The sequence below is a fragment of the Micromonospora sp. NPDC049645 genome (assembly GCF_040675155.1).
In the GTDB taxonomy this organism is placed as follows: Bacteria; Actinomycetota; Actinomycetes; order Mycobacteriales; family Micromonosporaceae; genus Micromonospora.
Genome location: NZ_JBFAOI010000008.1, coordinates 114,506 through 171,406, shown reverse-complemented (window position 1 = coordinate 171,406; position 56,901 = coordinate 114,506). Strand labels below are relative to the sequence as shown.

Here is a 56,901-nt window from a genome sequence, read left to right as displayed (position 1 = left end):
GTGCTCAACCGGTACTTGAATCCGTTGTCCGCGGAGAAGTGCTGGTAGATCGCCAACACCCGGTCATAGTCCGTGCGCTTGCCCTGGACCAGCGCCTTGACCAACTCCTCCACCTCGGGCACCGGCCCGGGGGTGGCGGTCATCTGCCGGCGTACCGGGTGGTCGGTCGGCAGTGACGGCGCGGCCCGCAACGCGGCGGGTGTGAACGTCGAGCGGATGTAGTCGAAGGAGTACTTCCGGCCCCGGGAGTTTTCCCGGTTGGAGAAGACGACCTGCTGGTTGCTGTCGTAGAGCCAGTTGCCGTTGAGGTTCTCGGTGCGGGTCGGCTCGGCGTACACCGGCATCAGCGACATGCTCAGGCTCTTGGTGACCTCGACGGTGGCCCGGTAGGAGGTCTGCCGCACGCCACGGCCGGCCCGCTCGGCGGGGTCCGGCAGGTCCCGGTTGACCGGCCGGCCGCTCGGGCTGCGCGCCTGGAAACCACTGGGGCGCAGCTCGTCCGCGACGGCGTAGCGCAGGTAGAACGGGTCCGGCTCGGACGTGGTCACCTTGACCAGGTCGGCCACCTGGGACTGATTGAGTTGACCGGCGAGGGAGGCGAACAGGTCGATCCGACCCGACGTGCCGCCCGACCCGGCGCCGTTGCCGGTGCCGTTGCCCGGCCCCCGGCTGAGGGAGTCGAGCAGCCCGCCGGTCATGCCGGGCACCGCGAGCGGCAGCACCACCGCCAGCGCCACCCCGACCACGGCGAGCCGCCGGCCGGCAGAAGCCAGCGGGGAGGGCTCCCACACGTCGACGTCGCGGCCGTCACCGGTGAACCGGCGTCCGAAACGGCGTACCCGGTCGACGTTGTCGGTGACCAGCAGCCAGAGGTAACCGGCGGCGCCCACCACGAACGGCGTCGCGGGGACGCTGTCCACGTAGACGGCGACCGGCACCGAGTAGATGGCGAGCATCGGCAACCCCGCCAGCGCCGGCCGGCGCAGCCCCACGGCCAGTACGTCCACCAGCACGGCGACCCCGCCGACGCCGAGCACGGCGATGAACAGCAACGGGTCGGTGTCCGGAACCTCGACCCCGTAGGAGCGCATGTCCTGCATGGAGCCGGCGAGCAGGTCGTTGAAGTACGCGAGGGTGCCCGGCGTGGGCACGATCGCGAGCAGTTCCTTGCCGCTGGGGAACAACCAGGTCAGCGCGAACATGAGGCCGGCCAGCATGCCCAGCACCTGACCCCACAGTGGCGCCCGGGCGAGTCGGGTCAACGCGGCCACCCCGGCCACCACGGCGACCGCGATGATGGACTCGATCAGCCACGTCCAGCCCTGGAAGATGGCCGACAGCGGCGCGGCGGCCAACAGCGTGGCGGCGGCAGCCACCACGCCGATGTTCCGACTGCTGATCATGAGGGGAGCCTTCCGTTCATCGCACACCGCCGGCGACCGTCTCGGCCAGCGCGGCACGCAGGGCGAAACCCTGGGAGCCCCGGCCGGCCTGCGGCCACAGTGCCGGGAGTCGAGCGCCGTGGTCGACGCCGACCACCCGCCAGCCGCTCTGCAACATGGCGAGGACGGCGGCGGCGTGCGCGTGCTCGGCCTCGGCGCGGGCCTTCTCCGGCAGGCTGAGCCAGGTGGAGCTGTTCAGCAGGAAACCGACGCAGGTGGCGCCGTTGCCCCGCAGCCCGGCCAGCAGCTCCGCCTCGGCCACGCTCACCGTGCCGAACAAGCCGATGATCAGGCCTCCGTCGGCGCGCTGGCGGACCCGCTGCACGAGCCCGGTGACCTCGGCGCGCTGATCCAGCCGGACCTCGGCGAGGTGGTCGAGCAGCGCCCCGTCACCACCGGCCTCGGAGGCGTCCACATCGGCGCCCGAGCCGGTGACCAGGCGCAGCTTGTAGCCGGCCTGCCGCAGGTGCACGGCGATGCTCGCGGCGGCCGAGACGGACCACTCGAAACTGGCCGTCGGCCCCTCGCCGCGGTGGCCGTGCGCCCGGGTGTCCAGCACGACGGTGGCCCGGCTCTCCCACGGTTGCTCCTCGCGGCGCACCATCAGCTCGCCGGTGCGCGCGGTGGACTTCCAGTGCACCCGACGCAGGTCGTCGCCGCGCCGGTACTCCCGGGTCGCCGCGTCGTCCTCGCCGTGCACCGCCACCGAGCGGGCCCGACTGTCGCCGCTGCCCGCGTACTCCCCGGGGAGCCGGACCGACGGCAGCGCGGTGACCTGCGGGATGACCGTCAGGTGGTCGGTGCTGGGAAAGGACCGGGTGAGCTCGCAGAGGCCGAACGGATCGGTCATCCGGACGACCAGCGGGCCCACGTCGTAGCGGCCCCGCACGTCGGCCCGGACGGTGTACGCCACGGAACTGGCCTGGTGCGCGCCGAGCCGCTCCAACACCACCCGGGGTCGGCTGCCCAGCGCGTACGGCAGCCGGTCCTCCAGGAGCAGGGTGCCGGTCGGCAGCCGGGAGAGGTTCTGAAGGCGCAGCACGACCCGGGAGTTCGCGCCGACCGGGACCCGGTGCGGGTCCAGGGAACGGTTGCAGGCCAGCTTGTAACGGCTGCGCCCGACGTAGGCGGCGGCCAGCAACGGCAGGATGGCCAACAGCGCAGCCACCCGGAGCAGGTCCTTCTCGCCGAGGATGCCGGCCGAGATCGCCGCCGCGACCGCAGCGGCGAGGAAGGAGCGCCCGCGGGTGGTCAGCCCGCGCAGCCCGGCACGCACGTCACGGCCTCCGCGGCTCGTAGGGTGCGCGGCCGTTGCCGGTGGCGGGCCGGGTGTCGTACGGGTTGCGCTGCCGGTCGTGTGGCAACGGCAGGCGGTGCACCAGCTCGGAGACGATCGCGTCGGTGGTGCGTCGGGCGAGCTGCGCGTCGGCGGTCGGGATGATCCGGTGTGCGAGCACCGGCACCGCCAGCGCCTGCAGGTCGTCGGGGAGGACGTAGTCGCGGCCCTCCAGCGCGGCGACCGCGCGGGCGGTGCGCAGCAGCTGCAGGGTCGCCCGGGGGGACGCGCCGAGCCGCAGGTCGGGGGCCTCGCGGGTGGCGGTGACCAGGTCGATCGCGTACTGCTTGACCGCGTCGGCGACGTGCACCTGCCGGACCGTGGCGATGAGCTGCCGGACGATGGCCGCGTCGGAGACCGCGCGCAGCTCGTGCAGCGGATCGGTGGCGCCGTGCCCGTCGAGCATGGCCAACTCGGCGTTGGAGTCCGGGTAACCCATCGCGATGCGGGCGGTGAACCGGTCGCGCTGCGCCTCCGGCAGCGGGTAGGTCCCCTCCATCTCGATCGGGTTCTGGGTGGCGATCACCATGAACGGGGTCTGTAGCTGGTAGGTCACCCCGTCGACGGTGACCTGCCGTTCCTCCATGCACTCCAGCAACGCCGACTGGGTCTTCGGCGAGGCCCGGTTGATCTCGTCGCCGACCACCAGGTTGGCGAACACGGCACCGGGGCGGAACTCGAAGTCGTGCGTCTCCTGGTTGTAGACGCTGACCCCGGTGACGTCGCTGGGCAGCAGGTCGGGCGTGAACTGGATCCGTCGCACGGTGCAGTCGATGGACCGCGCGAGGGCCTTGGCAAGCTTGGTCTTGCCGACACCCGGGACGTCTTCGATCAGGAGGTGACCCTCGGCGAGCAGGACGGCCAGGGCGAGCCGCACGGTGGCGGTCTTACCCTCGATGACCTGCTCGATGTTGGCCACGATGGCCTCGCTGGCGGCGCGGAACTCGTCGTGCGGCAACAGGCCGCCCACCTCGTCCCAGGTCTGTTGTGTCACGGGCCTCCTCCTCGTCGCCGTCACGGCAGCTCTGTAAAGAGCACCTGGACCCGCCGTTGGGTTCGCGACGTCGAGCCTCGTTTGCCGCAGGAATCTCACTGGTCTCTCAGGCTAACCATGTTTGTCGTTATCGCCGACCCCCGCAGGTAGTCCGTCGGTTACGCACCGATATTCGCCATGTCGAGGGAATGGCCGCGGCACGCCCCCGGGGCCGGCACGCGAAACCGTGAGCGAGGTACACTGCGGGACATGGCCGGAGTCTTCCTGCTTCTTACCGGGCCGTGCTGATGCGCTGAACGCAGCGACAGCACGGCGGCCCCTCCTGCGCGAGGGGCTTTTTTGTGCCCTCCGCCGGCCCGGCCCGGCGGTGCCGAGACGAAGCGAAGCGAAGCGAGGAGAGACGATGAGTGAGGCAGCCGCACCGGCGGGCGACATTCCCCCGTTCCGGTACACCGCAGCCCTGGCCGACGAGATCGAGATTCGTTGGCAGGACACCTGGGCGCGCGAGGGCACCTTCCACGCACCGAACCCGACCGGCCCGCTGGCCGACCCGACCCACCCGCGCGCCGGCGCGGAGAAGCTGTACGTGCTGGACATGTTCCCGTACCCGTCCGGCGCCGGCCTGCACGTCGGGCACCCGCTGGGCTACATCGGCACCGACTGCTACGCCCGCTACCAGCGGATGGCCGGCCGCAACGTGCTGCACGCGATGGGCTTCGACGCGTTCGGCCTGCCCGCCGAGCAGTACGCGGTGCAGACCGGAACGCACCCCCGGACGACGACCGTCGCGAACATCGAGCGGTACAAGGCGCAGCTGCGCCGGCTGGGGCTGGCGCACGACGAGCGTCGGTCGGTGGCCACCATCGACACCGACTTCTACCGCTGGACCCAGTGGATCTTCCTGCAGATCTTCAACTCCTGGTACGACCGCGACGCCGGCCGGGCCCGTCCGATCGCCGAGCTGATCGCCGAGTTCGAGGGCGGCAACCGGCCCACCCCGGACGGCCGCGCCTGGGCCGAGCTGAGCGTCGCCGAGCGCCGCCAGGTCGTCGACGACCACCGCCTGGCGTACGTCTCGCAGGCACCGGTGAACTGGTGCCCGGGGCTGGGCACCGTGCTGGCCAACGAGGAGGTCACCGCCGACGGCCGGTCCGAGCGCGGCAACTTCCCGGTCTTCAAGCGCAACCTGAAGCAGTGGATGATGCGGATCACCGCGTACGGTGACCGGCTGCTAAACGACCTGGACAGCCTGGACTGGCCCGAGCCGATCAAGCTGATGCAGCGCAACTGGATCGGCCGGTCCACCGGCGCCCACATCGACTTCCCGACCACCGCGGCGCCGGTGCGGGTGTTCACGACCCGACCGGACACCGTCTTCGGGGCCACCTACATGGTGCTGGCGCCCGAGCACGAGCTGGTCGACACGCTGGCGCCGGCGGCCTGGCCGGACGGGACGAGGGACGCCTGGACCGGCGGGCACGCCAGCCCCCGGGAGGCCGTCGAGGCGTACCGCAAGGCCGCGGGCGCCAAGACCGACGTCGAGCGGCAGGCCGACACCAAGGAGAAGACCGGCGTCTTCATCGGCGCGTACGCCACCAACCCGGTCACCGGCGGCCAGATCCCGATCTTCATCGCCGACTACGTGCTGGCCGGCTACGGCACCGGCGCGATCATGGCGGTGCCGGCGCAGGACGAACGGGACTGGGCGTTCGCCGAGGTCTTCGAGCTGCCCATCGTCCGCACCGTGCAGCCGGCGGAGGGCTTCGACGGCAAGGCGTACACCGGTGACGGCCCGGCCATCAACAGCGCCGCGCCCGAGCGCGGCCTGGACCTGAACGGCCTGGGGGTCGCCGACGCCAAGGCGGCGATCATCACCTGGCTGGAGGCGAACGGGCACGGCACCGGCGCGGTGACCTACCGGCTGCGCGACTGGCTGTTCTCCCGGCAGCGGTACTGGGGCGAGCCGTTCCCGATCGTCTACGACGAGACCGGCGCGGCCATCGCCCTGCCCGAGGAGATGCTGCCGGTCGAGCTGCCGGAGGTGGACGACTTCTCCCCGAAGACGTTCGACGCCGACGACGCCGACAGCACCCCGGAGACCCCGCTGTCGCGGCGTCGCGACTGGGTCGGGGTCGAACTGGACCTGGGTGACGGGCCGAAGCGCTACACCCGGGAAACCAACGTGATGCCGCAGTGGGCCGGCTCCTGCTGGTACGAGCTGCGCTACCTGGACCCGGCCAACAGCGAGCGGTTCGTCGACGCGGAGAACGAGCGGTACTGGATGGGCCCGCGCGGCGAGGGCGACTGCGGGGGCACCGACCTGTACGTCGGCGGCGCAGAGCACGCCGTGCTGCACCTGCTGTACGCGCGGTTCTGGCACAAGGTGCTGTTCGACCTGGGGCACGTCTCGTCGTTCGAGCCGTTCCGCAAGCTGTTCAACCAGGGCATGATCCAGGCGTACGCGTACACCGACTCGCGCGGCAGTTACGTGCAGGCCGAGGAGGTCTTCGAGCGCGACGGCGCCTACTACCTGGGCGATCTGGCGGTCAACCGCGAGTACGGCAAGATGGGCAAGTCGCTGAAGAACGTGGTGACCCCCGACGACATGTGCGCCGCCTACGGCGCGGACACCTTCCGGGTGTACGAGATGTCGATGGGCCCACTGGAGGTGTCCCGCCCGTGGGAGACCCGGGCGGTGGTCGGCTCGTACCGGTTCCTGCAGCGGGTCTGGCGGGCCGTCGTCGACGAGCAGACCGGCGTGCTGCGGGTCACCGAGGACCCGGCCGACGAGGCGACCCGCCGGCTGCTGCACACGGTGATCGACGGGGTCCGCGTCGACATGGACGGCATCCGGTTCAACACCGCGATCGCCAAGCTGATCCAGCTGACCAACGGGCTGACCGGGCTGTCGGCCACGCCCCGCGAGGTGGCCGAGCCGCTGGTGCTGATGGTGGCGCCGTTCGCCCCGCACCTGGCCGAGGAGCTGTGGCGCAAGCTGGGCCACGACACCTCGCTGACGTACGCGGACTTCCCGACCGCTGACCCGGCGCTGCTGGTGGCCGACACGGTGACCTACCCGGTGCAGGTCAACGGCAAGGTCCGTGGCCGCATTGAGGTCGCCGCCGACGCCGCCGAGGAGACCGTCCGCGCGGCGGCCCTGGACGCGGTGGCCGCGACCCTGGCCGGCAAGGAACCCCGCAAGGTAATCGTGGTCAAGGGCCGAATGGTCTCGGTGGTCGCCTGACACCATGGCCGACCCGGGGCACGCGGTCCTGGGTGCTCAGCGGTCCTGGGTGCTCAGCGGTCCTGGGTGCTCAGCGCACGCACGCAGCGTGACCTGAGCGGCGGCGGACACCGGAACGAGCGTTATGACTCAGGGGCATATTTATGCCCCTGAGTCATAACGCTCTTCGGGGCATTGCCCTACCGAGCCGGGCGCGGGGCGGCGGCGAAACGGCCGGTGGAGTTGCTCTCGGCGGGCCGTCGTTCGGCCCGGGCACGGTCAGACCGACACGCGGCGGCGACGCTCGGCGCGCCACCACTGGCCGATGATCACCACGCTGGCGATCAGGCCGAGGCTGGCCGGGGCGGCGGCGTACCAGTTGACGTGGCCGGGGGAGCTGGCCGCCGCGCCGATGGCCGCGTAGCCGAAGGCGGTCGGCGCGGACGCGATCACGCTGCCGGCCAGGAACGGCAACACTCGTGCGCCGGTCGTGCCGTAGCCGTAGCTGACCAGCCCGAAGCCGGCGATCGGCAGCAGTCGGACGGTGACCACACCGAGCACACTCTGCCGGGCGAACCAGCCGTCGAGGCGGGCCAGGCGACCACGGACCCGTTCGGCGACGAACTCCCGACCGAGCAACCGGCCGACCGTGAACCCGATCGCCGCGGCCACCAGCGCGGCGCCCAGGGCGTACCCGGCGCCTTCCAGCGGGCCGAAGATCGCGCCGGCGGCGAGCGTGATGAAGGTTCGGGGAACCAGCGCGACCAGCAACAGCGCGCCCCCGAGGATCGCCGCCACCGGGGCGAGGTCGCCCAACCGGTCGGCCAGCAGCGGCAGCTGCGCCGGGTCCGGCCGGGGCGCCAGGAGCAGCAGTAACCCGCACCCGCCGATCAGCAGGACGAGCAGGGCGAACCGGGCGGCCGACGGCTGCCGGAGCAGCCGCCGGACGGCACGGATCATGCCCGGGCGGCGGCCACTGCGGAGCGGCGCTCGTTGCGGAGCCGGTCCGACCAGGTGTCGTCCAGTGGCGGGAGCTGGTGCGCGCCGGTGGCCCAGCGCAGCAGCAGGTCGGCCAGGCCCGGGTTGCGGGCCAGCGCCGGGCCGTGCGAGTAGGTGCCCAGCAGCTTGCCGCGCCAGGCGCCCTCGGTGGCGCCGTCGTTGCCCACGCCGGCGGTGACCCGGGCCAGCGGGGAGACCTCCGGGCCGAGGTGGGTGCGGCCACCGTGGTTCTCGAAGCCGGTGAGCGGGGGCAGGCCCAGTCGGGGGTCGATCTCCCCGGCCAGCTCGCCCACGGCCCGGCTCGGACCCCGGTCGGACTGGAGGTCGAGCAGCTCCAGCCCTCGGCACTGCACGCCCTTGGCGAAGAACGAGGTGCCGAGCAGTTGGTAACCGGCGCAGACGCCGAACACCACCGAGCCCTGGGCGACCGCGCGGTGCAGGCCCCCGTCGGCGAGCAGCCGCTGCGCGCCCAACGCCTGCGGGCCGTCCTCGCCGCCGCCGACCAGGTAGATGTCGGCGGTCGCGGGCAGCCGCTCGTCGGAGCGGACCTCCAGCACCTCGACCGGCATTCCGCGTTGACGGGCCCGACGGGCGAGGATCAGGGCGTTGCCCCGGTCTCCGTAGGTGGAGAGCAGGTCGGGGTAGATCCAGACGATGCGCAGGCTCTCAGATGACACGGTCCAACTCCGCTCGGATGTCCTGGAACGCGGTGTAGTTCGCGATGACCTCCAACCGCCCGGGCGGGACCGACCGGACGGCGTCGTCGAACGTGCGGACGTGCTGGAACGGCACGTCGTTGACGTCCAGCCGAACCGCCAGGTCGTATGCCCGGTCGCCGGTGATCAACACCTGCCGGCCGCGGAGCGGGGCGAAGTCGACGTCGAAGAGCCAGGAGGTGTCCAGGCCGTCGGGGTCGCGCGCGTTGATGGAGAGCAGGGTCGGCGCGTCGTCGGCCATGTCGAACGCCTCCAGCCAGCTGGCCGGGTTCTTGGCCAGCAGCAGCCGGATGTTGCGCCCGTCCTTGTCGACCTGGGCGTAGCGACCGGCCACCGAGGTGACGATGCCGAGGCGGGACACCGCGTCGACCGGGCGGACGCCGAACTCGGCGGCCACCGCCAGCGCCGTCGCCGCGTTGCCGAGATTGACCTTGCCGGGCAACTGGAGGGAGACCTTGTGCCAGGCGCCGGTGGGGTCGAGCACGCCCTCGTCCTCGACGACCCACTGCGGCTCCGGGCGGCGCAGCGGGCAGCCGGTGCACCACCACTGCTCGCCGGAGCGCTGGATGGTGGAGCCGCACTCCGGGCAGACCCAGGAGTCGTCGTGCCACCGCTGGCCGGCGCTGAACCAGGTCACGTGCGGCGGTTTGATGCCCCGGGCGGGGTCGCCCGGCGGGGTGGCGGCCCACACCACCATCGGGTCGTCGGCGTTGGCCACCACCCGTACGTCGGTGTGCCGGACCAGCGCCGCGCGCCAGAGCTGCGCCATCATGGCGACCTCCTTGGCGCGGTCGAGCTGGTCGCGGGAGAGGTTCAGCAGCGCGACCACGTGCGGCTCGGTCGCCTCCAGCACCTGGGCGAGGTAGTGCTCGTCGACCTCCAGCACCGCGTACGGGGTGCTGCCGGCCTTGGCCAGCGCCGAGGTGTGCCCGCTGGGCATGTTGGCGCCGAACGAGTTGGTGGCGACCCGGCCGAGCACGCCGACCGCGGCGGAGGTCAACCGGGTGGTGGTGGTCTTGCCGTTGGTGCCGGAGACGAGCGCGATCGCACGCCCGGCCGACAGGTGGGCCAGCAGGTCCGGGTCGATCTTCAGGCCGATCCACCCGCCGATCACCGAACCGTCGCCACGGCCGGCCGCCCGGGAGAGCGCCGCGGCGGTCCGTGACACGGAGCTGGCCACCTTGGCCCGTAGGGGCATTTTCGCGTCCGTCACGCGAGCGAGGTTACCGGACCGCCCGCCCCACCAGATCGCCGCCGACGGTGAACCGTTCGGCCGTGGTGGCTGCGCGGGCGGCCGGGTCGGCCTCCCCCGGACGGAGTCGATCTATGTCGGAAAGCGGACCACGCCGAGGGGCGGCCGGCGCCCTCCACTCCGCTCCACCCCCTGTGACGTGCGGTTTTGCCTCTGGATCGGGCGCGCCACGCGGGCGAATCTGGTTGCGGGTGGAGGGAAGTGGAGTAGAGTGGGGACCAATGGTGAGGCCGGGAGGGCTCACCGGCCCGGGGGGTCAGCGGCGCCGCGAACGCCGCTCAGGGGCGAGGGGGTTGGGCCGGTGTTTCTCGGCACCCACACTCCACGCCTGGACGAAAAGGGCCGGTTGATCCTTCCGGCCAAGTTTCGGGATGAGCTGGCGGGGGGTGTCGTGGTCACCAAAGGGCAGGAGCGCTGCCTCTACGTCTTCCCGACCCCTGAGTTCCAGCGGATCGCGGAGCAGTTGCGCGCGCAGCCGATGACGCACAAGGCGGCCCGGGCCTACAGCCGGGTCTTCTTCGCCAGCGCGCACGACGAGGTTCCGGACAAGCAGGGCCGGGTGACCATTCCGGCTCACCTGCGGGCGTACGCCGCGCTGGATCGCGAGTTGGTGGTGATCGGCGCGAGCACGCGGGTGGAGATCTGGGACAAGGTCGCCTGGGAGACCTACCTCGCCGAGAGCGAAGACGACTTCGCCGACATCGAGGAGGGGGTGCTGCCCGGCGGTCTGTAGGGCGGAACGGCGCCCGACGTACTGCGAGATCTCCAGCCGCTTTCGAGTTCCTGGCATCACTTCCCCGGTGCCAGGCGCACGATCCATTCATCGGGCGACGGTCCGGTGTCCGGCGGGAGCGGATGGGGATCTGGCGGTACGACGGCAGCGCCGTCCGACGACAGGCGCACGAGTAGAACGGACGTTTCAACCAGTGGGGGTCAACATGGGGGAGTTGCGCGGCACGCACGTGCCGGTGCTGCTCGAGCGGTGTCTCGAGCTGCTGGCCCCCGCGCTGGGTCGAGACGGCCGGACGGTCTACGTCGACGCGACGCTCGGCCTGGCCGGGCACGCGGAGGCGGTGCTCGAGGCGCATCCGGAGACGGTCCTGATCGGGCTCGACCGGGACACCGAGGCGCTCGCCCACGCGCGGGTCCGGCTGGCCCGGTTCGCCGATCGGGTGCATCTGGAGCACGCCGTCTACGACGAGCTGCCGGACGTCCTGGACCGGCTGGGCTATCCGGGCATCGACGGCATCCTGTTCGACCTGGGTGTCTCCTCGTTGCAGTTGGACGCGCCCGACCGCGGGTTCGCGTACGCCCAGGACGCGCCGCTGGACATGCGGATGGACCAGACCCGGGGGGTGACCGCCGAAGAGGTGGTCAACACCTACCCGCATCCGGACCTGGCCCGGGTGTTGCGGGTCTACGGCGAGGAGAAGTTCGCCGGCCGGATCGCCTCGGCGATCATCCGGCAGCGGGAGCGGGCCCGGATCACGTCGTCCGCGCTCCTGGCCGAGCTGGTTCGGGACTCCATTCCGGCGCCAGCCCGACGAACGGGCGGGCACCCGGCAAAGAGAACGTTTCAGGCTTTACGGATCGAGGTAAACAAGGAACTGGCAGCGCTGGAGACAGCGTTGCCATCCGCACTCGACGCACTGACCGTGGGCGGTCGCATGGTGGTCCTGTCCTACCACTCGCTGGAGGACAGGCTCACCAAGGCGGCCCTCACGGATCGGGTCCGCAGTAAGGGCCCGATCGACCTCCCGGTCGAGCTTCCCGGGTCCGGTCCGACGTTCCGGCTGCTCAGCCGGGGCGCCGAACTGCCCGGGGAGGCGGAGGTCGCCGCGAACCCGCGCGCCGCCTCGGTGCGGCTGCGGGCCGCGGAGCGACTCGACCCGAACGCGACAGAGCAAGGGCGGACCGACCGCGAACGGTCTCGCCGACGGGTGAAGGGAATGCACCAACCGGGCACGGGGTCCGCCTGATCCGTGGGGGGTCAGGGGCACCGGGACGGCAGAGGGACGGACGTTGAGGGGGAGGGACATGAGCATTGACAAGCGCGACCGCCGGGACGTCACCGGCGGCGGGCAGCGCGCACCGCGGTCGGGGGGCCGGATCGCGGCGGAGCGGGCTCCGCGCCACGGGAACGGTACGCCACGCATCGATCGAGTGAACCGGCAGGGGGAGACTCGCGCCCGGGGGGCGCGCGAGTTCCCGACTCAGGGCACCGCGGCGCTGCGGCCGGTCGAGAAGGCCACCAGCGCGGCCAGCGCCCGTCCGCCCCGGCTGCGGGTGGCACCGCCGCCGCCGATGTCGGTGCCGCGTGCGCCGTTCGCGGCGCTGATCGTGGTGCTGGTCGTCGGCGGGGTGCTGGGCATCCTGGCGGTCAACACCAAGATCAATGAGAACGCGTTCCGGCTGGAGCGGTTGCAGCAGCAGCAGGCCCGACTGGACCTGGAGAAGCAGCAACTGGACAAGCAGATCGCCGAGTTCGAGGCGCCGGGCAACCTGACCGCCGAGGCGCGGCGGCTGGGTCTGGTCGACGCGGGCGAGCCCGGCTACATCCGGCTGCCGGACGGCAAGACCCTCGAGGTGCCGCAGCCGGCGACCGGCCAGCCGTCGGTGACCAGCCAGGGTGCGGGAGGCTGACCGGTGCCACCAAGGTCGGACGAGCCGCGCCGGGACCCCACGGGGTCCCGGCGCGGTTCTTCGCGTGATGCCGGCGCCACCGATGGCGAGCCGCGCACCGGCGAGCCAGGGATCGGGGGCATCTCCGGCGCGCGGGCGTACACCCCGAGGGGTCGAACCGTCCGCGAGGAGCGCGGCACACCGGCGCGCGGTCAGGGCGCCGAGCAGCGGCGGACGCCGCGCAGCAGCAGCCGTTCCGGCGACCCGTTCCGCCCCGCCTTGCAGGTGCTCGACGGCGGCCGGGCCGCCGCCCGGGCCGGCCGGCGCGACGCTCCGGCCGCCGGACGCGGTCAGGTGGTGCGCACCGTCGCGCCGCGTACCCCCCGTGGCCCGGCCGGGGACGAGCCGCCGCCGCGCCGCCGGACCACGCCGCGCGCGCCGCGTCGCGCCGACCGCCCGGCGGCCCGGCGGCCGTCCCGTAAACCACGACGCCCGCCGAAGCTGGCCGACTCGCGCCTGCGCCTGCGGCTGGGCACCGTGCTCGCCCTGACGCTGTTCGCCGTCATCGGGATCCGACTGGTCTTCCTCCAGGCGGTCGACGCACCGGCCTACGCCGGGGGCGGCGTCACCGACCGGCTCCGGACGGTCGAGCTGCCGGCGCCGCGTGGCGCGATCTACGACAGCACCGGCGCCCCGCTGGCCCGCAGCGTCGAGGCACGGTACGTGTACGCCGACCCGACCGAGGTCAAGGACGCGGCGGGCACCGCGAAGGCGCTCTCCCCGCTGCTCGGCATGCCGGCGTCGAAGCTGATGGAGTTGATGAAGCCGCGCAAGCTGGAGAACGGCAACGCGTCCACCTTCGCCTACCTGGCCCGGGGTGTGGAGATCCCGACCGCCAAGCGGGTGCAGGCGCTGGAGCTGCCCGGCATCGGCGTGCACCGGGACGAGCGCCGGGACGTGCCCGGCGGTGACCTGGCCGCCAACCTGATCGGCTTCACCAGCCAGGACATGGACGGGTTGGAAGGGCTGGAGGCCCGCTACGACGACGTGCTCGCCGGCCAGGACGGCAAGCGGGTGTACGAGGCCGGCCTGGGCGACCTCGCGGCACCGATCCCGGGTGGCTACAGCCGGACCACTCCCGCGAAGCCGGGCAGCTCGCTCGCCCTCACCGTCAACCGGGACCTGCAGTTCCGCACGCAGCAGATCCTCAGCGCGGGGATGGCCCAGGTGCGGGGCGGCACCGGCGCGGCCGTGATCATGGAGATCCCCTCCGGTGCGGTGCTGGCCCAGGCCAGCAACCCCACCTACGACGCGGCGAATCCGACGCCCAGCGACCCGGTCGCCCGGGAGGACGCCGCGACCAGCTTCGTGGTCGACCCGGGCTCGGTGCACAAGGCGATCACCTATGGCGCGGCCCTGCAGGAGGGGGTGATCACCCCGGACACCGCGCTGCCGATCGCCAACAGCATCAAGATGGGCGACACCTGGTTCTCCGACACACATCCGGCCGACGGCAAGCGGATGAGCGTGCCGGGGATGCTCGCCTACTCGTCGAACGTCGGCACCATCACCATCGCCGAGCGGCTCGGCCGGGACCGGCTGATCGACTACCAGAAGCGGTTCGGGCTGGGTAAGCCCACCGGTGAGGGGATGCCCGGGGAGGCCAGCGGGCGACTGCTGCCGGCCGACGAGTGGAGCGGGTCGTCGCGCGGGTCGGTGCCCATCGGGCACAGCGTCGACGCCACCCCGTTGCAGATGGCCGCCGCGTACGCCGCCATCGCCAACAACGGCACCTACGTGCAGCCGCACCTGGTCAAGGAGGTGATCGGCCCGGACGGCAAGCGCACCCCCGCGCCGGCCCCGCTGACCCGGTCGGTGCTCAGCCCGCAGAACGCCGCGGCCCTACGCACCATGCTGGAGGCGGTCACCACGGTCGACCACGCCACCGGCCTGACCGCCGCGGTCCCCGGTTACCGGGTCGCCGGCAAGACCGGCACCGGGTGGCGGCTGGTGAACGGCAAGAAGCAGCCCGGTGAGGTCTCCTCGTTCATCGGGATGGCTCCCGCCGAGAACCCCCGCTACGTGATCGCCGTCTTCGTCTACGCGCCCAACGGCGGGGGCGCGGCGATCGCCAATCCGGCGTTCCGCGACATGATGCAGTTCACTCTGCGTCACTACCGGGTGCCGCCGTCCGCCGGTGGTTCGGCACCCAAGTTCGTGGTCTATCCGCGCTGAGCAGCGATGGCGGGACATCATCGGTGAGTGCCGACGAACCACCGGGGCGGCTGTGCGGCCGGAACCGGACGACCGGGTAGGGTCTGACGCCGTGCCCGGCAATCCACGTCCACGTACCGTGACCGAGGTCCGGCTCGGTGATCTCGCCGGCCGGCTCGCCGTCGACCTCCCGGCGGACGCCGCCGCGGTGGTCGTCACCGGGGCCACCCACGCCAGCCAGGAGGTTCGCCCCGGCGACCTGTACGCGGCGCTGCCGGGTGCCCGTCGGCACGGCGCGGAGTTCGCCGCCGCCGCCGCCGAGGCGGGTGCGGTGGCGCTGCTGACCGACCCGGCCGGTGCGGAGCTGGCGGCGGCGAGCGGCCTGCCCGCCCTGGTGGTGCCCGACCCGCGCGCGGTGCTCGGTGAGCTGGCCTCGGCCGTGTACGGCGACCCGACCGCCGACCTCACCGTGATCGGGGTGACCGGCACCGCCGGCAAGACCTCCACCGCGTACCTGGTCGAGTCGGGGCTGCGGGCCGCCGGCCACGTCACCGGGCTGGTCGGCACGGTGGAGACCCGGCTCGGTGATCTGGTGATCGACAGCGTGCGCACCACCCCGGAGGCGACGGACCTGCACGCCATGCTGGCCACCGCCCGCGAGCGTGGGGTCACCGCCGTGGTCATGGAGGTCTCCAGCCACGCGCTGGCCATGGGCCGGGTGGGCGGGGTGCGGTTCACCGTCGGGGGGTACACCAACTTCGGCTCCGACCACCTGGACTTCCACGCCGACAGCGACGACTACTTCGCCGCGAAGGCCCAGCTCTTCGACGGGCGCTGCGCGGTCGAGGTGCTCAACCACGACGACCCGGGGTTGAAGCCGCTGCTCAAGCCGGCCACGGTCACCTACTCGGCGGCCGGTGACCAGGGTGCGACCTGGTGGGCCGACGGGGTGGGCGGCGAGGGGTACGCCCAGCGGTTCACCGCGCACGGCCCGGACGGCGTGGCGCTCTCCACCGGTGTCGCGCTGCCCGGCCGGCACAACGTGGCCAACGCGCTGCTGGCCATCGCCGCGCTGGTCGGCGCCGGGGTGGACCCGGCGACCGCCGCGGCCGGGGTGGCCGCCTGCGGTGGCGTGCCGGGCCGGCTGGAGCTGGTCGACGTGGCCGCGCCGGTGCGCGGGGTGGTCGACTACGCGCACAAGTCGGACGCGATCGTGGCCGCGTTGGCCGCGCTGCGGGAGTTGAGCGCCGGTCGGCTGATCTGTGTGATCGGCGCCGGTGGCGACCGGGACCGGGGCAAGCGGCCGGTGATGGGCGCCGCCGCCGCGGAGGGGGCCGACGTGGTGTTGGTGACCGACGACAACCCGCGTACCGAGGACCCGGCGGAGATTCGCGCCGAGGTGCTCGCCGGGGCGTACCGGGCCGGAACGGACGCTCGGATCATCGAGGTGGCGGGCCGCCGCGCGGCGATCGACGAGGCGGTTCGGCTGGCCGAGCCGGGTGACGTGATCGCGCTGCTCGGCAAGGGGCACGAGCGGGGCCAGGAGGTGGCGGGCGAGGTGTTTCCGTTCGACGACAGCATCGAGTTGGCCGACGCGCTGCGGGCCCGTTTCGGGGACCTGGCGGGTCAGCGGTGATCGCGCTCAGCCTGGCCGAGGTGACCGCGGCGGTCGGCGGGCGACTGGTGGCCGCCGACCCGGCCGCCACCGTCACCGGTTCGGTGGAGTTCGACTCGCGCAAGGTGGGGCCCGGTTCGCTCTTCGTGGCCTTCCCGGGGGAGAAGGTCGACGGGCACGACTACGCGGTGCGGGCGATCGAGTCCGGCGCGGTGGCGGTGCTGGGCAGCCGCGAGGTGCCCGGGGTGCCGATGGTGCTTGTCGACGACGCCCTGACCGCGATGGGCCAGCTGGCCCGCGCCGCGGTGGACCGGCTGTCCGAGCTGACCGTGATCGGCGTGACCGGCTCGTCCGGCAAGACCACGACGAAGGACCTGATCGGTCAGCTCACCGCCCGACTCGGGGCCACGGTGGCGCCGCCCGGCTCGTTCAACAACGAGCTGGGGCACCCGTACACCGCCCTGCAGGCTGGTCCGGACACCCGGTACCTGGTGATGGAGAAGGGCGCGCGCGGGGTCGGGCACGTGCGGTACCTGTGTGAGCTGGTGCCGCCCCGGATCTCGGTGGTGCTCAACGTCGGCACCTCGCACATCGGCGAGTTCGGTTCGCAGGACACCATCGCCCTGGCCAAGGGCGAACTGGTCGAGGCGCTGCCACCGGACGGCCTGGCCGTGCTGAACGCCGACGACCCGCGGGTGGACGCGATGGCGAGCCGTACCGAGGCCCGGGTGGTCCGCTACGGCGAGGCGCCCGACGCCGACGTACGCGCCGAGGACGTCACGCTCGACGAGCGGGGCCACCCGTCGTACACCCTGGTCACCCCGGAGGGGCGCGCGCCGGTGCGGTTGCGGCTGGCCGGCCGGCACCAGGTCTCGAACACGCTCGCCGCGGCGGCGGTCGCCCGGGAGTTGGGCATGCCGTTGGCCGAGCTGGCCACCGCCCTCGGCGAGTTGGGGCTGGTCTCGACCCGCCGGATGGACGTCTTCGACCGCCCCGACGGGGTGACCGTGATCGACGACTCGTACAACGCCAACCCGGCCTCGATGGCGGTGGCGGTGCGGGCGCTCGCGAGCATGGGTCAGGGTCGGCGTACCGTCGCGGTGCTTGGTTTCATGGCCGAGCTGGGCCCGTTCGAGTACGACGGCCACGCCGAGGTCGGCCAACTCGCGGCCGAGCTGGGCGTCGACCGGCTGCTCGTGGTGGGTGAGCCGGCCGCGCCGATCCACGAAGGCGCGACAGCGGTAGCGAACTGGGGAGGAGAGTCGGTGCTGCTCACCGATCAGGCGGCGGCCATCGAGGTGCTGCGGAGCGAACTACGACCGGGTGACGTCGTCCTGGTCAAGGGCTCCCGGTACCGGACCTGGGAGGTGGCCGACGCCCTGCGCGCCGACGCCGCCGAGGAGCCCACCCGATGAGGGCGGTGATCGTCGCCGTCGGGGTGGCCTTCCTCGTCTCGCTGTTCTGCACCCCCATCGCCATCAAGGTGTTCACCCGGCTCAAGGCCGGTCAGCCGATCCGGTCCGACGGCCCCGCCATGCACCAGGGCAAGAAGGGCACGCCCACGATGGGCGGCGTGGTCTTCATCCTGGCCACGGTGATCGCGTACGTGGCCGGGCACCTGGCGCTGACCACCCTGCCGGACCTACAGATCGCGCAGGTGGAGCCGACCATCACCGCGTTGGTGCTGCTGGGGCTGATGGTCTTCTCCGGCGCGGTGGGTTTCCTCGACGACTTCCTCAAGGTGCGCAAGCGCAACAGCGCCGGTCTGAACAAGCGCGGCAAGCTGCTCGGTCAGATCCTGGTCGGCGCGGTCTTCGGTGTGGTCGCGCTGTACTTCCCGAGCACGATGACCGACGCGTCGGGCCGGGCGACCAACACCGAGACGGTGGGCAGCACCACGCTGAGCTTCATCCGGGACATTGATGCCCTGGAGGTCAGCAAGGTCGGCGCGGTGATCATCTTCATCTTCGTGGTGATGGCGGCGACGAACGGCGTCAACCTCACCGACGGCCTGGACGGCCTGGCCACCGGCGCGTCGGTGATGGTGCTCGCCGCGTACGCGCTCATCGCGTTCTGGCAGTACCGGCACTGGTGCGCCGACCCGAACTACACCCAGCCGTACTGCTACTCGGTGCGGGACCCGTTGGAGATCGCGTTGATCGCCGGGGCGGCGGCCGGGGCCTGTGTGGGCTTCCTTTGGTGGAACACGTCCCCGGCGCGGATCTTCATGGGTGACACCGGGGCGCTGGGGCTGGGCGGTCTGATCGCCGGCATGGCGATGTCCACCCGCACCATCCTGCTGCTGCCGATCATCGGTGGGCTCTTCGTGATCATCACGATGTCCGTGGTGATCCAGATCATCTCCTTCAAGACCACCGGTAAACGGGTGTTCCGAATGTCCCCGCTACAGCACCACTTCGAGCTGGCCGGCTGGAGCGAGGTCAACATCGTGGTGCGTTTCTGGATCATCGCCGGCATCGGCGTGGCCATCGCCCTGGGCCTGTTCTACAGCGAGTTCCTCGCCAACATGACCTGATCCTCGCCCGCGCCACCCCCCTCATCCGTCGATCTTGCACTTTCGGATGGCGAAACGCCCACTCATGGGTGTTTCGCCGGGACAGGAAGTGCAAGATCGACGCACGGGAGTGAGGTGGGGGAGAGGGCGACGCGCGAGAGCGGGCACGGGGGTTCGACACGCCCGGTGGGGCGTTGTGGGGCGGTGGGGCGTGTTCAGCGGTGATGATGTCGGGGTGGGGGAGGAAATCGGCACCGAGGATGGGACCGTCGGGCGGCCGCGACGGTCGCCGAGCGCGGCGCGTACGCCGTTGGCCGCCGGGGCGCGTGGCCCGGAGCCCGGCGCGGCGGCCCGCGAATCCGGGCCGGGGGCGCGGGAGTCCGGGCCGGCGGGACGTGAGCCGGAGGCCGTCGCGTCGACACCGTTGCGCGGGTTCGATGCGGCCGGCGGGCTCGCCGCGCTGCGCGGCCTGCTGGACCGGCCGCTCGCCAGCTACTACGTCCTGTTGTCCAGCGCCGGCCTGCTGCTGCTGATCGGGCTGACCATGGTCTTCTCGGCGACCAGCGTGAAGGACTACGCCGAGGACGGCAACGCCTCGGCGTCGGTGACCAAGCAGGCCATCTTCGCGGTGATCGGCATCGGGGCGTTCTGGGCCTGCCAGCGCCTGCCCGCCAGCACCTACCGGTCGCTGGGCCGGCCGCTGCTGTTCACCTCGATCGGCCTGCTGCTGGTGCTCAACCTGCTGCTCGCCTACGCCCGGCTGACCAACCAGAAGTCAGGGCAGATCGGCCCGATCGAGGCCCGGCTGAACTGGCTGTTCATCGGCGGGATCCAGGTGCAGCCCTCCGAGCTGGCCAAGTTCGCGCTGGTGTTGTGGGGCGCGCACCTGATCGCCCGCAAGGGCGCCGCGCTGGGCTGGTGGCGTGAGCTGGCCACCCCGCTCTTTCCGGTGATGGGCCTGCTCTTCGTCCTGGTCGGCTACAACGACACCGGCACGATGCTCTGCCTGCTGGCCCTGGTGGTCGGCCTGCTCTGGGCCGCCGGGGTGCGGATGCGGGTCTTCGGCGCCCTGGCGGCGGCCGGCCTGGTCGGGATCGGCCTGCTCGTCGCGGTGGCCTCGCTGGGCGCCGGCTCCGGCGAGAGCGGCGAGGACAACTACCGCTTCGCCCGGCTGACCATGTTCTTCAACCCACCGGACCCGGAGACCTGCAAACTCGACGGCTGCCTCCAGTTCTACCAGGGGCGACTGGCCATCGAGCACGGCGGCTGGTTCGGTGTCGGCCTGGGCAAGGGCAGCCTGAAGTGGGACTGGCTGCCCGAGGCGCACAACGACTTCATCTTCGCGATCGTCGCCGAGGAGTTGGGCGTGATCGGCTGTGCCGTGGTGCTCAGCCTGTTCGCGGTCCTCGCGTACACCGGGTTCCGGATCGCCCGGCGCGTCGACGACCCGTTCCGCCGGCTCGCCGCCACCGCCGTGACCACCTGGCTGGTCAGCCAGGCCGTGATCAATATCGGTGGGGTGGTCGGGCTGCTGCCGATCACCGGCCTGCCGCTGCCGTTCATCTCCGACGGCGGAAGTGCCCTGGTGGTGACGTTGGCCGGCATCGGCATGCTGGCGTCCTTCGCCCGCGCCGAACCCGATGCGGCCAGAGCACTGCATGCCCGTCCGCCGGCCCGGTGGGTCCGACTACTCTGGGCCCCGTTGCCGCCGCTTCCCGGCCGGCGCCGCCGACCGGCGACGCCGCCCGCTGGCCGAGGGTCCGTGCCCCGGTCCCGTGAGCGGCGCCATGACGACCAGGCCGCGCCGCGCGGGGTCCGACAGGACCGCAGCCGCAGGGGTACGGCGAGCGAGAGGAGACGCTGATGGGTCCGCTGCGTTCGGTGGTGCTCGCGGGAGGTGGCACCGGGGGGCACGTCTACCCGTTGCTCGCCTTCGCCGACTGCCTGCGCCGACACGACCCGGGCGTCCGGATCACCTGCCTCGGGACACCGCGGGGCATGGAGAACGACTTGATCCCGCCGCACGGCTACGACCTGCGGCAGATCCCGGCGTACCAGCTGCCCCGGTCGGTCAACATGAACCTCGTGCGTACCCCGGGCCGGATGTGGACGGCGGCGCGCGCCGCGGGCAAGGTCATCGACGAGGTGCGCGCCGACGTGGTCGTCGGCTTCGGCGGGTACGTCTCGGTGCCGGCCTACCTGGCCGCGTGGCGACGTGAGCTGCCCATGGTGATCCACGAGGTGAACGTGCCACCGGGCGTGGCGAACCGGCTGGGCATGAAGTTCACCAAGAACATCGCCGTCGGCTTCCCCAACCAGCCGAGCCAGGCCGAGTCGCTGCGGGACGCCACCGTGGTCGGGGTGCCGCTGCGCCGGGCCATCACCGGTCTGGACCGGTACGCGCTGCGCAACGCCGCCCGCGCCCACTTCGGGCTCCGCCCGGACCTGCCGGTGCTGTTCGTCTCCGGTGGCTCGTCCGGCGCCCGTTCGATCAACCTGGCGGTCTCCGGCGCGGCCAAGGAGCTGGCCCGCAACGGCGTGCAGGTGCTGCACGTGATGGGCGCCCGCAACGAGCCGGTGCCGATCCCCACCGACCTGCCGGTGCCGTACGTGACGCTGCCGTACCTGTCCGAGATGGAGCTGGGCTACGCCGCCGCGGACCTGATGCTGGCCCGGGGCGGGGCGATGACCGTCGCCGAGGTGGCCGCGATCGGGCTGCCCACGATCTACGTGCCGTACCCGCACAGCAACCAGGAGCAGCGGCGCAACGCGCTGCCCGTGGTGGAGGCCGGCGGCGGGCTGCTGGTCGACGACGCGGAGCTGACCCCGGACTGGCTGGAGCGCACCGTCATCCCGCTCATCCGCGACCCGCAGCGGCTGCACGTGATGGGTTCCGCCGCGGCGGCGTACGGCCGGCGCGACGGCGACGAGGCGCTGCGCTCCTTCGTGCTGGCGGCGGTGGCCCGATGACCGCGCAGTTCACCCCGGCCGGCACGCTCACCGCCGAGGACCTGGGCACGATCCACCTGATCGGGGTGGGCGGGGTGGGGATGAGCGGGCTGGCCCGGCTCTTCCTGACCCGGGGCATCGCGGTCTCCGGCAGCGAGCTGCGCGAGTGGCCGTCGCTGGCCGGCCTGCGCGCGCTGGGCGGCACGATCCACATGAGTCACGAGGCGACCAACCTCGACGGGGTGGACACCGTCGTCTACTCGTCGGCCATTCCGCAGGACCACCTGGAGCTGGTCGAGGCGCGTCGGCGCGGCCTGCGGGTGCTGCACCGTTCGGAGGCCCTCGCGGCGGCGATGACCGGCCGCCGGGCGGTGGCAGTCGCCGGCACGCACGGCAAGACCACCACCACCTCGATGGTGACCATGGTGCTCCAGCAGGCCGGTGTGGACCCGTCCTTCGTGATCGGTGGGGAGATCTCCGAGGTCGGCTCGGGCGCCCACCACGGCACCGGCGAGCACTTCGTGGTCGAGGCGGACGAGAGTGACCGCTCGTTCCTCATCTACCGCCCGTACGTCTCGATCATCACGAACGTCGAGGCCGACCACCTGAACACCTACGGCGACTACGCGACGCTGGAGGCGGCGTTCGTGGAGTTCGCCCGGCTCACCGACCCGGACGGGTTCATCATCACCTGCGCCGACGACCCGGGCGGGCGGCGGCTGGCCGAGAGCCTGCGGTCCGAGGGGCGGCGGGTGTTCACCTACGGCGAGGCGGCCGACGCCGACCTGCGGTTGACCGAGATGGTCTCCTCGGCGCGGGGGGTGCGCTACCTGGCCGCGATCGACGGCCGGTCGCTGGGCGAGTTCCGGCTGCCGGTGCCCGGCCGGCACATGGGGCTGAACAGCGCCTCCGCCGTGCTGGCCGCGTACCTGCTGGAGTTGCCGCTGGAGGCGGCGGAGGCCGCGCTGGCGGTCTTCCCCGGTGTGCGGCGGCGCTTCGAGCGCAAGGGTGTCGCGGACGGCGTCCTGGTCTACGACGAGTACGCGTACCACCCGACCTCGATGACGTTGGCGATGCGGACGCTGCGCGAGGTGGCCGGCGACGGCCGGCTCATCGTCGTCTTCCAGCCGTACCGGCTGTACCGCACCCGCGACTCGCAGGCGGAGATCGCCGAGGCGCTGGCCATCGCCGACGAGGTGGTGCTGTTGGAGGTCTTCGGCCCGGGTGAGTTGCGCCAGCCCGGCGAGGGTTCGGCGGCGCTGATCGCGGCGGTGGCGCTGCCCGCCGACCGCAAGGTCTTCGTGAACTCGTGGGAGCAGGCCCCGGTCGAGGTGGCCCGCCGGGCGCGCTCGGGGGACGTGGTGGTCACCATGGGCGCCCCGCCGATCTCGCTGATGGGTGACGAACTGCTGGCCGCCCTGGGTGAGCGTACGGCCGGCTCCGCGCCGACCGCGACCGTCGACCCGGTGGCGACCGCCCCGGCGATCGGTGATCCGGTGCCGGGTGGGGCCACGGCCGGCGGCGACGGCGCGGCTCTCGGTGGCACCGCCGTGCCCGGCGGCTCGGCGCCCACCGCCGGATGAGTCCCGGCCCGGCCCGAGGGCGGACCAGCGCGGCCGACGGTGGCGCCCCGCGCCGGGGTCCGGCCCGCCGGTGGCAGTTGGTGCGGGCGGGCCGCGACGCGGTACCACCGTCGACCCGCCGGTTCATGGCCCGTGCCCGGCAGCGTCGCATGCGTGCGGCACTGCCGTGGGCGGTGGCCGCCGGGGTGCTCGCGCTCGCGGGGCTGATCGCCTGGGTGGTGCTCGGCACCGGGCTGTTCGGTGTGCGGGAGGTGCGCGTGGAGGGCGCCGGCCTGGTCACTCCGGTGCAGGTGCACGACGCGGTCGCGGTGCCGGACGGCGTGCCGCTGGCCCGGGTGGATCTGGCCGCCGCCGCTCGGCGGGTCGGCGCGCTGCCGGCGGTGGAGCGAGCCACGGTCTCCCGGGACTGGCCCGGCGCCCTGGTGGTGCGGGTGACCGAGCGGACCCCGGTGGCGGTGGTACCGCAGGGCGGGATGTTCGCCCTGATCGACCGGAGCGGGGTGGCGTTCCGGACGGTGGAGCGGCGCCCTGCCGGGCTGCCGCAGGTGACGGTGGTCCGTCCGGCCGCCGACGACCCGGGCACCCGGGCCGCGCTGGAGGTGCTCGCCGCGCTGACGCCGCAGCTGCGCGCGGAGTTGGTGGACGTCAGCGTGGAGGGGCTGGCCCGGATCAACCTGCGGCTGCGGGGGGACCGGACGGTGGTCTGGGGTGACGCGTCGCGGGGTACGGACAAGGCCCGGGTGGCCACCGCGCTGCTGGACGAGGAGACCGATCGGATCGACGTGAGTGCGCCGGACGTGGTGACCTTTCGCTGACCGGTGAGCGTGCGCGGACGTGACCCGTCGCGCTCCGCTCGGCGACACGCCGTCCGGGTCCTTGGCTCTGTGGGCGGTGGCGCTTACGTTGCCCCGAAGAGGATCAGTGGTTGACATAACTGTAAGCCTCTAGTAGAGGGTGAGGGTTTACCCCAATCTCGAAGGAAAGGACCGGAGATGACACCTCCGCACAACTACCTGGCGGTCATCAAGGTCGTCGGCATCGGGGGTGGCGGCGTCAACGCCGTCAACCGGATGATCGAGGTTGGGCTCAAGGGCGTCGAGTTCATCGCGATCAACACCGATGCGCAGGCGCTGTTGATGAGTGATGCCGACGTCAAGCTCGACGTCGGCCGGGAGCTGACTCGGGGCCTGGGTGCCGGGGCCAACCCGGACGTCGGCAAGAACGCCGCCGAGGACCACCGCGACGAGATCGAGGAGGTGCTCAAGGGCGCCGACATGGTCTTCGTGACCTGCGGCGAGGGCGGCGGCACCGGCACCGGTGGCGCGCCCGTGGTGGCCAACATCGCCCGCAAGCTCGGCGCGCTGACGATCGGCGTGGTGACCCGGCCGTTCTCCTTCGAGGGCAAGCGCCGCCAGGTGCAGGCCGAGTCGGGGATAGACGAACTCCGCAACCAGTGCGACACCCTGATCGTGATCCCGAACGACCGGCTGCTGGCCCTGGGTGACCGCAACATCAGCATGATGGACGCGTTCCGCACGGCCGACCAGGTGCTGCTCTCGGGTGTGCAGGGCATCACCGACCTGATCACCACCCCGGGTCTGATCAACCTGGACTTCGCCGACGTCAAGAGCGTGATGAGTGGCGCCGGCAGCGCGTTGATGGGCATCGGCAGCGCCCGCGGTGAGAACCGCGCGGTCGAGGCGGCCGAGGCGGCCATCTCCAGCCCGCTGCTGGAGCAGAGCATGGACGGCGCGCGCGGCGTGCTGCTCTCCATCGCCGGCGGTTCCGACCTGGGTCTGTTCGAGATCAACGATGCCGCCCAGCTGGTCACCGACGCGGCCCACCCGGACGCCAACATCATCTTCGGCGCGGTCATCGACGACGCGCTCGGCGACGAGGTGCGGGTGACGGTCATCGCGGCGGGCTTCGACGGTGGCACGCCGGCGTACAAGGCGGCCGAGCCGGCCCGCAAGACCAACACCAACCAGCCGGCCCCGCAGAGCGCTCCGGTGCCGGCGCCGGCCACCAACCCGGCTCCGGCCCAGTCGCCGCGTCGCGTGCTCTTCGACGACGTGGACGTTCCCGACTTTCTCAAGAACGGGTCCTGAGCACCGCCGATGACCGACAGCTCAGCCACGGTACGACCGGATCGGCGCGCCGAACTCGCGGCCGGTCTGGCCCAGGTCCGGTCCCGGGTCGACGACGCCTGCGCGCAGGCCGGCCGGGACCGCGCCGAGGTCACGATGATCGCGGTGACGAAGACCTACCCGGCCAGCGACGTGCTGGCGTTGGCCGGGCTCGGGGTGACCGACATGGGGGAGAACCGCGACCAGGAGGCGGCCGGTAAGGCCGCCGAGGTGGCTGCGGCCGGGGTGCGCCCCCGCTGGCACTTCATCGGCCAGTTGCAGCGCAACAAGGCCCGCTCGGTGGTCCGCTACGCCGACGTGGTGCACTCCGTCGACAGTGTCCGGTTGGCCCGGGCGTTGGCCACCGCGACGGTCGACCGGCAGACGCCGCTCGACGTCCTGGTCCAGGTGAGCATCGACGGCGACGCGGCCCGGGGCGGAGCGCTGCCCGATTCGGCGGATCCGGGCGCCGGGCTGCAACCGGTGGCCGAGGCGGTGGCCGACGCGTCCGGGTTGCGCCTGGTCGGTCTGATGGCGGTCGCTCCGCTGGGCTGGGAGCCGGAGCGGGCGTTCGCCCGACTCGCCGAGGTCGCCGACGCGTTTCGGGCTGTCCATCCCGGAGCCGCCGCGTTGTCCGCCGGGATGAGCGGAGATTTCGAAATCGCGATCCGATACGGCGCGACACATGTCCGCGTCGGTAGCGCGTTGCTCGGAATGCGTCCCACGCTGCGGTAGCCTGACCGCGAGACAAGCAAATTACATCAGTGTTGTTTCAGGGGCGGGCGTCTCCTAGTCGGGGGTCGTGGCGCGCGACGCGAATCGCGCGCTGGGGGATTGCCGTTCCGGTCCGATGGGCATGGTTGTCCACTCGCGACGGGCGACATGGCACGGGGGCGCGTGCCGCACGGCGGACGGAAGGGCGCGGGATGGGTGCACTGCGCAAGGCGGGGGTCTGGCTCGGTCTGGTCGAGGAAGACGACGAGCGGGCCTACGACGACGGTGGCTACGACAAGGGTGGCTACCGCGACTCGCGGTACCGGCAGAGCCGGTACGCCGAGGAGTTCGCCGACGAGGACGAGGACGACACCGAGGAGCCGCCGGCTCCCCGGCCGCGCGACAGTGGGCGGGGTCGACTCTCCGAGCGGTCGGGCGGGCGGTTGGGCGAGTCCGAGCGCGGTGACGGCGAGCGTCCGGAGCGGATCGAGCGGTCCAGCGTACGGTCGATCACCCGGTCGTCGGCGGGGGAGACCTCTGGCGCGTTGACCTACCACACCCGGGACAACCTGGCCCTCGCGCCGCAGGTCACGGCGCGTGAGCGCGCCCTGCCCGAGGAGGAGCAGCGCTACCAGATCACCACGTTGCACCCCACCACGTACCGGGAGGCACGCACCATCGGTGAGCACTTCCGCGACGGGGTCCCGGTGATCATCAATCTCACCGAGATGGATGAGGCGGATGCCCGCCGTCTGGTGGACTTCGCGGCCGGACTGGCGTTCGGGCTGCGCGGTACGATCGAGCGCGTGACCAATCGGGTGTTCCTGCTCTCACCGGCTAATGTCCAGGTCACCGCTGAGGACAAGGCCAAGATCGCTGAGGGCGGCTTTTTCAGTTTGAGTTGACCCCGCCCGACCCGAGGGACGTCGCTGACCGTGTTGTCGATCTTACTGCAAGTGCTGTACCTGATCCTTTATGTCTTCCTGCTCCTTCTTCTGTCCCGGTTCGTGTTGAGCGCCGTCCTGCAGTACGGCCGTCGTTGGCAACCGGGTCGCGGAGCATCGGCAGGATTGGAATCCGTGTGGAGCGTCACTGATCCCCCTCTCAACGCGTTGAGGCGTGTGATCCCTCCGCTGCGAATTGGTACCGTGAGCATCGACCTGGCCTCCCTTGTGCTCCTGGTTATCCTGTTCGTGCTGATGGAGTTCGTGTTAGGGCCGTCGATCAGGGCATCTGCCTGATGACCGACGCGCTTTCGCGGCCGCAACTGACCCGAGGAGTTTCGATGCCGCTGACCCCGGCCGACGTCCACAACGTCGCCTTCAAAAAGCCGCCGATCGGCAAGCGGGGGTATGACGAGGAGGAGGTCGACGCCTTCCTGGATGAGGTCGAGCGCGAGCTCGCCCGTCTCATCGAGGAGAACAACGAGCTGCGCGCCCAGGTGGAGCGCGGCGGCCGTGGCGGCGCCCCCGCAGGCCCCGGCGGCGACGCCCGACTGGCGGCTGAGCTCAACGACGTCAAGGCCCAACTCGACCGGGTGCAGCGCGACAAGTCGGCGGCCGAGCAGGCCGCCCGCGCGATGCAGGCCGAGCTGGAGCAGGTCCGTGCGACCGGCGGCCCGGCCGGCGTCACCGGTGACGGCGAGCAGCAGGCCCTGCGCGTGCTGATGATGGCCCAGCGCACCGCCGACGACCACGTGTCCGACGCTCGCCGCGAGGCCGACCAGCTGCTCTCCGAGGCCCGCAGCAAGGCCGAGGAGGTGACCCGGGAGGCGCGCGCGAAGGCCGACGCCCTTGAGCGGGACGCCCGCCAGCGGCACCAGGAGGCCATGGGCGGCCTGGACGCCAAGCGCACCGCGCTGCAGAAGCACATCGAGGAGCTCAAGCAGTTCGAGCGCGAGTACCGCACCCGGCTCAAGGCGTACCTGGAGAGCCAGCTGCGGGACCTCGACGGTCGTGGCCAGGGCCTCGAGGCCGAGATGACCCGCTCCGAAGCCGGCCGGGTCACCGGCGGCAACGGGCTGGCCGCAGCGGGCCTCGCCGGTTCGTATGGCGGCGGCGGGCGCTCCGGCGCCCTCGAAGCCGGACGCTGAGCACCGGCCGGCGATCGCTGTCCGCCAATGGTGACGGTCGCCGGCCCGGTCTGGACGGTACGACGCGGCGGGGGTGAGCCGTGATAGTCGCAAGTCTTCTGCTCATCCTCGTCGCGGTGTTGCTGCTGGTGCTCGGCCTGGCCGGCGGCTCCAGCTTCCTGTTGGTCATCTCCATCGCGGCCAGTCTGCTGGCCGCCGTGGCGTTGGTGGTGGGCGCCCGCCAGGCAGCCGCCAACCGCGCCACGGCGGATTCCGGTCGGACCGACCAGCTGCCCCCCGACGCACCCCGCACGGCCAGCCAGGCCAGACCGGGTGTGCCGTACGGGCCGCCGCTGGTCGAGCCGGAGGTGCCGGTCCAGCACGTGCCCACGAACGTTGGTGCCGGCGGCACCGGGTGGCGGCAACCACCCGTGCCGCCGGTCGACCATGCGCCGCCGGTCGATCCGCCGCGCGTCGACGACGTGCCGCCGTTCGACGACGTGCCGCCACTCGACGACGTGCCGCCGTTCGACCGAGGGGCGCCGTTCGTGACTCCGGCCGACGAGTCGTCCTCGCGCACCAGACCCGTCAGCCCGGCGTCGCCGATCACGGCGTCGGCCGACGACGAGTTCGACCGGGTGGCCCCGGCCGACGACGAGCCGGCCGAGCAGCAGGTCACGGCCGCCGAGGCGGCCCGGGTGGCCCGACTGCTCGACGCCGTCGAGGTCGTCGACGGCCACCCCCGCTACCACCTCGACAGCTGCCCACACCTGATTGGCTGGCAGCCCGAGACGTTGCCGGTCGCCGAGGCCGTGGAACTCGGCTTCACGCCGTGCGCGCGCTGCGCGCCGGCGACCGCTCTCCTTGCCGACGCCCGGCCGATCTGAAGCGGGCGCCGATGCCCGCGCAGGACACGCTCACCGTGGCGGTACGGGTGAAGCCCGGCGCCTCCCGCGACCGGGTGGGTGGCCGCTTCGACGGCCCGCACGGTCCCGCACTGGTGATCGCGGTCCACGACCCGGCCGTCGACGGTCGGGCCACCGAGGCGGCCCGCCGGGCGCTGGCCGGCGCGTTGGGCGTCCGACCGGCGACGGTGTCGCTGCGTACCGGCGCGGCCAGCCGGGACAAGCTTTTCCTCGTCGATCGACCCGGCCCGGAGTTGCCCGAGGTGCTGCGCCGGCTGCGCGACGGATCCGCCGAGTGAGGACAGCCCAGGCAAGGCAGCCGTGACGCCCGGGCTGGATCTCGCGCTGCTGCTCGGTGCGGCCGTGCTGCTGGTCGCGGTCGGTGCGGTGCGGCTCTCCACCCGGCTCGGCGTGCCCAGCCTTCTGGTCTACCTGGCGTTGGGTGTGGCGATCGGCGAGAGCGGGTTGGGCATCCGGTTCGACGACGTCGAGCTGACCCGGACCCTGGGCTTCTGCGCGCTGATCGTGATCATCGCGGAGGGTGGCCTCACCGCCCGGTGGACCACGCTGCGGCCGGTGCTCGGGCTGGCCTCCGCGCTCTCCACGGTCGGTGTGATCGTCAGCATCGTGGTGGTGGGCGTCGCCGTGCACCTGCTGCTGGGGCTGGACTGGCGGTTGGCGCTGCTCTACGGCGCGGTGCTCTCGTCCACCGACGCGGCGGCCGTCTTCGCCACCCTGCGCCGGCTGCGGTTGCCGCCCCGGCTGGTGGCGACGCTGGAGGCCGAGTCCGGGATGAACGACGCCCCGGTGGTGCTGCTGGTGGTGCTGCTGTCGCACCGGGGCTTCTCGCACCCGTGGTGGTACGAGGTCGCGTTGGTCTGCTACGAGCTGGGCGCCGGCGCGGCGGTCGGTGTGGCCGCGGGGGTGGCCGGCACCTGGGCGCTGCGCCGGGCGGCGTTGCCCTCGGCCGGGCTCTACCCGATCGCCGCGGTGGGCATCACCGTGCTGGCGTACGCCGCCGGGGCGGTTCTGCACGCCTCGGGGTTCCTCGCCGTCTACGTGGCCGGGGTGCTGCTGGGCAATGCCCGCCTGTCACACCGGCAGGCGATTCTCGGCTTCGCGGACGGGCTGGCGTGGCTCGCCCAGATCGGCTTGTTCGTGCTGCTCGGGTTGCTGGCCTCGCCGGGTCGGCTGGACGCCGCGGTGCTACCCGCGGTGGTCGCGGGGTTGGCTCTGGTGCTGCTGGCCCGGCCGCTGTCGGTGGCCGTCTCGGCGCTGCCGTTCCGGGTCGGCCTCCGGGAACAGGCGTTCCTGTCCTGGGCCGGGCTGCGCGGGGCGGTGCCGATCGTGCTGGCCACCATCCCGCTCTCCGAGCGGGTGCCCGGCGCGGAACGGCTCTTCGACGTGGTCTTCGTGCTGGTGATGATCTTCACGCTGGTGCAGACCGGGACGCTGGGGCCGTTCGCCCGCCGGTTGCGGGTGACCGCTCCGGCCGAGGCCGCCGAGATCCACGTGGAGACCGCGCCGCTGGAGCGGATGCGGGCGGATCTGCTCCAGGTGGAGGTGCCGCCGGGCTCGCGGTTGGCCGGTGTGCACGTCGACGAGCTGCGGCTGCCGGTGGGCGCGTCGGTGACCCTGGTGCTGCGCGACGGGGTGGGCTTCGTGCCCGCACCGGACACCCGGTTGAAGACGGGCGACAGTCTGCTGATCGTGGCGACCGCCGGGGTGCGGGACGCCGCGGAACGGCGGTTGCGGGCGGTCAGTCGGCGGGGTCGTCTGGCCCGATGGTTTGGTGAGTACGGAGATGAGGTGGTCGGTTGATCTGCTAGCGTTCCTTTTGCCCCAGTTGGGTAGGGCTAGGGGCTGTTAGACGGTGCGACGGTGCGGCACGTTGTCGGACGCCTGTACGTTCCGTATTCTTGCGAACCTCCGGAGTGCGCGGCGATCGTCGCCGTGCGCCCCTTTTCGTACATAAGGGGACGCCTTGGTCGGCGCCCCCTGACCAGGCGCCGCGGACCGCGCGGTTCCCCGGCCGAGGGAGCGACCCCATGGCGAAGCCAGCCGACACCAGGACCGCCGGGCGCAAGCCGGCGGCCAAGGCCACCCGCAGCACCGCCGAGACCGAGAAGATCCGGGCGGCGCTGGCGGCGCGGCGGGACGAGCTTCGTGCCGAGTACGATCAGACGCTGAGTGAGATCACCGAGCTGCAGCGCGATCGGCTGACCGACTCGGCCGGGGACGACCAGGCCGACACGGGCACCAAGACGCTCGAGCGGGAGCAGGAGATCTCTCTCGCCAACAGCATTCTGGAACGGATCACGCAGGTGGAGCGCGCACTGGAGCGCCTCGACGAGGGTGGTTACGGCTGGTGCGAGCGGTGCGGCAACCCGATCCCGGTCGAGCGCCTCGCCGCCTTCCCGTCGGCCACCCAGTGTGTGACGTGCAAGCAGCTGGAGGAGCGGCGCTGAGGTCCGTTCCCCGGTGGCGACGAGACGGTGAGTGATCACCGCCAAGACTGTCGATGGGGAGCGCATGACCGCAGTACCGTCCGCCGAACCCGGCCGCACCGACCCGGGCGGCGGCACCCGCCGGCCCCGGGCCGTCGCGATTCTCGCCGGAGTCGCCCTGGTGGCCCTGCTGGCCGACCTGGTCACCAAGCACCTCGCGCTGGCCGCGCTGACCGACCGGGGGCCGGTCAAACTGCTCGGCGGGTTCGTCTACCTGAGCCTGACCCGCAACAGCGGCGCGGCCTGGAGCATCGGGGCCGACCACACCTGGGTCTTTCCGCTGATCACCATCGGTGTGGTCGGCTGGATCGTCTGGATGGCACTGCGCCTGCGCTCCCTGCCCTGGGCGATCTCCCTCGGCCTGGTGCTGGGTGGGGCCCTGGGCAACCTCGTCGACCGGATCTTCCGGGCACCGGCCCCCTTCCACGGGCACGTGGTCGACATGATCAGCCTCTTCGACCCGTACGGTCAGGTCTGGCCGGTGTTCAACCTGGCCGACAGTTCGCTGGTCTGTGGCGTGCTGCTGGCCGTCCTGCTGGAGCTGACCGGTCGCCAACGTGACGGCCGGCGGGCAGGGCGCGACAGCGACCAGGCCGCGACGGACGCCGCGTCGAACGCCGAGCAGCGGGAGCGGGCATGACCTCCGCGTTCGCCGCTGGCGGCGACCACCGATCCCTTCCGGTGCCGGACGGCCTCGACGGCATGCGCCTGGACCAGGCGGTGTCCCGCCTGTTCGGGCTCTCCCGCACCGCCGCCGCAGCCCTGGTCGACGCCGGCGACGCGCTTGTCGACGGCTCCGCCCGGCCCAACTCGCACAAGGTCAAGGCCGGCTCCTGGCTGGACGTCACGCTGCCCGCCCCGGTGGCACCGCCGACCGTGGTGCCGCAGGCGGTGCCCGGCCTGCGGGTGGTCTACGCCGACGACGACATCGTCGTGGTCGACAAGCCGGTAGGGGTCGCCGCGCACCCCAGCCCCGGGTGGACCGGCCCGACCGTGATCGGTGCGCTCGCCGCGATCGGGCACCGCATCTCCACAAGTGGCGCCGCCGAGCGGCAGGGCGTGGTGCACCGGCTCGACGTGGGCACCACCGGCATCATGGTGGTGGCCAAGAGCGAACAGGCGTACACGGCGTTGAAGCGGGCCTTCAAGTACCGCGAGGTGGACAAGGGCTACCACGCGGTGGTGCAGGGTCACCTGGACCCGCTGCGCGGCACCGTCGACGCGCCGATCGACCGGCACCCCACCCACGACTACCGGTGGGCGGTGGTCTCCGGCGGCAAGCCGAGCATCACCCACTACGACACCCTGGAGGCGTTCCCGGCGGCCAGCCTGGTCGACGTCCGGCTGGAGACCGGCCGGACCCACCAGATCCGGGTGCACTTCTCCACCCTGCGGCACCCCTGCGTGGGTGACCTCACCTACGGCGCCGATCCCACCCTCTCGGCCCGTCTCGGCCTGGCCCGACAGTGGCTGCACGCCCGCGAACTGAGCTTTTTGCATCCCCGAACGGGGGACGAGGTCCGGTTCGTCAGCGACTACCCTGACGACCTGGACCGTGCGCTTCAGATCCTGCGTGACTGAGCGGCGACCGCCCGACACCGATCCACAGAGGGGATCCCGCCCGTGCGCGCCGGCAACCTGCTGCGGCAGCTGGACCAGCGGTTGCTGCCGCCGCTGACCCGGGCCGTGGCCCGGTTGGGCGACCGGTCGGCGCGCTCCGGCGTGCTGAGTTGGGCCGCCGTGCTCTCCGCGGCGGCGGTGCTGGGCACCGCCGTCTGGGCCGTCGACGACACTCCGGTCGGCGACCGGACGGTGGGCGAGGTGACCCGGGTCGGTGTCTCCGACGGCGACTCCGTGCCCGGCTACCTGCGCTCCGCGGCGGCCGACCTGGCCGCGCTGCCCGCGTCCGCCCCGGCCGGCGAGGGCGGGACGTACGCGCTGGTCACGCTCGACACCTACCTGCCACCGCAGCGGCTGGCCACGGTGCTCGGCGACGTCGGGGTCTCGACCGTCTTCGGGCGGGTTCCGCTGCCCGGCCGGCAGACCGAGATCGTCAAGATCCCCGCGCTGCGGGTGCCCGACGACGTGGTCGCCGGAATGGCGCAGGTGGCGGCCCGCAAGGACAGCGAGGCCGCCGACTACCGGGCCAGGGCCGCCGCGGTCGACGGCGACGGGCTGGGCGAGCGGGAGCTGCGGGAGCAGTACGTCAGCGGCGCCGAGGTGGCCGCCGCCGAGGCGGCGGCGTACCGCACCGGCTGCGCCTGCGTCTACGCGGCGGTGGTCCGCGCGACGCCGGTGGCGCTGCGCGGTGTCGCGGCCCGGCCGGACGTGCGGGCGGTCGACCCCGCCCCCGAGGTGTACCGGCTGGACCGCACGGTCTTCACGCCGCCCCTGCCCGAGCAGCACGACGTGGTGCGCCCGCCGGCCGACACCGGGCCGAGCCCCGCGCCGACCCAGGCCGAGCTGCCGGAGCCGGCAACCAGCGCGCCGGTCCCCCCGGTCCCGATGGGCGAATCGTCGGAACCCGCACCAGTCGTGACGATTCCGTCACCCGAGCCGTCGGAGCCGGAACCCAGCGAGTCGGCGCCCCCGAGCGTCCTCACCTCCCCGGACACCGCCGGCGTCGAACCGCCGACGCCGACGTCGTCGTGATCTGCGTCGGCTGGTGTGCGCTCTGAGGTGTGGTCCGAATAGGGTTTGGTTCGTAGCCTGTCAGACGGAGATCGATGGCGCTGGGAGGGCGGGCCGTGGAGGGCAGTGAGACCGGCTGGGGCCGGCCGGCCGAACCAGCGCCGCGGTGGCGCGCGTTGTTGGACCGTGCCCGGCTCGGCGCCCGCGGCGCGGAGCAGGCCGAGTCGGACCGGCGGGCCGACGACGAGGCGTCGTCGGATCCGCTGCCACGGCGTGCGGCCCCCAACGGCTACGCCGGGCGGGCGCCCGCCATCGGGCATCCGGCCGATCTGTCGTACGGCGCGGAGCCCGGTTACCGGGCCGAGGGGACCTACCGCGTCGACCCCGCCTACCGGGCCGAGCCGGGTTATCGCGCCGAGCCGGACTACCGGGCGGAGCCCGCGTACCGGGCCGAGCCGGGTTACCGGGCCGAGCCGGACTATCGCGCCGCGCCGGCGTACCGGAGCGAGCAGCCGGACTACCGCGCTGATCCCGGGTACCGGGCCGAGCCGGGTTACCGGGCCGAGCCGGACTATCGCGCCGCCCCGGGCTACCGGGCCGAACCGGACTATCGGGCCGAGCCGACGTACCGGGCCGAGCCGACGTACCGGGCCGAGCCCGAGCCGCCGCCCCGCGGCCCCGATCCGGTCCCGTCCCGCTACGCGTTGCTGGACAACGGCTACCGGCCGGGCGACCCGCCGGTGGAATCGCGGTACGCCCTGCTGGAGACCGGTTACCAGCCGGAGACCGGCTACCCGGTTACCGCGCCGCCGCCCCCGCCGGTCACCCCGGCACCCCCGGCGGCGGTCGCCCCGCCGGTCGCACCACCGGTGGCACCGCCCGCCCCGCCGTCACCCGCCCCGGCGATCGGCTCGGCCATCGCCGAGCGCGCCTACCCGGCCCGGATCGAGTGGCGCCCACCGGTCGCCGACCAGGAGCAGGAGCGCGCCAACGGGGTGCTCCAGCGGGATCTGGGCACCCCCCGGGTGTTCGCCTTCGCCAACCCCAAGGGTGGGGTGCACAAGACGACCGCGACCGTGCTCGCCGCGGCCACCGTCGGCAGCGTCCGCGGCAAGGGCGTGCTGGCCTGGGACGACAACGAGCTGCGCGGCACCCTCGGCCTACGCGCCGGCAGCGCCCGGCACGCCCGGACGATCCGACACCTGATCAGCGACCTGGCCCAGATCGAGATCCTGGAGGGCGCGACCCTGCTGGACCGGCTGGACGACTACCTGCGGCACGCCTCCGACGGCTCGTACGACGTGCTGGCCGGCGAGGAGAGCCCGCGCTTCGCCCAGCGGCTGGACCAGTTCACCGTCCGACGTGTGCTGGAGCTGCTGCGGCGCACCCACGACGTGGTCTGCGTGGACACCGGCAACAATGTGGAGAGCCCCAACTGGCGCACCGTGATGCAGGCCGCCGACCAGCTGGTGGTGACCACCGTGCCCCGCGAGGACGCGGCGTTCAGCGCGGACTGGATGCTCGACCTGCTGCACGAGGAGGGCATGGGCGAGTTGGCGGACAACGCGATCACCCTCATCTCCTGCCCGACCCCGGGGCGCTCGACGTTGCAGGACGACCTGGAGCGGCACTTCGCCACCCGTACCCGGGGGGTGGCCGTCGTGCCGTACGACCCGGCACTGGAGACCGGGTCGTCGATCGAGTACCACCAGCTCCAGCCGGAGACCCGGCAGGCGTGGCTGCGGGCGGCGGCGATGATGGTGGAGCCGTTCGCCCGGTGAGTTGGTCTGCCGCCACCGGAGCCCCGGTCTCGCACCGGGCCTGAGAGGATCATCGGGTGAGCCCGGACAACCCCGACCCTGAGCGGCCCGTCGACGAACCCGACCAATCCGCGCCATCCCGGACGTCCGGCCCGACGCCGTCGCCGGCCCACCCTTCGGCGGGCCCACCGCCGCCCGACTCTCCGGTCGGCCCACCGCCGCCCGACACATCGCCGGACGCCGTCGGGCCGACCGGGACGCCACCGGCCGGGTTCGACCCCGGCGATGTGTCCGCCTCGGCGGCGTACCAGAGCTCACTGGAGCTGCGGTTCGACGAGCCGCGACGTCCGCTGCGTGCCGTGGCCACGGTGCTGGGCGCGGTGCTCGCGCTTGCCGTGCTGGGTGCCCCCCTCGGGCTGCTCTGGGCCGCGCTCGCGCCGGACACGCCGGTGCTGAAGACCGCCGAGGGCGCGATCTACGCCGAGCCGCAACCGGAGCAACCCATCGCCGCCGACGGGTGGTTCAGCCTGCTCGGGCTCGCCTTCGGGCTGCTCGTGGCGCTCGCGCTGTGGTTCCTGCTGCGTCGGCGGCGCGGCCCGGTCGGGCTGCTCGCCGCGGTGCTCGGCAGTCTGGTCGCCGCGCCGGTGGCCTGGCAGGTGGGGCGGCGGATCGGCCTGGCCACCTTCGACCGGTTGCTGGCGACGGCCCCGGCCGGGCAGGCCTTCAGCAAACCCGCCGACCTGCGGGCCGGCGGGGTCGACTGGCTGCTCGGTGTGCTGCCGGTGCCGCACGGCAACCTGCTGCTGCCGGCGTTCGGCGCCGCGGTCATGTACACCCTGCTGGCCGGTTGGTCGCGGTGGCCGGGGCTGCGCCCGGAACCCGACCCGGCGGAGTTCAGTTGGGTGTCGGTGGGGACGCCAGCTCCGCCAGCGGCACCGGAACCGCCCGCACCTGACGCAACAGAGCCGCCTCGCGGTTGAGCAGCCGCAGCTCGGCGCGCAGCCGGGAGGCGGTGTCGTCGATCGCCAGCAGCCGCTGCCGGTCGTCGACGGTGAGCGCCGCGGTCGCCGCCACCAGGTGCGAGAGCACCGTCGGATCCTCCGGCAACTGCTCGGAGATCTCCTCCGGGTCGGAGCGGATCAGACCGAGGTACTGCCGGAACACCGCGATCACGCGGGCGGCCAGCAGATCGGCCACCTCGTCCGGGCCGCCGGGATCGGGCAGCCACTCGACGTCGGCGGTCAGATAGGGCGCCGCGTGGTCGTCGACCTCCGCGATCCGGAAACGACGCCGGCCGACCGTGACGATGTCGAAACCGCCATCGGCCAGCTCGGTCACCTGGCGCAGCTCGGCGGTGCAGCCCACCTCGTGCAGGGTGACCTCACCGGCGCCCGGCGTCGCCCGACCGCCGGGACCGGCGGGCGCGACCTCCCAGCCGGCCTGGATGGCCACCACGCCGAACTCACGCGGCGCGCCCTCGGGCAGGTCGACCAGGTGTCGGACCAGCGCCCGGTAGCGCTCCTCGAAGATGTGCAGCGGCAGCACCAACCCGGGGAAGAGCACCGTTGCGAGCGGGAACACCGGCAGCCGTGCGGTCACATGGTCGAGCCTAACCAATCTCGCGTCGCCGGGCGTGGCCCGGCTCACCGTCCCGGCGTACGGGCGGCTCGGGTGGACGTCGGGACGGCCGCCTAGACTCGCAAGGGTGCTGAATCGGATCGACCTGCGCGACGGTCTCGGTGACCCGCGCCGCCTGCTGCCCCGTGCCCAGCTCGACGTGTCGGTTGCCGTCGAGCGCATCCGGCCTCTGGTGGAGGCGGTCCGTGAGCATGGGTACCCGGCGATCCGGGAGGCCAGCGAGCGCTTCGACGGCATCTCCCCGGAGGTGCTGCGGGTGCCGGTCGAGGCGATCACCGAGGCCGAGGGGGTGCTCGACCCGGCGGTGCGTGCCGCGTTGCTGGAGTCGATCAGTCGGGCCCGTCGGGTGCACGACGACCAGCGACGCACCGACCACACCACCCAGGTGGTGCCGGGCGGCACGGTCACCGAGCGGTGGCTGCCGGTCGACCGGGTCGGCCTCTACGTGCCCGGCGGCCTGGCGATGTACCCGTCGACGGTGGTGATGAACGTGGTGCCGGCCCAGGCGGCCGGGGTGCGCTCGCTGGTGGTGGTCAGCCCGCCGCAGAAGGACAACGGCGGCCTGCCCGACCCCCGCGTGCTCGCCGCGTGCGCGTTGCTCGGCGTCGACGAGGTGTACGCCGTGGGTGGTGCCCACGCGGTGGCGATGCTGGCGTACGGCGCCGCGGTGGACCCGGCGGGCGAGCTGCGGTGCGACCCCGTCGACCTGATCACCGGCCCCGGCAACATCTGGGTGACCGCGGCCAAGCGGCTGCTGCGCGGCGTGGTCGGCATCGACGCCGAGGCCGGCCCGACCGAGATCGCCATCCTGGCCGACGACACGGCCGACCCGGCGCACGTCGCCGCCGACCTGATCAGCCAGGCCGAGCACGACCCGCTCGCCGCGAGCGTGCTGGTCACCCCGTCGCTGGCCTTGGTCGAGGCGGTCGAGGCGGAGCTGGCCCGGCAGGTGCCGGCGACCAAGCACGCCGAGCGGGTGACCACGGCGCTGACCGGGGAGCAGAGCGGCGTGGTGCTGGTCGACGATCTCGAAGCGGGGCTGCGGGTGGTCGACGCGTACGCGGCCGAGCACCTGGAGATCCAGACGGTCGACGCCCGGGAGTGGGCGCTGCGGGTGCGCAACGCCGGGGCGATCTTCGTGGGCGCGTGGTCGCCGGTGTCGCTCGGTGACTACTGCGCCGGGTCCAACCACGTGCTGCCCACCGGTGGCTGCGCCCGGCACTCCTCCGGGCTGTCGGTGCAGTCGTTCCTGCGCGGTGTCCACCTCATCGAGTACACCGAGGCCGCGCTGCGCGACGTGGCGCCGCACGTGGTCACCCTCGCCAACGTGGAGGACCTGCCCGCGCACGGCCAGGCGGTCCAGGCCCGTTTCCCCGGAGCGTCGGCGTGACGAGCCTCGACGAGCTGCCGATCCGTGCCGACCTGCGGGGGCTGTCGCCGTACGGGGCGCCGCAGCTGGACGTGCCGGTGCGGCTCAACACCAACGAGAATTCCCACCCGGTGCCGGAGCCGGTGGTCGAGGCGATCGGCAAGGCGCTCGCGGCCGAGCTGCGCGAGCTGAACCGTTACCCGGACCGGGACGCGGTGGCGCTGCGCACCGACCTGGCCGACTATCTCGGGCACGGGCTCACCGTCGAGCAGGTGTGGGCGGCCAACGGCTCCAACGAGATCCAGCAGCAGCTGCTCCAGGTGTTCGGCGGGCCGGGGCGCAGCGCGCTCGGCTTCGTTCCGGCGTACTCCATGCACCCGCTGCTGGCCCTCGGCACCGGCACTCGGTGGGTGCCGGCCGAGCGCGGCGTCGACTTCGGGCTGACCGCCGAGGAGGCGGTCGCCCAGGTTCGCGAGCACCAGCCCGACGTGGTCTTCCTCTGCTCCCCGAACAACCCCACCGGCACCGCGCTGGACCCGGCGGTGATCGCCGCGGTGCTCGACGTCGCGCCGGGCATGGTGGTGGTCGACGAGGCGTACGCCGAGTTCGCCCGACCCGGGACGGTCAGCGCCCTCGCGGTGCTGCCCGGCCACCCGCGGCTGGTGGTCACCCGGACGATGAGCAAGGCGTTCGGCTTCGCCGGCGGCCGGCTGGGTTACCTGGCCGCCGACCCGGCGGTGGTACGGGCGGTGCAGCTCGTTCGTTTGCCGTACCATCTCTCCGCGCTCACCCAGGCCGCCGCGCGCGCGGCGGTGGCCCACCGCGACGCCCTTCTCGGTACGGTGAGCGCGATCATGGCGCAGCGGGACCGGATCGTGGCGACGCTGCGCGAGCGGGGGTTGCGGGTCGCCGACAGCGACGCCAACTTCGTGCTCTTCGAGGTGGGCGGCGACCAGACCATCGTCTGGAACGCCCTGCTGGCACAGGGCGTGCTGGTCCGCGACGTCGGCCTACCCGGCTGGCTGCGGGTGACCGCGGGCACCGCCGCCGAGACCGACGCCTTCCTTACTGCCATGGAGACGAAGCGATGAGTCGGACCGCCCGGGTGGAGCGGATCACCAAGGAGACCAAGGTCCTCGTCGAGATCGATCTCGACGGCACCGGCGCCGCCGAGATCAGCACCGGCGTCGGCTTCTACGACCACATGCTGCACCAGATCGCCCGGCACGGTGGCTTCGACCTGACCGTGCAGACCGTCGGTGACCTGGAGATCGACGCGCACCACACGATCGAGGACACCGCGCTCGCCCTGGGCGCCGCGTTCGACCAGGCGCTCGGCGACAAGGCCGGCATCCGGCGGTACGGCTCGGCGACCGTGCCGATGGACGAGGTGCTGGTCCGGGCCGCCGTGGACCTCTCCGGTCGGCCGTACGTGGTGCATGACGAGCCGGTGCTCGCCCCGTACATCGGGCCGGTGTACGCGACGAGCATGACCCGGCACATCTGGGAGTCCTTCGGTCAGGCGGCCCGGGTCACGCTGCACGTCGATGTGCTGCGGGCGGCCCGGCCGGGTGGCCACCCAGACGCGCACCACGTGGTGGAGGCGCAGTTCAAGGCGGTCTCCCGCGCGTTGCGCGAGGCCACCTCGATCGATCCGCGATCGGCGGGCGCGATCCCGAGCACGAAGGGCGCGCTTTGATGAGCGCGAGGAGTGCAGCGCAGCGGAGCCCCGCAGTCGCGAATGGAAGGTGGCTCTGATGAGCGCGAGGAGTGCAGCGCAGCGGAGCCCCGAAGTCGCGAATGAGGGGTGGCTCTGATGGGTGCCGCGTTGCCGACGTTGTTGCTGATCCTGGCCGGGGTGCTGGTCGGTGGGGCCTGGTCGCTCCACCGGCAGGGCGCGCCGAAGGGCGCGGTGGTCCTCACCGCGCTGCTCGCGGTGCTCGCCACTGTCGGTGGGGTGCTCTGGCTGCTGCCGGGGGAGGGCACGTGAGTGACGTGGTGGTGCTCGACTACGGCTCGGGCAACCTGCGCTCCGCGGAGCGGGCGTTGGCCGCCGCCGGCGCGGATGTCCGGGTGACCGACGACCTGGCCGCCGCGGCTGCCGCCGATGGTCTGGTGGTGCCGGGTGTGGGCGCGTACGCGGCGTGCATGGCCGGTATCGAGGCGCTGGGCGCCGGCCCGGTGATCGCCGAACGGGTGGCCGCCGGCCGTCCGGTGCTCGGCATCTGCGTGGGTATGCAGGTGCTCTTCGAGCACGGTGACGAGCACGGTGTGGTGACCAAGGGGCTGGGGCTGCTGCCCGGCGGGGTGACCCGGCTGGACGCTGCCCGGTTGCCGCACATGGGCTGGAACACGGTCCGGGCACCCCGGGAGTCGGTGCTGTTCGCTGGTCTGCCGGAGCAGAGCCGGTTCTACTTCGTCCACTCGTACGCGATGGGCGATCCGGCGGCGCTGGCCGCTGCCGGCGCCACGGTGACCACCGCCCACCACGACACGGATTTCGTCGCGGCGGTGGAGCGCGGCTCGTTGTCGGCGGCCCAGTTCCACCCGGAGAAGTCCGCCGACACCGGTGCCGCGTTGTTGCGTAACTGGCTCGCCACGCTGCCCAGCGGTGGCTGAGCGTCGTCGCGCGGTGCCCGGTCGACGGGCGTCGCGGTGAGCAGGGAACGCGCCCGTCGACGGGCGGAGCGGGAGGCGGAGCAGGCCCGGGAGCGGGCGGTCCGCCAGCGCCAGGTGGCGCGAAGGCAACGCCGTCGGGCGGTTGTCCGCCGGTTGACGCCGCGGCTGCGGCGGGGTCGCTCCGGGCGGCTGGCTCGGCACACCCGGGGTGAGCGGGCCGCGATCGTGCTGCTCAGCGGTGCGGCGCTGATCCTGATCTGGACGTTCGTCGACAACCTGGCGTTGCGTATCGCGCTGATCGTGCTCTTGCTGCTCGTACTGCCGGCGATCGTGGTGATCGCCCTGGACCGTCGTACCTGATCGAGGAGAAGACCGTGAGCCTCACCCTGTTACCCGCCGTTGATGTCGCCGACGGCCGGGCCGTCCGGCTCGTGCAGGGCGCCGTCGGAAGCGAGAGCATCTACGGCGACCCGTTGGACGCCGCGTTGGCCTGGCAGCAGGACGGCGCCGAGTGGATTCACCTGGTCGACCTGGACGCGGCGTTCGGTCGGGGCACCAACGCGCACCTGCTCGCCGAGGTGGTGCGCCAGTTGGACGTGAAGGTGGAGCTGTCCGGGGGCATCCGGGACGACGAGTCGCTGCGGGCGGCGCTGGGCACCGGGGCGGCCCGGGTGAACATCGGGACCGCCGCCCTGGAGGACCCGGTGTGGTGTGACCGGGTGGTCGCGGAGTACGGCGACCGGGTGGCCATCGGGCTGGACGTGCGGGGTCACACCCTGTCCGCGCGGGGTTGGACCCGCGACGGCGGTGACCTGTACGAGGTGCTGGAGCGGCTGGACAAGGCGGGCGCGAGCCGGTACGTGGTCACCGACATCACCAAGGACGGCACGATGCGCGGGCCGAACCTGGATCTGCTGCGCGAGGTGTGCGCCCGTACCGACCGGCCGGTGATCGCCTCCGGTGGGGTGTCCACGTTGGACGACCTGCGGGCGTTGGCGACGCTGGAGTCGGCCGGTGTGGAGGGCGTCATCGCCGGCAAGGCGCTCTACGCGGGCGCCTTCACGGTGGCCGAGGCGTTGCGGACGTTGGCCGAGGCGTGACGACGACCCGGCTCGGGTCGGGCGGCCCGTGGGAGCAGCACTACGGCTATTCCCGGGTGGTCCGGGCCGGCGACCGGGCCTTCACGGCCGGTTGCACGGCGACGGTGGATGGTCGTGTGACGCACGTCGGTGACGCCGCCGCGCAGACCGCGCAGGCGTTGCGGATCGGGTTGGCCGCGCTCGCCGAGGTGGGTGCGGAGCCGGGTGACGTGATTCGGACCAGGATGTACGTGACGGACCGGCTGCACGCCGACGAGGTGGGCCGGGCGCACAACGCGGTTTTCGGCGCGGTCCGGCCGGCGGCGACCCTGGTGGTGGTGGCCGGTCTGCTGGACCCGGAGCACCTGGTCGAGGTGGAGTTGGAGGCGTACCTCGGCGATCGCTGAGGTGCGTGCCCGGCGGCCGGCGGGCCGTTCCGCAGCCCGATAAGTTGTGCACAACTTAATTGTGGGCTACGGTTCACCGGTGACCGATGACCTGGTGCTGCGCCGGCAGGTGTGCTTCGCGCTCTACGCCGCGTCGCGCGCACTGACCGACGTCTACCGGCCGATCCTCGACGAGGTCGGGTTGACCTACCCGCAGTACCTGGTGCTGCTGGTGCTCTGGGAGCGTCCCGACGACGCCCCCACGGTCTCCGAGCTGGGCGCCGAGCTGCGGCTGGACTCCGGCACGCTCTCCCCGCTGCTCAAGCGGTTGGAGGCGGCGGGCCTGGTGGTGCGGCAGCGGTCGGCCCGCGACGAGCGGCGGGTCGAGGTGGGCATCACCGAGCAGGGCCGGGCGCTGCGCGAGCAGCTCTGCGACGTTCCGCTGCGGATCGCGCAGGCCACCGGGCTGGGCCTCGGTGAGCTGGTCGCGCTGCGCGACACCCTCACCCGGGTCACCGACACCATCCACCGACAGAAGGAGCAGTGACCATCATGCAGGTGCTCTACACCGCGTCCGCGACCGCCAGCGGCGACGGCCGGGACGGCCACGTCGAGACCTCCGACGGCACGTTCGCGCTCGATTTGGCCGTGCCGAAGGAGATGGGCGGCGCCGGTGGCGGGGCCAATCCCGAGCAGCTCTTCGCCGCCGGCTACGCGGCCTGCTTCCACGGCGCGCTGCGGCTGGTGGCCCGCCGGGCCAAGGCCGACGTGACCGGCTCCGTGGTCGGCGCCGAGGTGGGCATCGGCCCGAACGGCAGCGGCGGCTTCGGGCTCACCGTGCAGCTCGTCGTCGACCTGCCCGCCGCGCCCCGCGACGTCGCCGAGCAGCTGGTCGAGCAGGCCCACCAGGTCTGCCCGTACTCCAACGCCACCCGCGGCAACATCGACGTCACGCTGACCGTCCGCGAGACCCTACCCGCGTGACGCGCGGCCCGAGGCCCCCATCCGCGGACGAGAGGACGACCACCCCGTGACCAGCAACCGTGAGATCCACCTGGCCAGCCGCCCCCAGGGTTGGCCCACCGAAGACACCTTCCGGCTCGTCGAGACCGACGTCCCGACGCCCGGACCGGGCCAGATCGTGGTCCGCAACCAGTTCATGTCCGTCGACCCGTACATGCGCGGACGGATGAACGACGTCAAGTCGTACGTGGCGCCGTTCGCGCTCGACGCGCCGCTCGACGGCGCCGCGATCGGCGAGGTGGTGGCCAGCGAGGCGGCGGACGTCGCCGTCGGGACCACCGTCCTGCACGGGCTGGGCTGGCGGGAGTACGCGCTGCTCGACGCCACCGCCGCCCGCCCGGTCGACCCGAGCATCGCCCCGGTCAGCGCGTACCTGAGCGTGCTCGGCATGACCGGGCTGACCGCGTACGCCGGGCTGCTGGAGGTGGCCGCGATGAAGCCCGGTGAGACGGTCTTCGTCTCCGCCGCAGCCGGCGCGGTGGGCAGCCTGGTCGGCCAGATCGCCAAACTCAAGGGCGCCGGCCGGGTGATCGGCAGCGCCGGCTCGCCGGCCAAGGTCGAGCGGCTGCGGGCGCTGGGCTTCGACGCCGCCTTCGACTACCACGACGGGCCGGTCCGTGAGTCGCTGCGGGCGGCCGCCCCGGACGGTGTCGACGTCTACTTCGACAACGTCGGTGGCGACCACCTGGAGGCGGCGATCTCGGCCATGAACCTGCACGGTCGGGCCGCCATCTGCGGAATGATCGGGCAGTACAACGCCACCGAACCGCCGGCCGCGCCGCGCAACCTCGCGCTGGTCATCGGCAAGCGGCTCACCCTGCGCGGGTTCCTGGTCAACGACCACGGCGACGCCCGTCCGGCGTTCCTGCGCGACGTCGCCGGGTGGCTGCGCGACGGCACGCTGTCCTACGACGAGACGATCGTGGACGGCATCGAGAACGCCCCGGCCGCGTTCCTCGGCCTGCTGCGCGGCGACAACCTCGGCAAGATGCTCGTCCGCGTGTGACGCCGACCTCTCTCCCGGCGGTCGACCCGATCGGGTCGACCGCCGTGTCGGGTGCGGAGGATAGGCTCGCGGCATGACGGTGGCGGTACGGGTGATCCCCTGTCTGGACGTGGACGCCGGACGGGTGGTCAAGGGGGTCAACTTCCTCGACCTGCGCGACGCCGGCGACCCGGTGGAGCTGGCCGCCGCGTACGACCGGGCCGGCGCGGACGAGCTGACCTTCCTCGACGTCACCGCGTCCTCCAGTGACCGGGGCACCATGCTCGACGTGGTGCGCCGCACCGCCGAGTCGGTGTTCATCCCGCTGACCGTCGGTGGCGGGGTCCGACAGGTCGCCGACGTGGACACGCTGCTGCGCGCCGGGGCGGACAAGGTCGGCGTGAACACCGCCGCCATCGCCCGTCCGGAGTTGATCGCCGAGATCGCCGACCGGTTCGGCCGGCAGGTGCTCGTGCTCTCCCTCGACGTGCGCCGATCGCGCGACGGTGGCACGCCCAGTGGTTTCGAGGTCACCACGCACGGCGGTCGGCGCGGCACCGGCATCGACGCGGTGTGGTGGGCGCACCGGGGCGCCGAGTTGGGTGCGGGGGAGATCCTGCTCAACTCGATGGACGCCGACGGCACCAAGGCGGGCTTCGACCTGGAGTTGATCGCCGCGGTGCGCGCGGTGGTGGACGTGCCGGTGGTGGCCAGTGGCGGCGCCGGCGAGGTGGCCCATTTTCCGCCCGCGATCGGCGCCGGCGCGGACGCGGTGCTCGCCGCCAGCGTCTTCCACTTCGGCGAGTTGACCGTGGCCGAGGTCAAGGACGCGCTGCGCCTCGAAGGCCACCCGGTGCGCTAGCCAGGCGGGGCCGCCGTCCGCGCCGGGCCCAGGTGGTATGCGTCGTGCGCGATCAGATTCGCGAACGCTCCAGCCCATGCCCAGCACCGGGCGCACGTGCCGCAGATCGGGCATCGCCCGTGTCGCTGCTCGTGCTCGGCCAGAATTCGCCACCATCGGGCCAGTTGCTCCGGGCTGGGCGCACTCACCGCGTTCCATCCGTGTTCGCGTGGATGGCGGCGACCGACACCTGCGCCTCGAAGCACCACCCGCGGGCACAATCTGGTACGGGGCCAGCGCACGTGTGCCCCCGCAACCGCACCATGCCGCCGACATGCTGCGGGTCCACCACCACCGTCCACACCAGTTCGTCGCGATTGGTCGGATTCGGGCTGATCTCCCACGCCAGCAGGTGCAGCAGGGTGCCCGCAGGAACCTGAAGGCTGTCGGTCATGTTCGGCTCCGAGGGCAAGGTGTGGACATCACCGGCGGACACAGTTCCCGTCGATTCCGTCGGAAGCTGCTGCGCCAGATGGTCTGACACTTCGAGCGTGGCCGATAAGCTGGGCCTACGGCAGGCGTGCGCGGTGTGCACACGCTCCTGCACACGCTGGGGGTCGGAGATGGACACCTTCGGGCAGCTACTCAGGCGGCATCGCGAGAGTGCCGGGCTGTCCCTGCGGCAGCTCGGTTCGCTCATCCATTTCCAGTACAGCCACATCGCTCAGGTGGAGCGTGGTGGACGCCGTCCCACCGATGCGCTGGCCGCGGCCTGCGATCGGGCCTTGAACGCTGACGGCGCGCTCGTCGAGGCGTACCGGACCGATCGTGCCGGTGCCACCGACATGCACAGACGCACCATGCTGCGTGCCATGACCACCTTGGCCGCTGCCCCCGCCGTCGCACCTCTGGCAGGGTTCGAAGCCCTTCGCCATGGCCTCGGCGACGCGGTGACGCCCAACCACGACGAGTGGGAGCAGATCGCGGCCGAGTATGGCCACAGCTACTACCGGCAAGCGCGTCCCGCGCTGATGGCCCAGCTGAAAGCCGACCTAACCGTGCTGCAACACCAGGTCGCAGCCGACACTGGTCGGCGTCGACCTGGCCTTCTGCGAGCTGCCGCGCGCCTATCCGTCATCGTCGCGTTGAGCCTTGTCGCGTCGGGGCAGACCGTGATGGGTCGCCGCTGGTGGCAGACCGCGCATCGCGTTGCCGGCGAATCCGGGGATACGGACACTCGACTGTTGGTGCGGGCGTGGGACGTGGTGAACGGATGCTACGACGGACGTCGACCGTCGGCGATCGTCGCCCTGTCGGACAGCGCATTGCCTCTGCTGGGCCGAGAGGCCACGTCGGCGGCGTGCGGGTTGCTCGCCGGCCGTTCCCAAGCGCTGTCGTTGGCCGGCCGGCATACGGAGGCGGTGGCGACGGTGCGGCAACTCGCCGACCTGGCCCAGCAGCTACCAGCCGCGATCGCGGGCGACGTGGAGTCGTTGTGGGGGTGGCCGGAGCATCGGCTTCACCACACTGAATCGTGGGTGTACACGCACGCCGGCCGTCTGGTCGAAGCGGAGGCCGCGCAGGAGCGGGCCCTCGACCTGTACCCGGCGTCGCAGGCGCGGTTACGTGCGCAGGTGCAACTGCATCAGTCTGCCCGGCTGATTCGGGGCGGGCACATTCCCGACGGGTTGCGGCATGCCGCCGACACCCTCGACGCGCTGCCAGTCCGCCTCCACAACCACCTGCTGCGGTCGGTGGCCGCCCAGGTCACGGCTGCCGTACCCACGACCGAGCGGTCAGGGCCGGCGTTCGCGGATCTCGCCGACCGGGTTCGGGCCTAGGCTGATCCGCTATGCCGGTGACGTACAGCGTGCACACCGCCGAATCGGCCACGGCGGTGTTTTCGTCGCTGGTGCATCTGTACGCGGTCGTCTACGCCGAGCCACCGTACGCCGAGGGACCGGAGCAGGTGGCCGGCTTCGCCAATGGTCTGCCCGACGAGGCGCGACGCGACGGGTTCACTCTCGTCGTTGCCGAAGACGGGGGCGTGCTGGTGGGTGCGGCGTACGGGTGGAGGTTGCCAGCCGGCCGTTGGTGGACGCGCGCCGACACCGAGCCCTCTACCGATCTACGGGCCGCCGACAAGTTCGCGGTGATGGAGTGGATTGTGCATCCCGACCGGCGCGGTGCCGGCATCGGCGCGGAACTCATCCGTCGGCTCCTCGACGGGCGGCCCGAGCGGTGGGCAACCCTCGCGTCCAACCCGGCAGCACCGGCCCGTGCCGTCTACCAGCGCGCGGGATGGCAGCAGGTCGGCGGGTCAGCGATGCCCGACGGCACACCCATGCACCTGTTGGTCCTGCCGCTGCCCGTTGCGCCGGTCCGGCGTCGCTGATCCCCGTCCGCCTCCGCCGCCCGAGCATCGCGACGACAGAGGTCAGCTTCCGCCGGAGTGCCCCTCGGGTGACCGACGCGGCGTGGGGATCGACCGGACCGCGTACTCCTGCACGGCAGCCGCGTGGTCGGCCTCGTCCAGGATCCAGTCGGCGCTGCCCGGCGCGTGCCGGCGGGTCAGCACACCCTGCACGGTGTCCACCATGGTCGCGACACCCGCGCGCGGCCGGGTGCGCCACAGCTGCTCACCCTCGGCGGTGATCCGGAACCAGCCGTCGGCCACGCTGACCAACCCGGCGCCGACCAGCCGCTGCACTGCGGCCTCCACCTCGTGCCGCTGCGGGATCGCGTGGTTGAGGTGGTCGGCGGTGGAGAGCACGTCGGTCAGGCGGACGCCCTCGGGCCGTCGACTTGTCGCCGACCGACGGTGCCGCCCGGCGCCGCTCGCGATGACGAGCGACACGAAGATCCAGGCGTCCGTCCAGCGCCAACCGTTCTCCCCCATGCAGAGATGATGACGGCGCGCGTCCCGGAAGGGAACACCCACCCCCGCATCCGGTACGCCGCACCACCACGACGTACCGGCTCGCGGACGGTCGGTGAGGGTTCAGCCGGTCGGGGCGGCCGGGGCGGCGCTGCCCGGCGGGGGCACCGCGCTGCCGGGTGCGGCACCCTCCGCAACGGCGAACAGCGGGATGAAGAACTGCGCCAGCGGACCGATGGCCAGCGCGTACGCGACGGTGCCCACGCCGACCGTGCCGCCGAGCAGCCAGCCGAGCGCCAACACGGTGACCTCGATGACGGTGCGCACCAGCCGGACCGACCGGCCGGGCCGGCGGGCCACGTAACCGGTCATCAAGCCGTCGCGGGGGCCGGGGCCCAGATTGGCACCGAGGTAGAGGGCGGTGGCGGCGCCGTTGGCGACGATCCCGGTGATCAGCAGCGCGATCCGGACGCTGAGCGGGCCACCGGTGGGCAGGAGGGCCAGTGTGGCGTCCACGACCAGACCGATCACCACGACGTTGCTGACCGTGCCGAGGCCGGGTCGCTGCCGCAGCGGGATCCAGAGCAGCAGGACCAGCGCGCCGACGCCGATGGTGACCGTGCCGAAGGACAGCCCGGTCAACTCGGAGAGCCCCTGGTGGAACACGTCCCACGGGTCGAGGCCCAGGTGGGAACGGATCATCAGGGCCATGCTGACGCCGTACAGCGCGAGCCCGAGGTAGAGCTGGACCAACCGTCGAACCGGCCGGTGCCGCAGATTGCCAAGCAGTTCCATGCATGCCACCCTAGGTGCCAATCCTCGTCGAGGAAGAAGCCAATATCCGAGGAGTGGCTATGACCGGGCAGGTGCGCGGCGTCCAATTGGCCCGTCTGCTCGGGCAGTGGCATGCGCTGCCGGGCCGCCGACGCAGCCCGGACTACGCCGCTCTGGCCGGCGCGGTACGCGGGCTGCTCGCCGACGGACGGCTGCCGCTGGGCGTCCGTCTGCCGGCCGAACGGGAGCTGGCCGAGGCGCTGCGGATCAGCCGGACCACCGTCACCGCCGCGTACCGCCAGCTGCGCGAGACCGGGCACCTGGCCAGCCGTCGGGGCGCCGGCAGTTGGACGATGCTGCCCGGCAACCACCGGGTGGCCAGCACCGGCCTGTGGACCCCGCTGGACGACCGGGAGATGCTCGATCTCGGCGTCGCCGCGCTGGCCGCCCCGCCGCAACTGCTGTCGGCGGCACGGGCCGCCACCGAGGACCTGCCCCGATACCTGAGCGGGGCCGGCTACCACCCGACCGGCATCATCGAGCTGCGCGAGGCGGTGGCCGCCGCGTACACCGCCCGGGGGTTGCCCACCTCGGCGGAGCAGATCATGGTCACCAGCGGCACCCAGCACGCCCTGGATCTGGTGCTGCGACTCGCCCTGGCCCCGGGCGGCACCGTGCTGGTCGAGTCCCCGACCTACCCCAACGCCCTCGCCGCGCTGGCCGGCCGGCGGGCCCGGGTCAGCACCCACGGCCTGGCCGCCGACGTCGGCTGGGAGCCCGACCTGCTGCTCGGCAGCCTCCGGCAGACCCGGCCGAAGCTGGCCTACCTGATCCCGGAGTTCCAGAACCCCACCGGGCACCTGATGCCCGCCACGCTCCGCGAGCACGTGGTGGCCGCCGCCCACGCGGTCGGCACCGACCTGATCATCGACGAGTCCTTCGTGGACCTGGCGATGGACGGCACCGAGCTGCCACCCCCGGTCGCCACCTACGACCGGCACAGTCGGGTGATCAGCATCGGCGGGATGAGCAAGCCCTACTGGGGTGGCCTGCGGATCGGCTGGGTCCGCGCGTCCGCGCCGCAGGTGCAGCGGCTGGCCGCCGTGCGGGTCGGGGTCGACATGGCCAGCCCGGTGCTGGACCAACTGGTCGCGGTGCACCTGCTCGCCGAGGCCGAGGCCATCGTCGCCGACCGCCGCGTCCAGTTGGCCGTCCAGCGGGACGCCCTGCTCGGCGCGCTGGCGCACCGGCTGCCGGAGTGGCGGGTCACCGTGCCGCGCGGTGGCGTGACGCTCTGGGCGGAGTTGGACGGCCCGGTCTCCAGCGCGCTGGCCCGAGCCGCCGAGGAGGTCGGCGTACGCCTGGCGCCCGGCCCCCGGTTCGGCCTGGACGGCACCCTGGAGCGCTTTCTGCGACTGCCGTTCACCCTGCCCGCGGCGGACCTGGTGGAGGCCGTCGATCGGCTCGCGGCGATCCGCTACGACCTGGACCGGGCCGACCGTCAGCGGTGGCGCGAGCCGGCCGTCATCGCCTGAACGCCGTCCGCCCGACCGACGCCGGTGGCCCCGTACCCGCTCGGGTGCGGGGCCACCGGCGCGGCGTCAGAGCTCGGCGAGGGTGCCGGCGTACATCTTGTCGATCTCGGCGGCGAAGTTGCTCTCCACACCACGCCGCTTGATCTTCAACGACGGCGTGATCTCGCCGTCCTCGATCGTCAGGTCGCGCGGCAGGATGGCCACCTTCTTGATCGTCTCCCAGCGGTTGAGCTTGGCGTTGAGCTGGGCGACGTACTCCTCGACCATCGTCTGGGCCTCGGCCGAGGCGACGATCTCGCCGTAGCTGCGCCCCTCCAGCGGACCGCCGGCGACCCAGCCCCGGATCGCGTCCGGGTCCAGGGTGACCAGCATGGTGCAGAAGTTGCGGGCCTGACCGACGACGACCGCCTGCGAGGTGTATGGGCAGATGGCCTTGAACATTCCCTCGATGTGCGACGGCGCGATGTACTTGCCGCCCGAGGTCTTGACCAGGTCCTTCTTGCGGTCGGTGATCCGTAGGTAGCCCTGCTCGTCGAGGGTGCCGATGTCACCGGTACGGAAGAAGCCCTCCTCGGTGAACGCGGCGGCGGTCTCCTCCGGCAGGTTGTGGTAGCCGCGCATGACCGGCCGGCCCCGCACCAGGATCTCCCCGTCGGTGTCGATCCGGCACTCCAGGTCACCCATCGCCCGGCCCACCGTGCCGATCCGCAGCCCCGCCGGAGGGTTGACGAAGTTGCCGGCGCTGGTCTCGGTCAGGCCGTAACCCTCGGAGATCGGCAGGTTCGCGGCGGCGAAGAAGGTGGCGATCTCCGGGCTGAGCGGCGCGGCACCGGACACCAACACCCGCATCCGGCCGCCCAGACGGGCCTGGAGCTTGCTGAACACCAGCTTCTCGGCCAGCCCGTAGCGCAGCTTCAGCCCGGCCGGCACCGGCTTGCCGGCCTGCTCCAGGGTGACCTTCTCCTTGCCGACCCCGACGGCCCAGGCGAAGATCTTCGCCTTCGCGCCGCCGGCGCCCTGCGCGGTGGTCACCGCCCTGTTGTAGACCTTCTCGAAGACGCGGGGAGCGCCGCACATCAGTGTCGGGCGGATGACCGACAGCAGGTCGACCAGCTTGTCCACCCGCCCGTCGACGTAGGTGGGCAGGCCGACGTGGATGGCGCCGCAGAGCAGGGTCTTGCCGAAGGAGTGGGCCAGCGGCAGCCACAGGTACTGCAGGTCGTCGTCGCGCAGCAACCCGACCTCGGCCTGCGCCACGGCCTCCCAGCACCAGCCGCCGTGCAGCAGCTCGACGCCCTTGGGTTGGCCGGTGGTGCCGGAGGTGTAGATCAGAGTGGCCAGGTGGTCCGGGCCGATGCCGGCCACCAGCATGTCGATCAGATCCGGTTCGGCGGCCAGCACCTGGACGCCCCGCTCCTCCAACTCCGCGAGCGTCAACTGCGGAATCGCGGCGGACGCGTCGACCGCGCCGTCGAGGAGCACGACGTGGGTGAGCGCGGGCAGGGTCGCACCGGCGATCTTCGCCGCCTGGGCCGGGTTCTCCGCGAACAACACCTTCGACCCGGAGTCGGCGATGATGAAGGTCGCGTCCGCCGGCTCGGTGGTCGGGTAGACGGTGGTGGTCGCACCGCCGGCGCACATGATGCCGAGGTCGGCGATCACCCAGTCCAGCCGGGTGTTGGCGAGGATCGCCACCGGATCCTCTTGGCCGACGCCCAGGCCGTGCAGGCCCGCGGCGACCGCCTTGGCGCGCTGACCGACCTGGTCCCAGGTCAGCCAGACAGCCCCCGAGTCGTCGGAGTTCGGGGAGGCGAACGCGTTCCGGTCGGGGGTGGCCGCCACGCGCTTGAGAAACATGTCCGGGATGGAGCGGTACGGTACATCGAGAGCCATCGCTGTAGCCGCCTTCGGGGGTGGTGGCGTGACGGTCGTCACGTCATTATGGTTACCGAAGAGTATTGCCTGGCACCGTGCATCGGCTAGCCCCGGTGATCGACCGGCCGTCGCATCCCGCCGACCGGTGCGCTCGATCAGGCGTACCGGGCAGCCACCACCGACCAGTCGTAGGTCGCCCGGACCCAGTTGCGCCGAGCCGCAAGCGCGTTGCGGATGTCGTCGTCGCCCCCGACCAGCAGCGCCTCCTCCGCGTCCAGGTACGTCGCCAATCCCTGGTTGAAGCGGTGTGCCGCACTCCGCAGCGCGGTCACCTCGTCCGCGTCGGTGTCCTGCGCGATCACCGTCACCAGGTTGTGCGCGTCCGGGTCGGCCCGGCTCTCCTTGCCGTAGGAAAAAAGGTCGTTGCACCAGCAGACCAGGTCCACCGCGAGCAGATCCAGGGCGACCAACCCCGGGTTGGCGCGCTGGGTTGGCCCGGTGGGCCGTGTCGACGCCAGGTCGGTCAGGGTGAGGCAGGGGTGCACGCCACCGATGTGCCGGCGCAGCTGGACGTACTCCGCCACCTCGGGCACGCGCCGTCGCTCCCGGTTGCCCGCCTCCCAGAGCAGCGCCAACAGGTACTCGCGCATCTGGCTGACGAACCGCAGCAGCAGCGCCGCGTGGTCGTGCAGCCGGGTCCGGCGGCAGAGGTCGTGCAGCGCGTCACCGAGCGGCCCGACGGCGGGCGGTACGACGTCCGGGTCACCGCAGCGGTCCAGCACGTCGAGCAGGGTGCTGATCGCCGGACCGAGTCGGACCGGGTCGGCACCGAGACCGTCCTCGTCGCAGGCATCGTCCATCACGAAGAGCCAGCTGATCAGGTCGGTGAGCAGCCGCAGCCCGTCCACCGAACCGTCCGGGCAGGCGCGACCGGCCAGGCCGGCGGCGTCAGCCCGTTGCAGGCGGTGCACACGTTGACTGGAATCGACCAAACCGAACGCGCGCGCCCACTCGACACTTTCACTCGCCACCTGCTCCGTAGCGCCATGGCGCCCCGAGGGAAACGGGGGCTCCCGCAGCGCCGAAATCGCGAAACTCCGCACAGTGCGCCCCCACTTCGTGCCGCCCGGCGCAGAGCGGCGCGGTGAAGCGTACGGGAGGAGGCATCAGCGTGCTTCTCTGGGTGTGGGGAATTCCACAACCCGTTTGGTGGCTGTTTTTGTACAGAGAGTCACATGCCCAGGTTGGCGGCACGCAGTCTCCGGGCGGCCTCCGTCGAACCGTTCAGTTGGACCCGGGCCACCCGTTGCCGCCCGGAGAAGAACAGCACCAACTCGGCCGGGGCACCGACCAGGCGCAGCCGCTCGCCGCCGCGGCCGACGGAGAACTCACCATGGCCGGGCGCCTGCACGTAGAGATCCGCCGGGAAGCGGCGCAGTGCCAACCGGGCCATCGGAGTCGCGCGTTTCCACAACGCGCCCTGTAATCCGGTGGGCAGGTCGCGCGGCTGCCACCCGGCGCCGGCCCGCCGGACGTCCTCGTGGTGGATGAAGAACTCCATGGTGTTGGCCAACTCGTCGGTCACCGGGTTGCTGATCGGGCTCCATCGCGGCGGTCGCCGCACCTGCGCCACCAACTCGGGGTACGGCCGGGCGGCGAGCCGCCGACGAACCCGCTCGGCGTACCCGCGCAGGGGCGGCAGCACGATCCCACCTGCCGCGTCCGGGCGGCGCTCCCGCAGCACCAGATGCGCGGCGAGGTCGCGGGTCGCCCAGCCCTCGTTGATCGTCGGGGCTTCCGGCCCGAGGGCCAGCAGGAGATCGGCCAGCGCCTCGCGCTCGGCTCGGGCGTACCGCGGCATGGCCCGATCGTAGGCCGGGCGGGCCGTGCGCGCGCGACGGCGGACGACGGGCCGCTCGCCGACAACCGGTACGTGACGGCCGACATATCCGGTCCGGGTCGGCGGTGCTGGCCCGGACCGGTAAGGATGAGGGAGATAATTGCGGCTTACGGCGGGGGAGAGCGTGGCGAGCAAGACAAGTCGGGACGTGCTCAGTCGAGGGCTGGGGGTCCTGCGGCAGGCGATCCGTGAGCAGCCGCGGATCTTCGCGGTGGCGGTCGTCGGCAGCGTGCTCTTCGGCGGGATGATCATCGTCAGCGCCCGGGTCGTCGGGTCGGTGATCGGTGAGGTGGCGCTTCCGGCCATCGAACGCGGCGAGGTGGGGGCGGGCACCCTGGCGCTGGCCGCGGCGGCGTTGTTCGGGATCAGCGTGTTGCGGGTCGCGGGCATCTTCGGCCGCCGGCTCGGCGCCGGCTACATGCAGTACCGCCTCCAGGCCTCCTACCGCCGCCGGGTCACCCGCCGCTATCTGGAGTTGCCGCTGTCCTGGCACCACCGCAACTCCACCGGCACCCTGCTGTCCAACGCCAACTCGGACGTGGAGGCGGCCTGGTATCCGATCGCGCCGCTGCCGTTCGCCGTCGGCACGTTGGTGATGCTGGTCGGCGCGATCGTCTCGCTCTTCGCGACCGACTGGGCGCTCGCCCTGGTCGGCCTCGCGGTCTTCCCCGCGCTGTTCGCGCTCAACGTCGTCTACTCCCGCCGGATGGCCCCCCGCCAGGCTCGGGCGCAGCGCCTGCGCGCCGAGGTCAGCGGGATCGCCCACGAAAGCTTCGACGGCGCCCTGGTGGTCAAGACGATGGGCCGTGAGGCCCAGGAGACCGCCCGGTTCGCGGGCCGGGCCGGCGAACTGCGCGACTCGTTGATCGCGGTCGGCCGGCTGCGCGGCGTCTTCGACCCACTGCTGGAGACACTGCCCAGCCTCGGCACCCTCGCCGTACTGGTGGTCGGGGCGTTCCGGCTGCGCCAGGGCGCGATCAGCGTGACCGAGCTGGTCAGCGTGGCCTTCCTCTTCACCGTGCTGGCCTTTCCGGTGCGTGCCATCGGTTGGGTGCTGGCCGAGCTGCCGCGCAGCGTCGCCGGCTGGGACCGGGTCCGCCGGGTGCTCGACGCCACCGGCGAGATGCCGTACGGGCAGCGCGTGCTCCACCCGGTCGGCTCCGGCCCCGCCACCCTCACCTTCAGCGACGTGCACTACTCCTACCCACCGGCCGAAGCGCACCCGCCCGGCGCGCAGGTCCTCGGCGAGGTCGGCTTCACCGTGCCGGCCGGTCGCACGGTGGCCCTGGTGGGGCCGACCGGCGCGGGCAAGTCCACCATCACCTCGTTGGCGGTGCGCCTCGTCGACCCGGACTCCGGCACGGTGAGCCTGGACGGGGTGGACGTGCGCGAGCTGACCGCCGCGTCGCTGGCCGGCACGGTGGCCCTGGTCGCCCAGGTGCCGTTCATCTTCGATGACACGGTCCGCGCCAACATCGCACTGGACCGGCCCGGCGTCGACGACGAGGTGGTCTGGGCGGCGCTGCGGCTGGCCGAGGCGGACGGTTTCGTCGCCGCGCTGCCCGACGGTCTGGACACCATGGTCGGCGAGCGGGGCACCTCGCTCTCCGGCGGTCAGCGGCAGCGACTCACCCTGGCCCGTGCGCTGGCCGGTCGGCCCCGCCTGCTGGTGCTCGACGACGCGACAAGCGCGGTCGATCCTCGAGTCGAGGCGGCCATCCTGGCGGGGCTGCGGTCCTCGACCGGCGAGGCCGGGGTGCCGGCCGCGTCGATCCTGGTGGTGGCGTACCGCCGGGCCACCATCGCGCTCGCCGACGAGGTGATC

54 protein-coding genes and 1 pseudogene (2 of these 55 only partly in view) are annotated in these 56,901 nt (G+C 72.5%); 42 read left to right on the top strand and 13 right to left on the bottom strand.

Annotated features, from left to right (window positions below; all coding sequences use genetic code 11):
• The 3 genes in view from AB0J33_RS19740 to AB0J33_RS19730 are tightly spaced (at most 16 nt apart) and all read right to left on the bottom strand, a layout consistent with a single transcriptional unit that may run on beyond the window.
• Window positions 1-1,403, bottom strand: the 5' portion of a protein-coding gene (locus tag AB0J33_RS19740; RefSeq protein ID WP_363615454.1) for a DUF3488 and transglutaminase-like domain-containing protein. 1,072 nt of this gene lie to the left of the window's left edge; the window shows 1,403 of its 2,475 coding nt (coding positions 1-1,403); its start codon is at window positions 1,401-1,403; its stop codon lies beyond the left edge, outside the window.
• Between the two features lie 16 nt (window positions 1,404-1,419).
• On the bottom strand, window positions 1,420-2,718 hold the full coding sequence (locus tag AB0J33_RS19735; protein ID WP_363615453.1) for a DUF58 domain-containing protein: 1,299 nt from the start codon (window positions 2,716-2,718) through the stop codon (window positions 1,420-1,422).
• A 1-nt stretch (window position 2,719) separates the two neighbouring features.
• A complete protein-coding gene (locus AB0J33_RS19730) occupies window positions 2,720-3,772 on the bottom strand; it encodes a MoxR family ATPase (RefSeq protein ID WP_030334536.1) in 1,053 nt (350 codons plus the stop codon).
• Between the two features lie 403 nt (window positions 3,773-4,175).
• Between AB0J33_RS19730 and leuS the strand changes: the two genes are divergently transcribed.
• Window positions 4,176-7,016 (top strand): leucine--tRNA ligase, encoded by a 2,841-nt coding sequence (gene leuS / locus AB0J33_RS19725; protein ID WP_363615452.1) that lies wholly within the window; start codon window positions 4,176-4,178, stop codon window positions 7,014-7,016.
• Between the two features lie 258 nt (window positions 7,017-7,274).
• Here the strand turns inward: leuS and AB0J33_RS19720 are convergent, their stop codons facing one another.
• The 3 genes from AB0J33_RS19720 to AB0J33_RS19710 are packed head-to-tail and all read right to left on the bottom strand — an operon-like array spanning window position 7,275 to window position 9,908.
• On the bottom strand, window positions 7,275-7,955 hold the full coding sequence (locus AB0J33_RS19720; RefSeq protein ID WP_363615451.1) for a VTT domain-containing protein: 681 nt from the start codon (window positions 7,953-7,955) through the stop codon (window positions 7,275-7,277).
• Window positions 7,952-8,671 (bottom strand): glutamine amidotransferase, encoded by a 720-nt coding sequence (locus AB0J33_RS19715; RefSeq protein ID WP_363615450.1) that lies wholly within the window; start codon window positions 8,669-8,671, stop codon window positions 7,952-7,954. The genes AB0J33_RS19720 and AB0J33_RS19715 overlap by 4 nt, the downstream gene beginning before the upstream one ends.
• Window positions 8,661-9,908: a MurT ligase domain-containing protein gene (locus AB0J33_RS19710; RefSeq protein WP_363615569.1), complete on the bottom strand. Its 1,248-nt coding sequence runs from the start codon at window positions 9,906-9,908 to the stop codon at window positions 8,661-8,663. The genes AB0J33_RS19715 and AB0J33_RS19710 overlap by 11 nt, the downstream gene beginning before the upstream one ends.
• A gap of 355 nt (window positions 9,909-10,263) precedes the next feature.
• On the opposite strand from AB0J33_RS19710, the gene mraZ reads away from it, so the two are divergent.
• The 25 genes and pseudogenes from mraZ (at window position 10,264) to AB0J33_RS19585 (ending at window position 37,154) form a co-directional block, all read left to right on the top strand.
• Window positions 10,264-10,695 carry a division/cell wall cluster transcriptional repressor MraZ gene (mraZ, locus tag AB0J33_RS19705; RefSeq protein ID WP_030488958.1) on the top strand — a complete coding sequence of 144 codons (432 nt, stop codon included), beginning with the start codon at window positions 10,264-10,266 and terminating at the stop codon, window positions 10,693-10,695.
• A 205-nt stretch (window positions 10,696-10,900) separates the two neighbouring features.
• Window positions 10,901-12,010 (top strand): annotated as a pseudogene (rsmH, locus tag AB0J33_RS19700) (16S rRNA (cytosine(1402)-N(4))-methyltransferase RsmH).
• Window positions 12,000-12,605, top strand: a complete 606-nt coding sequence (locus tag AB0J33_RS19695; RefSeq protein ID WP_363615449.1) for a hypothetical protein — start codon at window positions 12,000-12,002, stop codon at window positions 12,603-12,605. The pseudogene rsmH and the gene AB0J33_RS19695 overlap by 11 nt, the downstream one beginning before the upstream one ends.
• Window positions 12,606-12,608: 3 nt before the next feature.
• Window positions 12,609-14,819 (top strand): penicillin-binding protein 2, encoded by a 2,211-nt coding sequence (locus AB0J33_RS19690; protein ID WP_363615448.1) that lies wholly within the window; start codon window positions 12,609-12,611, stop codon window positions 14,817-14,819.
• A 52-nt stretch (window positions 14,820-14,871) separates the two neighbouring features.
• On the top strand, window positions 14,872-16,434 hold the full coding sequence (locus tag AB0J33_RS19685; RefSeq protein ID WP_363615447.1) for a UDP-N-acetylmuramoyl-L-alanyl-D-glutamate--2,6-diaminopimelate ligase: 1,563 nt from the start codon (window positions 14,872-14,874) through the stop codon (window positions 16,432-16,434).
• Window positions 16,431-17,828 carry a UDP-N-acetylmuramoyl-tripeptide--D-alanyl-D-alanine ligase gene (gene murF / locus AB0J33_RS19680; protein WP_363615446.1) on the top strand — a complete coding sequence of 466 codons (1,398 nt, stop codon included), beginning with the start codon at window positions 16,431-16,433 and terminating at the stop codon, window positions 17,826-17,828. Before AB0J33_RS19685 ends, murF begins: the two co-directional genes overlap by 4 nt.
• Window positions 17,825-18,949, top strand: a complete 1,125-nt coding sequence (mraY, locus tag AB0J33_RS19675; RefSeq protein WP_363615445.1) for a phospho-N-acetylmuramoyl-pentapeptide-transferase — start codon at window positions 17,825-17,827, stop codon at window positions 18,947-18,949. The genes murF and mraY overlap by 4 nt, the downstream gene beginning before the upstream one ends.
• Window positions 18,950-19,352: 403 nt before the next feature.
• Complete coding sequence (locus tag AB0J33_RS19670; RefSeq protein ID WP_363615568.1) at window positions 19,353-20,792, top strand: putative peptidoglycan glycosyltransferase FtsW; 1,440 nt, start codon at window positions 19,353-19,355, stop codon at window positions 20,790-20,792.
• Window positions 20,792-21,898: an undecaprenyldiphospho-muramoylpentapeptide beta-N-acetylglucosaminyltransferase gene (gene murG, locus AB0J33_RS19665; RefSeq protein ID WP_363615444.1), complete on the top strand. Its 1,107-nt coding sequence runs from the start codon at window positions 20,792-20,794 to the stop codon at window positions 21,896-21,898. Before AB0J33_RS19670 ends, murG begins: the two co-directional genes overlap by 1 nt.
• A complete protein-coding gene (murC, locus tag AB0J33_RS19660; RefSeq protein ID WP_363615443.1) occupies window positions 21,895-23,460 on the top strand; it encodes a UDP-N-acetylmuramate--L-alanine ligase in 1,566 nt (521 codons plus the stop codon). Before murG ends, murC begins: the two co-directional genes overlap by 4 nt.
• Entirely contained in the window at window positions 23,457-24,275 is an 819-nt protein-coding gene (locus tag AB0J33_RS19655; protein WP_363615442.1) for an FtsQ-type POTRA domain-containing protein, read from the top strand. The genes murC and AB0J33_RS19655 overlap by 4 nt, the downstream gene beginning before the upstream one ends.
• A 177-nt stretch (window positions 24,276-24,452) precedes the next feature.
• Window positions 24,453-25,568 carry a cell division protein FtsZ gene (gene ftsZ, locus AB0J33_RS19650; protein ID WP_363615441.1) on the top strand — a complete coding sequence of 372 codons (1,116 nt, stop codon included), beginning with the start codon at window positions 24,453-24,455 and terminating at the stop codon, window positions 25,566-25,568.
• Window positions 25,569-25,577: 9 nt separating this feature from the next.
• On the top strand, window positions 25,578-26,321 hold the full coding sequence (locus tag AB0J33_RS19645) for a YggS family pyridoxal phosphate-dependent enzyme (protein ID WP_363615440.1): 744 nt from the start codon (window positions 25,578-25,580) through the stop codon (window positions 26,319-26,321).
• 191 nt (window positions 26,322-26,512) lie between these two features.
• Window positions 26,513-27,205, top strand: a complete 693-nt coding sequence (sepF, locus tag AB0J33_RS19640) for a cell division protein SepF (RefSeq protein ID WP_363615439.1) — start codon at window positions 26,513-26,515, stop codon at window positions 27,203-27,205.
• A gap of 30 nt (window positions 27,206-27,235) precedes the next feature.
• Window positions 27,236-27,541, top strand: a complete 306-nt coding sequence (locus AB0J33_RS19635; protein ID WP_030334503.1) for a YggT family protein — start codon at window positions 27,236-27,238, stop codon at window positions 27,539-27,541.
• Between the two features lie 44 nt (window positions 27,542-27,585).
• Window positions 27,586-28,392, top strand: a complete 807-nt coding sequence (locus tag AB0J33_RS19630; RefSeq protein ID WP_363615438.1) for a DivIVA domain-containing protein — start codon at window positions 27,586-27,588, stop codon at window positions 28,390-28,392.
• A 314-nt stretch (window positions 28,393-28,706) separates the two neighbouring features.
• Window positions 28,707-29,258 (top strand): hypothetical protein, encoded by a 552-nt coding sequence (locus AB0J33_RS19625; RefSeq protein WP_363615567.1) that lies wholly within the window; start codon window positions 28,707-28,709, stop codon window positions 29,256-29,258.
• Window positions 29,259-29,269: 11 nt separating this feature from the next.
• On the top strand, window positions 29,270-29,575 hold the full coding sequence (locus AB0J33_RS19620) for a DUF167 domain-containing protein (protein WP_363615437.1): 306 nt from the start codon (window positions 29,270-29,272) through the stop codon (window positions 29,573-29,575).
• A 22-nt stretch (window positions 29,576-29,597) separates the two neighbouring features.
• The gene (locus tag AB0J33_RS19615) at window positions 29,598-31,097 is read left to right on the top strand and encodes a potassium/proton antiporter (protein ID WP_363615436.1); all 1,500 of its coding nucleotides are present in this window, start codon (window positions 29,598-29,600) and stop codon (window positions 31,095-31,097) included.
• 227 nt (window positions 31,098-31,324) lie between these two features.
• On the top strand, window positions 31,325-31,744 hold the full coding sequence (locus AB0J33_RS19610; RefSeq protein WP_184177075.1) for a TraR/DksA C4-type zinc finger protein: 420 nt from the start codon (window positions 31,325-31,327) through the stop codon (window positions 31,742-31,744).
• Window positions 31,745-31,808: 64 nt separating this feature from the next.
• A complete protein-coding gene (lspA, locus tag AB0J33_RS19605) occupies window positions 31,809-32,423 on the top strand; it encodes a signal peptidase II (RefSeq protein WP_363615435.1) in 615 nt (204 codons plus the stop codon).
• Window positions 32,420-33,364 (top strand): RluA family pseudouridine synthase, encoded by a 945-nt coding sequence (locus tag AB0J33_RS19600; protein ID WP_091407730.1) that lies wholly within the window; start codon window positions 32,420-32,422, stop codon window positions 33,362-33,364. The genes lspA and AB0J33_RS19600 overlap by 4 nt, the downstream gene beginning before the upstream one ends.
• Window positions 33,365-33,406: 42 nt before the next feature.
• Window positions 33,407-34,435 carry a hypothetical protein gene (locus AB0J33_RS19595; RefSeq protein ID WP_363615434.1) on the top strand — a complete coding sequence of 343 codons (1,029 nt, stop codon included), beginning with the start codon at window positions 33,407-33,409 and terminating at the stop codon, window positions 34,433-34,435.
• Between the two features lie 74 nt (window positions 34,436-34,509).
• A complete protein-coding gene (locus AB0J33_RS19590; RefSeq protein ID WP_363615433.1) occupies window positions 34,510-36,195 on the top strand; it encodes an AAA family ATPase in 1,686 nt (561 codons plus the stop codon).
• Window positions 36,196-36,461: 266 nt separating this feature from the next.
• Window positions 36,462-37,154, top strand: coding sequence for a DUF2567 domain-containing protein (locus AB0J33_RS19585; RefSeq protein ID WP_363615432.1), 693 nt, complete (start codon window positions 36,462-36,464; stop codon window positions 37,152-37,154).
• Here AB0J33_RS19585 and AB0J33_RS19580 read toward each other — a convergent pair.
• The gene (locus AB0J33_RS19580) at window positions 37,069-37,773 is read right to left on the bottom strand and encodes an LON peptidase substrate-binding domain-containing protein (protein WP_363615431.1); all 705 of its coding nucleotides are present in this window, start codon (window positions 37,771-37,773) and stop codon (window positions 37,069-37,071) included. The two genes, AB0J33_RS19585 and AB0J33_RS19580, sit on opposite strands and share 86 nt — an antisense overlap.
• Before the next feature lie 106 nt (window positions 37,774-37,879).
• Between AB0J33_RS19580 and hisD the strand changes: the two genes are divergently transcribed.
• The 12 genes from hisD (at window position 37,880) to hisF (ending at window position 46,135) form a co-directional block, all read left to right on the top strand.
• Window positions 37,880-39,202, top strand: a complete 1,323-nt coding sequence (gene hisD / locus AB0J33_RS19575; protein ID WP_363615430.1) for a histidinol dehydrogenase — start codon at window positions 37,880-37,882, stop codon at window positions 39,200-39,202.
• On the top strand, window positions 39,199-40,272 hold the full coding sequence (locus AB0J33_RS19570) for a histidinol-phosphate transaminase (RefSeq protein ID WP_363615429.1): 1,074 nt from the start codon (window positions 39,199-39,201) through the stop codon (window positions 40,270-40,272). Before hisD ends, AB0J33_RS19570 begins: the two co-directional genes overlap by 4 nt.
• Window positions 40,269-40,880, top strand: a complete 612-nt coding sequence (hisB, locus tag AB0J33_RS19565) for an imidazoleglycerol-phosphate dehydratase HisB (protein WP_363615428.1) — start codon at window positions 40,269-40,271, stop codon at window positions 40,878-40,880. The genes AB0J33_RS19570 and hisB overlap by 4 nt, the downstream gene beginning before the upstream one ends.
• Window positions 40,881-40,997: 117 nt before the next feature.
• Window positions 40,998-41,171, top strand: coding sequence for a hypothetical protein (locus AB0J33_RS19560; protein WP_363615427.1), 174 nt, complete (start codon window positions 40,998-41,000; stop codon window positions 41,169-41,171).
• A complete protein-coding gene (gene hisH, locus AB0J33_RS19555) occupies window positions 41,168-41,800 on the top strand; it encodes an imidazole glycerol phosphate synthase subunit HisH (protein WP_363615426.1) in 633 nt (210 codons plus the stop codon). Before AB0J33_RS19560 ends, hisH begins: the two co-directional genes overlap by 4 nt.
• A 36-nt stretch (window positions 41,801-41,836) precedes the next feature.
• On the top strand, window positions 41,837-42,160 hold the full coding sequence (locus AB0J33_RS19550; protein WP_363615425.1) for a hypothetical protein: 324 nt from the start codon (window positions 41,837-41,839) through the stop codon (window positions 42,158-42,160).
• A 14-nt stretch (window positions 42,161-42,174) separates the two neighbouring features.
• Window positions 42,175-42,900: a bifunctional 1-(5-phosphoribosyl)-5-((5-phosphoribosylamino)methylideneamino)imidazole-4-carboxamide isomerase/phosphoribosylanthranilate isomerase PriA gene (gene priA / locus AB0J33_RS19545; RefSeq protein ID WP_091407754.1), complete on the top strand. Its 726-nt coding sequence runs from the start codon at window positions 42,175-42,177 to the stop codon at window positions 42,898-42,900.
• Window positions 42,897-43,286 (top strand): RidA family protein, encoded by a 390-nt coding sequence (locus AB0J33_RS19540; protein WP_363615424.1) that lies wholly within the window; start codon window positions 42,897-42,899, stop codon window positions 43,284-43,286. The genes priA and AB0J33_RS19540 overlap by 4 nt, the downstream gene beginning before the upstream one ends.
• 79 nt (window positions 43,287-43,365) lie before the next feature.
• Window positions 43,366-43,812 (top strand): MarR family transcriptional regulator, encoded by a 447-nt coding sequence (locus tag AB0J33_RS19535; RefSeq protein WP_363615423.1) that lies wholly within the window; start codon window positions 43,366-43,368, stop codon window positions 43,810-43,812.
• 5 nt (window positions 43,813-43,817) lie between these two features.
• Entirely contained in the window at window positions 43,818-44,249 is a 432-nt protein-coding gene (locus AB0J33_RS19530; RefSeq protein WP_363615566.1) for an organic hydroperoxide resistance protein, read from the top strand.
• A gap of 46 nt (window positions 44,250-44,295) precedes the next feature.
• Window positions 44,296-45,294: an NADP-dependent oxidoreductase gene (locus AB0J33_RS19525; protein ID WP_363615422.1), complete on the top strand. Its 999-nt coding sequence runs from the start codon at window positions 44,296-44,298 to the stop codon at window positions 45,292-45,294.
• 73 nt (window positions 45,295-45,367) lie between these two features.
• On the top strand, window positions 45,368-46,135 hold the full coding sequence (hisF, locus tag AB0J33_RS19520) for an imidazole glycerol phosphate synthase subunit HisF (protein WP_363615421.1): 768 nt from the start codon (window positions 45,368-45,370) through the stop codon (window positions 46,133-46,135).
• Between the two features lie 184 nt (window positions 46,136-46,319).
• Here the strand turns inward: hisF and AB0J33_RS19515 are convergent, their stop codons facing one another.
• Entirely contained in the window at window positions 46,320-46,568 is a 249-nt protein-coding gene (locus tag AB0J33_RS19515) for a hypothetical protein (RefSeq protein WP_363615420.1), read from the bottom strand.
• A 169-nt stretch (window positions 46,569-46,737) separates the two neighbouring features.
• Here AB0J33_RS19515 and AB0J33_RS19510 point away from each other — a divergent pair, with 169 nt between their 5' ends.
• Both AB0J33_RS19510 and AB0J33_RS19505 read left to right on the top strand, forming a co-directional pair.
• A complete protein-coding gene (locus AB0J33_RS19510; RefSeq protein ID WP_363615419.1) occupies window positions 46,738-47,955 on the top strand; it encodes a helix-turn-helix transcriptional regulator in 1,218 nt (405 codons plus the stop codon).
• Between the two features lie 11 nt (window positions 47,956-47,966).
• On the top strand, window positions 47,967-48,509 hold the full coding sequence (locus AB0J33_RS19505) for a GNAT family N-acetyltransferase (RefSeq protein ID WP_363615418.1): 543 nt from the start codon (window positions 47,967-47,969) through the stop codon (window positions 48,507-48,509).
• Window positions 48,510-48,551: 42 nt separating this feature from the next.
• Here AB0J33_RS19505 and AB0J33_RS19500 read toward each other — a convergent pair whose 3' ends face one another.
• Window positions 48,552-49,013, bottom strand: a complete 462-nt coding sequence (locus AB0J33_RS19500; RefSeq protein ID WP_363615417.1) for a hypothetical protein — start codon at window positions 49,011-49,013, stop codon at window positions 48,552-48,554.
• Window positions 49,014-49,115: 102 nt separating this feature from the next.
• Window positions 49,116-49,787 (bottom strand): hypothetical protein, encoded by a 672-nt coding sequence (locus tag AB0J33_RS19495; protein ID WP_363615415.1) that lies wholly within the window; start codon window positions 49,785-49,787, stop codon window positions 49,116-49,118.
• Between the two features lie 59 nt (window positions 49,788-49,846).
• Between AB0J33_RS19495 and AB0J33_RS19490 the strand changes: the two genes are divergently transcribed.
• Window positions 49,847-51,301 (top strand): PLP-dependent aminotransferase family protein, encoded by a 1,455-nt coding sequence (locus AB0J33_RS19490; RefSeq protein WP_363615414.1) that lies wholly within the window; start codon window positions 49,847-49,849, stop codon window positions 51,299-51,301.
• Between the two features lie 66 nt (window positions 51,302-51,367).
• On the opposite strand, the gene AB0J33_RS19485 is transcribed toward AB0J33_RS19490, so the two are convergent.
• The 3 genes from AB0J33_RS19485 to AB0J33_RS19475 form a co-directional block, all read right to left on the bottom strand.
• The gene (locus tag AB0J33_RS19485; RefSeq protein WP_363615413.1) at window positions 51,368-53,194 is read right to left on the bottom strand and encodes a long-chain fatty acid--CoA ligase; all 1,827 of its coding nucleotides are present in this window, start codon (window positions 53,192-53,194) and stop codon (window positions 51,368-51,370) included.
• A gap of 137 nt (window positions 53,195-53,331) precedes the next feature.
• The gene (locus AB0J33_RS19480) at window positions 53,332-54,147 is read right to left on the bottom strand and encodes a terpene synthase (RefSeq protein WP_363615412.1); all 816 of its coding nucleotides are present in this window, start codon (window positions 54,145-54,147) and stop codon (window positions 53,332-53,334) included.
• Window positions 54,148-54,407: 260 nt separating this feature from the next.
• Window positions 54,408-55,037 (bottom strand): TIGR03085 family metal-binding protein, encoded by a 630-nt coding sequence (locus tag AB0J33_RS19475; protein WP_363615411.1) that lies wholly within the window; start codon window positions 55,035-55,037, stop codon window positions 54,408-54,410.
• Window positions 55,038-55,200: 163 nt separating this feature from the next.
• Between AB0J33_RS19475 and AB0J33_RS19470 the strand changes: the two genes are divergently transcribed.
• A protein-coding gene (locus AB0J33_RS19470) for an ABC transporter ATP-binding protein (RefSeq protein WP_363615410.1) crosses the window boundary here: on the top strand, window positions 55,201-56,901 show its 5' portion. Its footprint extends 183 nt past the window's final position; the window shows 1,701 of its 1,884 coding nt (coding positions 1-1,701); its start codon is at window positions 55,201-55,203; its stop codon lies beyond the right edge, outside the window.

What these genes read in the sequence shown, in the direction of transcription:
- AB0J33_RS19630 (WP_363615438.1), top strand. Translation starts at nt 27,586, where the DNA reads ATGCCGCTGACCCCGGCCGACGTCCACAACGTCGCCTTCAAAAAGCCG.
- AB0J33_RS19505 (WP_363615418.1), top strand. Translation starts at nt 47,967, where the DNA reads ATGCCGGTGACGTACAGCGTGCACACCGCCGAATCGGCCACGGCGGTG.
- AB0J33_RS19510 (WP_363615419.1), top strand. Translation starts at nt 46,738, where the DNA reads ATGGACACCTTCGGGCAGCTACTCAGGCGGCATCGCGAGAGTGCCGGG.
- AB0J33_RS19620 (WP_363615437.1), top strand. Translation starts at nt 29,270, where the DNA reads ATGCCCGCGCAGGACACGCTCACCGTGGCGGTACGGGTGAAGCCCGGC.
- AB0J33_RS19600 (WP_091407730.1), top strand. Translation starts at nt 32,420, where the DNA reads ATGACCTCCGCGTTCGCCGCTGGCGGCGACCACCGATCCCTTCCGGTG.
- AB0J33_RS19500 (WP_363615417.1), bottom strand. Translation starts at nt 49,013, where the DNA reads ATGGGGGAGAACGGTTGGCGCTGGACGGACGCCTGGATCTTCGTGTCG.
- hisF (WP_363615421.1), top strand. Translation starts at nt 45,368, where the DNA reads ATGACGGTGGCGGTACGGGTGATCCCCTGTCTGGACGTGGACGCCGGA.
- lspA (WP_363615435.1), top strand. Translation starts at nt 31,809, where the DNA reads ATGACCGCAGTACCGTCCGCCGAACCCGGCCGCACCGACCCGGGCGGC.
- AB0J33_RS19515 (WP_363615420.1), bottom strand. Translation starts at nt 46,568, where the DNA reads ATGACCGACAGCCTTCAGGTTCCTGCGGGCACCCTGCTGCACCTGCTG.
- AB0J33_RS19590 (WP_363615433.1), top strand. Translation starts at nt 34,510, where the DNA reads ATGGCGCTGGGAGGGCGGGCCGTGGAGGGCAGTGAGACCGGCTGGGGC.
- AB0J33_RS19495 (WP_363615415.1), bottom strand. Translation starts at nt 49,787, where the DNA reads ATGGAACTGCTTGGCAATCTGCGGCACCGGCCGGTTCGACGGTTGGTC.
- AB0J33_RS19610 (WP_184177075.1), top strand. Translation starts at nt 31,325, where the DNA reads ATGGCGAAGCCAGCCGACACCAGGACCGCCGGGCGCAAGCCGGCGGCC.
- sepF (WP_363615439.1), top strand. Translation starts at nt 26,513, where the DNA reads ATGGGTGCACTGCGCAAGGCGGGGGTCTGGCTCGGTCTGGTCGAGGAA.
- leuS (WP_363615452.1), top strand. Translation starts at nt 4,176, where the DNA reads ATGAGTGAGGCAGCCGCACCGGCGGGCGACATTCCCCCGTTCCGGTAC.
- ftsZ (WP_363615441.1), top strand. Translation starts at nt 24,453, where the DNA reads ATGACACCTCCGCACAACTACCTGGCGGTCATCAAGGTCGTCGGCATC.
- AB0J33_RS19490 (WP_363615414.1), top strand. Translation starts at nt 49,847, where the DNA reads ATGACCGGGCAGGTGCGCGGCGTCCAATTGGCCCGTCTGCTCGGGCAG.
- AB0J33_RS19560 (WP_363615427.1), top strand. Translation starts at nt 40,998, where the DNA reads ATGGGTGCCGCGTTGCCGACGTTGTTGCTGATCCTGGCCGGGGTGCTG.
- AB0J33_RS19655 (WP_363615442.1), top strand. Translation starts at nt 23,457, where the DNA reads ATGAGTCCCGGCCCGGCCCGAGGGCGGACCAGCGCGGCCGACGGTGGC.
- AB0J33_RS19485 (WP_363615413.1), bottom strand. Translation starts at nt 53,194, where the DNA reads ATGGCTCTCGATGTACCGTACCGCTCCATCCCGGACATGTTTCTCAAG.
- AB0J33_RS19710 (WP_363615569.1), bottom strand. Translation starts at nt 9,908, where the DNA reads ATGCCCCTACGGGCCAAGGTGGCCAGCTCCGTGTCACGGACCGCCGCG.
- AB0J33_RS19475 (WP_363615411.1), bottom strand. Translation starts at nt 55,037, where the DNA reads ATGCCGCGGTACGCCCGAGCCGAGCGCGAGGCGCTGGCCGATCTCCTG.
- mraY (WP_363615445.1), top strand. Translation starts at nt 17,825, where the DNA reads ATGAGGGCGGTGATCGTCGCCGTCGGGGTGGCCTTCCTCGTCTCGCTG.
- AB0J33_RS19720 (WP_363615451.1), bottom strand. Translation starts at nt 7,955, where the DNA reads ATGATCCGTGCCGTCCGGCGGCTGCTCCGGCAGCCGTCGGCCGCCCGG.
- AB0J33_RS19695 (WP_363615449.1), top strand. Translation starts at nt 12,000, where the DNA reads ATGAGCATTGACAAGCGCGACCGCCGGGACGTCACCGGCGGCGGGCAG.
- hisB (WP_363615428.1), top strand. Translation starts at nt 40,269, where the DNA reads ATGAGTCGGACCGCCCGGGTGGAGCGGATCACCAAGGAGACCAAGGTC.
- AB0J33_RS19645 (WP_363615440.1), top strand. Translation starts at nt 25,578, where the DNA reads ATGACCGACAGCTCAGCCACGGTACGACCGGATCGGCGCGCCGAACTC.
- murC (WP_363615443.1), top strand. Translation starts at nt 21,895, where the DNA reads ATGACCGCGCAGTTCACCCCGGCCGGCACGCTCACCGCCGAGGACCTG.
- murG (WP_363615444.1), top strand. Translation starts at nt 20,792, where the DNA reads ATGGGTCCGCTGCGTTCGGTGGTGCTCGCGGGAGGTGGCACCGGGGGG.
- AB0J33_RS19530 (WP_363615566.1), top strand. Translation starts at nt 43,818, where the DNA reads ATGCAGGTGCTCTACACCGCGTCCGCGACCGCCAGCGGCGACGGCCGG.